The organism is Aeromicrobium phragmitis, from assembly GCF_003674095.1.
Lineage (GTDB): Bacteria > Actinomycetota > Actinomycetes > Propionibacteriales > Nocardioidaceae > Aeromicrobium > Aeromicrobium phragmitis.
Genome location: NZ_RDBF01000014.1, coordinates 1 through 56,240 on the forward strand (window position 1 = coordinate 1; position 56,240 = coordinate 56,240).

General features: G+C 68.5%; 57 protein-coding genes. 28 read left to right on the forward strand and 29 right to left on the reverse strand.

Annotated features, from left to right (window positions below; genetic code table 11):
- Window positions 1-289 precede the first annotated feature (289 nt).
- Window positions 290-1,891, forward strand: a complete 1,602-nt coding sequence (locus D9V41_RS14740; protein ID WP_121795348.1) for an ABC-F family ATP-binding cassette domain-containing protein — start codon at window positions 290-292, stop codon at window positions 1,889-1,891.
- On the opposite strand, the gene D9V41_RS14745 is transcribed toward D9V41_RS14740, so the two are convergent.
- Window positions 1,878-2,621: an SURF1 family cytochrome oxidase biogenesis protein gene (locus D9V41_RS14745; RefSeq protein ID WP_121795349.1), complete on the reverse strand. Its 744-nt coding sequence runs from the start codon at window positions 2,619-2,621 to the stop codon at window positions 1,878-1,880. The two genes, D9V41_RS14740 and D9V41_RS14745, sit on opposite strands and share 14 nt — an antisense overlap.
- Before the next feature lie 2 nt (window positions 2,622-2,623).
- On the reverse strand, window positions 2,624-2,938 hold the full coding sequence (locus tag D9V41_RS14750) for a DUF3099 domain-containing protein (RefSeq protein ID WP_121795350.1): 315 nt from the start codon (window positions 2,936-2,938) through the stop codon (window positions 2,624-2,626).
- 24 nt (window positions 2,939-2,962) lie between these two features.
- On the opposite strand from D9V41_RS14750, the gene D9V41_RS14755 reads away from it, so the two are divergent.
- Complete coding sequence (locus D9V41_RS14755; protein WP_121795351.1) at window positions 2,963-3,178, forward strand: dodecin; 216 nt, start codon at window positions 2,963-2,965, stop codon at window positions 3,176-3,178.
- Between the two features lie 9 nt (window positions 3,179-3,187).
- On the opposite strand, the gene serB is transcribed toward D9V41_RS14755, so the two are convergent.
- Complete coding sequence (gene serB, locus D9V41_RS14760) at window positions 3,188-4,405, reverse strand: phosphoserine phosphatase SerB (RefSeq protein WP_121795352.1); 1,218 nt, start codon at window positions 4,403-4,405, stop codon at window positions 3,188-3,190.
- A 75-nt stretch (window positions 4,406-4,480) separates the two neighbouring features.
- Between serB and D9V41_RS14765 the strand changes: the two genes are divergently transcribed.
- The 3 genes from D9V41_RS14765 to D9V41_RS14775 are packed head-to-tail and all read left to right on the forward strand — an operon-like array spanning window position 4,481 to window position 6,848.
- Window positions 4,481-5,287 (forward strand): ABC transporter ATP-binding protein, encoded by an 807-nt coding sequence (locus D9V41_RS14765; protein WP_121795353.1) that lies wholly within the window; start codon window positions 4,481-4,483, stop codon window positions 5,285-5,287.
- 11 nt (window positions 5,288-5,298) lie between these two features.
- On the forward strand, window positions 5,299-5,751 hold the full coding sequence (locus tag D9V41_RS14770) for an NfeD family protein (protein WP_121795354.1): 453 nt from the start codon (window positions 5,299-5,301) through the stop codon (window positions 5,749-5,751).
- Window positions 5,752-5,762: 11 nt separating this feature from the next.
- A complete protein-coding gene (locus D9V41_RS14775; protein WP_121795355.1) occupies window positions 5,763-6,848 on the forward strand; it encodes an SPFH domain-containing protein in 1,086 nt (361 codons plus the stop codon).
- Between the two features lie 3 nt (window positions 6,849-6,851).
- Here D9V41_RS14775 and D9V41_RS14780 read toward each other — a convergent pair whose 3' ends face one another.
- On the reverse strand, window positions 6,852-7,385 hold the full coding sequence (locus D9V41_RS14780) for a YbhB/YbcL family Raf kinase inhibitor-like protein (RefSeq protein WP_121795356.1): 534 nt from the start codon (window positions 7,383-7,385) through the stop codon (window positions 6,852-6,854).
- A gap of 18 nt (window positions 7,386-7,403) precedes the next feature.
- On the opposite strand from D9V41_RS14780, the gene D9V41_RS14785 reads away from it, so the two are divergent.
- Window positions 7,404-8,207 carry a TrmH family RNA methyltransferase gene (locus D9V41_RS14785; protein WP_121795357.1) on the forward strand — a complete coding sequence of 268 codons (804 nt, stop codon included), beginning with the start codon at window positions 7,404-7,406 and terminating at the stop codon, window positions 8,205-8,207.
- Window positions 8,208-8,209: 2 nt separating this feature from the next.
- Here D9V41_RS14785 and D9V41_RS14790 read toward each other — a convergent pair whose 3' ends face one another.
- Window positions 8,210-8,764, reverse strand: a complete 555-nt coding sequence (locus D9V41_RS14790) for a GNAT family N-acetyltransferase (protein WP_121795358.1) — start codon at window positions 8,762-8,764, stop codon at window positions 8,210-8,212.
- On the reverse strand, window positions 8,761-9,348 hold the full coding sequence (gene def / locus D9V41_RS14795; protein ID WP_279432355.1) for a peptide deformylase: 588 nt from the start codon (window positions 9,346-9,348) through the stop codon (window positions 8,761-8,763). The genes D9V41_RS14790 and def overlap by 4 nt, the downstream gene beginning before the upstream one ends.
- A gap of 153 nt (window positions 9,349-9,501) precedes the next feature.
- On the opposite strand from def, the gene D9V41_RS14800 reads away from it, so the two are divergent.
- Window positions 9,502-10,806 carry an acyl-CoA dehydrogenase family protein gene (locus D9V41_RS14800; protein ID WP_243697290.1) on the forward strand — a complete coding sequence of 435 codons (1,305 nt, stop codon included), beginning with the start codon at window positions 9,502-9,504 and terminating at the stop codon, window positions 10,804-10,806.
- A gap of 14 nt (window positions 10,807-10,820) precedes the next feature.
- The gene (locus D9V41_RS14805) at window positions 10,821-12,032 is read left to right on the forward strand and encodes an acyl-CoA dehydrogenase family protein (protein ID WP_121795360.1); all 1,212 of its coding nucleotides are present in this window, start codon (window positions 10,821-10,823) and stop codon (window positions 12,030-12,032) included.
- Between the two features lie 18 nt (window positions 12,033-12,050).
- Here D9V41_RS14805 and D9V41_RS14810 read toward each other — a convergent pair whose 3' ends face one another.
- On the reverse strand, window positions 12,051-13,070 hold the full coding sequence (locus D9V41_RS14810; RefSeq protein ID WP_121795361.1) for a zinc-dependent alcohol dehydrogenase family protein: 1,020 nt from the start codon (window positions 13,068-13,070) through the stop codon (window positions 12,051-12,053).
- 19 nt (window positions 13,071-13,089) lie between these two features.
- Here D9V41_RS14810 and D9V41_RS14815 point away from each other — a divergent pair, with 19 nt between their 5' ends.
- Window positions 13,090-13,452, forward strand: coding sequence for an FKBP-type peptidyl-prolyl cis-trans isomerase (locus D9V41_RS14815; protein ID WP_121795362.1), 363 nt, complete (start codon window positions 13,090-13,092; stop codon window positions 13,450-13,452).
- The gene (locus D9V41_RS14820; protein WP_121795363.1) at window positions 13,445-14,149 is read left to right on the forward strand and encodes a GAP family protein; all 705 of its coding nucleotides are present in this window, start codon (window positions 13,445-13,447) and stop codon (window positions 14,147-14,149) included. The genes D9V41_RS14815 and D9V41_RS14820 overlap by 8 nt, the downstream gene beginning before the upstream one ends.
- Here D9V41_RS14820 and hrpA read toward each other — a convergent pair.
- Window positions 14,115-17,768: an ATP-dependent RNA helicase HrpA gene (gene hrpA / locus D9V41_RS14825; protein WP_121795364.1), complete on the reverse strand. Its 3,654-nt coding sequence runs from the start codon at window positions 17,766-17,768 to the stop codon at window positions 14,115-14,117. The two genes, D9V41_RS14820 and hrpA, sit on opposite strands and share 35 nt — an antisense overlap.
- 4 nt (window positions 17,769-17,772) lie before the next feature.
- Entirely contained in the window at window positions 17,773-18,519 is a 747-nt protein-coding gene (locus tag D9V41_RS14830; RefSeq protein ID WP_121795365.1) for a CPBP family intramembrane glutamic endopeptidase, read from the reverse strand.
- 100 nt (window positions 18,520-18,619) lie between these two features.
- Between D9V41_RS14830 and D9V41_RS14835 the strand changes: the two genes are divergently transcribed.
- Entirely contained in the window at window positions 18,620-19,879 is a 1,260-nt protein-coding gene (locus tag D9V41_RS14835) for a DUF445 domain-containing protein (protein WP_121795366.1), read from the forward strand.
- Here the strand turns inward: D9V41_RS14835 and D9V41_RS14840 are convergent, their stop codons facing one another.
- Entirely contained in the window at window positions 19,880-21,508 is a 1,629-nt protein-coding gene (locus D9V41_RS14840; RefSeq protein ID WP_121795367.1) for a phospho-sugar mutase, read from the reverse strand.
- Complete coding sequence (locus D9V41_RS14845; RefSeq protein ID WP_121795368.1) at window positions 21,505-22,311, reverse strand: purine-nucleoside phosphorylase; 807 nt, start codon at window positions 22,309-22,311, stop codon at window positions 21,505-21,507. The genes D9V41_RS14840 and D9V41_RS14845 overlap by 4 nt, the downstream gene beginning before the upstream one ends.
- 134 nt (window positions 22,312-22,445) lie before the next feature.
- Here D9V41_RS14845 and D9V41_RS14850 point away from each other — a divergent pair, with 134 nt between their 5' ends.
- From D9V41_RS14850 to D9V41_RS14875, 6 genes are all read left to right on the forward strand, one after another.
- A complete protein-coding gene (locus D9V41_RS14850) occupies window positions 22,446-23,588 on the forward strand; it encodes a heme/hemin ABC transporter substrate-binding protein (RefSeq protein WP_121795369.1) in 1,143 nt (380 codons plus the stop codon).
- The gene (locus D9V41_RS14855) at window positions 23,585-24,613 is read left to right on the forward strand and encodes a FecCD family ABC transporter permease (protein ID WP_121795370.1); all 1,029 of its coding nucleotides are present in this window, start codon (window positions 23,585-23,587) and stop codon (window positions 24,611-24,613) included. The genes D9V41_RS14850 and D9V41_RS14855 overlap by 4 nt, the downstream gene beginning before the upstream one ends.
- Complete coding sequence (locus D9V41_RS14860; protein ID WP_121795411.1) at window positions 24,610-25,398, forward strand: heme ABC transporter ATP-binding protein; 789 nt, start codon at window positions 24,610-24,612, stop codon at window positions 25,396-25,398. Before D9V41_RS14855 ends, D9V41_RS14860 begins: the two co-directional genes overlap by 4 nt.
- On the forward strand, window positions 25,398-26,075 hold the full coding sequence (locus tag D9V41_RS14865) for a biliverdin-producing heme oxygenase (protein ID WP_121795371.1): 678 nt from the start codon (window positions 25,398-25,400) through the stop codon (window positions 26,073-26,075). Before D9V41_RS14860 ends, D9V41_RS14865 begins: the two co-directional genes overlap by 1 nt.
- A 42-nt stretch (window positions 26,076-26,117) precedes the next feature.
- A complete protein-coding gene (locus D9V41_RS14870; protein ID WP_121795372.1) occupies window positions 26,118-27,488 on the forward strand; it encodes an NAD(P)H-quinone dehydrogenase in 1,371 nt (456 codons plus the stop codon).
- A 148-nt stretch (window positions 27,489-27,636) separates the two neighbouring features.
- Complete coding sequence (locus D9V41_RS14875; RefSeq protein WP_121795373.1) at window positions 27,637-31,827, forward strand: SpoIID/LytB domain-containing protein; 4,191 nt, start codon at window positions 27,637-27,639, stop codon at window positions 31,825-31,827.
- A gap of 69 nt (window positions 31,828-31,896) precedes the next feature.
- Here D9V41_RS14875 and D9V41_RS14880 read toward each other — a convergent pair whose 3' ends face one another.
- Both D9V41_RS14880 and D9V41_RS14885 read right to left on the reverse strand, forming a co-directional pair.
- Window positions 31,897-33,666 (reverse strand): acetyl/propionyl/methylcrotonyl-CoA carboxylase subunit alpha, encoded by a 1,770-nt coding sequence (locus D9V41_RS14880; RefSeq protein WP_243697291.1) that lies wholly within the window; start codon window positions 33,664-33,666, stop codon window positions 31,897-31,899.
- Between the two features lie 134 nt (window positions 33,667-33,800).
- Window positions 33,801-34,451, reverse strand: a complete 651-nt coding sequence (locus D9V41_RS14885) for a DUF4352 domain-containing protein (RefSeq protein ID WP_133434209.1) — start codon at window positions 34,449-34,451, stop codon at window positions 33,801-33,803.
- Between the two features lie 122 nt (window positions 34,452-34,573).
- On the opposite strand from D9V41_RS14885, the gene D9V41_RS14890 reads away from it, so the two are divergent.
- Window positions 34,574-35,740: an acyl-CoA dehydrogenase family protein gene (locus D9V41_RS14890; RefSeq protein ID WP_121795375.1), complete on the forward strand. Its 1,167-nt coding sequence runs from the start codon at window positions 34,574-34,576 to the stop codon at window positions 35,738-35,740.
- 3 nt (window positions 35,741-35,743) lie between these two features.
- Here the strand turns inward: D9V41_RS14890 and D9V41_RS14895 are convergent, their stop codons facing one another.
- Genes D9V41_RS14895 through D9V41_RS14910 form a run of 4 tightly spaced genes read right to left on the reverse strand, consistent with a single transcriptional unit; the run spans window position 35,744 to window position 40,118 of the window.
- Window positions 35,744-37,657 (reverse strand): VWA domain-containing protein, encoded by a 1,914-nt coding sequence (locus D9V41_RS14895; RefSeq protein WP_121795376.1) that lies wholly within the window; start codon window positions 37,655-37,657, stop codon window positions 35,744-35,746.
- A 24-nt stretch (window positions 37,658-37,681) separates the two neighbouring features.
- Window positions 37,682-38,290, reverse strand: a complete 609-nt coding sequence (locus tag D9V41_RS14900) for a Maf family protein (protein ID WP_243697292.1) — start codon at window positions 38,288-38,290, stop codon at window positions 37,682-37,684.
- Window positions 38,287-38,517 (reverse strand): acyl-CoA carboxylase epsilon subunit, encoded by a 231-nt coding sequence (locus tag D9V41_RS14905; RefSeq protein WP_121795378.1) that lies wholly within the window; start codon window positions 38,515-38,517, stop codon window positions 38,287-38,289. The genes D9V41_RS14900 and D9V41_RS14905 overlap by 4 nt, the downstream gene beginning before the upstream one ends.
- Window positions 38,514-40,118, reverse strand: coding sequence for an acyl-CoA carboxylase subunit beta (locus D9V41_RS14910; RefSeq protein WP_121795379.1), 1,605 nt, complete (start codon window positions 40,116-40,118; stop codon window positions 38,514-38,516). Before D9V41_RS14910 ends, D9V41_RS14905 begins: the two co-directional genes overlap by 4 nt.
- A gap of 17 nt (window positions 40,119-40,135) precedes the next feature.
- Between D9V41_RS14910 and D9V41_RS14915 the strand changes: the two genes are divergently transcribed.
- Genes D9V41_RS14915 through purE form a run of 5 tightly spaced genes read left to right on the forward strand, consistent with a single transcriptional unit; the run spans window position 40,136 to window position 44,200 of the window.
- Window positions 40,136-40,966, forward strand: a complete 831-nt coding sequence (locus tag D9V41_RS14915; protein WP_121795380.1) for a biotin--[acetyl-CoA-carboxylase] ligase — start codon at window positions 40,136-40,138, stop codon at window positions 40,964-40,966.
- Between the two features lie 26 nt (window positions 40,967-40,992).
- Window positions 40,993-41,514, forward strand: coding sequence for a PH domain-containing protein (locus D9V41_RS14920; protein WP_121795381.1), 522 nt, complete (start codon window positions 40,993-40,995; stop codon window positions 41,512-41,514).
- Window positions 41,498-42,490: an adenylate/guanylate cyclase domain-containing protein gene (locus tag D9V41_RS18520; RefSeq protein ID WP_121795382.1), complete on the forward strand. Its 993-nt coding sequence runs from the start codon at window positions 41,498-41,500 to the stop codon at window positions 42,488-42,490. The genes D9V41_RS14920 and D9V41_RS18520 overlap by 17 nt, the downstream gene beginning before the upstream one ends.
- A gap of 25 nt (window positions 42,491-42,515) precedes the next feature.
- The gene (locus D9V41_RS14930) at window positions 42,516-43,694 is read left to right on the forward strand and encodes a 5-(carboxyamino)imidazole ribonucleotide synthase (RefSeq protein ID WP_243697296.1); all 1,179 of its coding nucleotides are present in this window, start codon (window positions 42,516-42,518) and stop codon (window positions 43,692-43,694) included.
- Window positions 43,691-44,200 carry a 5-(carboxyamino)imidazole ribonucleotide mutase gene (gene purE / locus D9V41_RS14935; RefSeq protein ID WP_121795384.1) on the forward strand — a complete coding sequence of 170 codons (510 nt, stop codon included), beginning with the start codon at window positions 43,691-43,693 and terminating at the stop codon, window positions 44,198-44,200. Before D9V41_RS14930 ends, purE begins: the two co-directional genes overlap by 4 nt.
- Here the strand turns inward: purE and D9V41_RS14940 are convergent.
- The 6 genes from D9V41_RS14940 to D9V41_RS14965 are packed head-to-tail and all read right to left on the reverse strand — an operon-like array spanning window position 44,188 to window position 48,103.
- Complete coding sequence (locus D9V41_RS14940; RefSeq protein ID WP_121795385.1) at window positions 44,188-44,817, reverse strand: pyridoxamine 5'-phosphate oxidase family protein; 630 nt, start codon at window positions 44,815-44,817, stop codon at window positions 44,188-44,190. The two genes, purE and D9V41_RS14940, sit on opposite strands and share 13 nt — an antisense overlap.
- 9 nt (window positions 44,818-44,826) lie before the next feature.
- Window positions 44,827-45,429, reverse strand: a complete 603-nt coding sequence (locus D9V41_RS14945; RefSeq protein WP_121795386.1) for a hypothetical protein — start codon at window positions 45,427-45,429, stop codon at window positions 44,827-44,829.
- 10 nt (window positions 45,430-45,439) lie between these two features.
- Entirely contained in the window at window positions 45,440-46,255 is an 816-nt protein-coding gene (locus D9V41_RS14950) for an HpcH/HpaI aldolase/citrate lyase family protein (RefSeq protein ID WP_121795387.1), read from the reverse strand.
- A 53-nt stretch (window positions 46,256-46,308) separates the two neighbouring features.
- Entirely contained in the window at window positions 46,309-47,211 is a 903-nt protein-coding gene (locus tag D9V41_RS14955; protein ID WP_121795388.1) for a DNA-3-methyladenine glycosylase family protein, read from the reverse strand.
- Window positions 47,208-47,789, reverse strand: coding sequence for a DnaJ family domain-containing protein (locus D9V41_RS14960; protein ID WP_121795389.1), 582 nt, complete (start codon window positions 47,787-47,789; stop codon window positions 47,208-47,210). Before D9V41_RS14960 ends, D9V41_RS14955 begins: the two co-directional genes overlap by 4 nt.
- A 29-nt stretch (window positions 47,790-47,818) precedes the next feature.
- Window positions 47,819-48,103 (reverse strand): DUF1905 domain-containing protein, encoded by a 285-nt coding sequence (locus D9V41_RS14965; protein WP_121795390.1) that lies wholly within the window; start codon window positions 48,101-48,103, stop codon window positions 47,819-47,821.
- A gap of 50 nt (window positions 48,104-48,153) precedes the next feature.
- Here D9V41_RS14965 and D9V41_RS14970 point away from each other — a divergent pair, with 50 nt between their 5' ends.
- From D9V41_RS14970 to D9V41_RS14980, 3 genes are read left to right on the forward strand one after another with little or no spacing between them, the layout of a single operon-like run.
- Complete coding sequence (locus D9V41_RS14970) at window positions 48,154-48,768, forward strand: trimeric intracellular cation channel family protein (protein WP_243697293.1); 615 nt, start codon at window positions 48,154-48,156, stop codon at window positions 48,766-48,768.
- Between the two features lie 60 nt (window positions 48,769-48,828).
- Window positions 48,829-49,326 (forward strand): DUF2975 domain-containing protein, encoded by a 498-nt coding sequence (locus tag D9V41_RS14975; protein ID WP_121795391.1) that lies wholly within the window; start codon window positions 48,829-48,831, stop codon window positions 49,324-49,326.
- A complete protein-coding gene (locus D9V41_RS14980) occupies window positions 49,326-49,574 on the forward strand; it encodes a helix-turn-helix domain-containing protein (RefSeq protein ID WP_121795392.1) in 249 nt (82 codons plus the stop codon). Before D9V41_RS14975 ends, D9V41_RS14980 begins: the two co-directional genes overlap by 1 nt.
- Before the next feature lie 36 nt (window positions 49,575-49,610).
- Here D9V41_RS14980 and D9V41_RS14985 read toward each other — a convergent pair whose 3' ends face one another.
- The 5 genes from D9V41_RS14985 to D9V41_RS15005 all read right to left on the reverse strand — a co-directional run bounded on the left by D9V41_RS14985 (window position 49,611) and on the right by D9V41_RS15005 (window position 55,002).
- A complete protein-coding gene (locus D9V41_RS14985; RefSeq protein WP_121795393.1) occupies window positions 49,611-50,303 on the reverse strand; it encodes an MOSC domain-containing protein in 693 nt (230 codons plus the stop codon).
- A 303-nt stretch (window positions 50,304-50,606) separates the two neighbouring features.
- Complete coding sequence (locus tag D9V41_RS14990) at window positions 50,607-51,611, reverse strand: TerC/Alx family metal homeostasis membrane protein (RefSeq protein ID WP_121795394.1); 1,005 nt, start codon at window positions 51,609-51,611, stop codon at window positions 50,607-50,609.
- A gap of 93 nt (window positions 51,612-51,704) precedes the next feature.
- Window positions 51,705-54,071: an ATP-binding cassette domain-containing protein gene (locus tag D9V41_RS14995; RefSeq protein WP_208006885.1), complete on the reverse strand. Its 2,367-nt coding sequence runs from the start codon at window positions 54,069-54,071 to the stop codon at window positions 51,705-51,707.
- A gap of 35 nt (window positions 54,072-54,106) precedes the next feature.
- Complete coding sequence (locus D9V41_RS15000; RefSeq protein ID WP_121795414.1) at window positions 54,107-54,517, reverse strand: VOC family protein; 411 nt, start codon at window positions 54,515-54,517, stop codon at window positions 54,107-54,109.
- 5 nt (window positions 54,518-54,522) lie between these two features.
- Window positions 54,523-55,002, reverse strand: a complete 480-nt coding sequence (locus tag D9V41_RS15005; RefSeq protein ID WP_121795396.1) for a helix-turn-helix transcriptional regulator — start codon at window positions 55,000-55,002, stop codon at window positions 54,523-54,525.
- A gap of 105 nt (window positions 55,003-55,107) precedes the next feature.
- On the opposite strand from D9V41_RS15005, the gene D9V41_RS15010 reads away from it, so the two are divergent.
- Window positions 55,108-55,530 carry a DUF6098 family protein gene (locus tag D9V41_RS15010; protein WP_121795415.1) on the forward strand — a complete coding sequence of 141 codons (423 nt, stop codon included), beginning with the start codon at window positions 55,108-55,110 and terminating at the stop codon, window positions 55,528-55,530.
- 10 nt (window positions 55,531-55,540) lie between these two features.
- On the opposite strand, the gene D9V41_RS15015 is transcribed toward D9V41_RS15010, so the two are convergent.
- Complete coding sequence (locus D9V41_RS15015; protein WP_121795397.1) at window positions 55,541-55,978, reverse strand: GNAT family N-acetyltransferase; 438 nt, start codon at window positions 55,976-55,978, stop codon at window positions 55,541-55,543.
- A 24-nt stretch (window positions 55,979-56,002) separates the two neighbouring features.
- On the opposite strand from D9V41_RS15015, the gene D9V41_RS15020 reads away from it, so the two are divergent.
- On the forward strand, window positions 56,003-56,209 hold the full coding sequence (locus tag D9V41_RS15020; RefSeq protein ID WP_121795398.1) for a hypervirulence associated TUDOR domain-containing protein: 207 nt from the start codon (window positions 56,003-56,005) through the stop codon (window positions 56,207-56,209).
- Window positions 56,210-56,240 lie beyond the last annotated feature (31 nt).

Genomic DNA, 56,240 nt, shown 5'->3' on the forward strand with positions numbered 1-56,240 from the left:
ACAGCAGCGCTCTTGCTCGTTGCGGTTCCTGTGTAGCCGTGAGCAACCAGCGGCGTATCGAAGGGCGCCGCGACTCGACCGCCTGAGCCGGTCGTTGGTGGTCGAGTAGGAGGTCGCTCAGCGACCGACGTATCGAGACCACGTTGGACGGTTCCTCGCCGGTACTTGGGCGCTGGGGGCGCGGCGGTAGACTCGTGCGGTGCCTATTCAGCGAGAGTGAGCGGTCGGCGTCCGAGCGACGCGACCCGACGCCCCCCTTTCTTCATCTCACACTCTCTGGAGCACCCCCGTGATCACCGTCTCCGGCGTGGAGTTGCGCTTCGGCGCCCGCGTCCTGATGTCCGACGTCTCGTTCCGTGTCGCCAAGGGCGACAAGATCGGCCTGGTCGGCCGTAACGGCGCGGGCAAAACCACGCTCACCAAGATGCTGGCCGGCGCCGGCGGCGAGCCCGCGGCAGGCTCGATCACGCGTACCGGGACGGTCGGCTACCTGCCGCAGGACCCTCGCGTCGACGACATGTCGGTCTCGGCGCGCGACCGCATCCTCTCCGTGCGCGGGCTCGACGACGCCATGCGGCGTCTGCGGACGGCCGAGACCGAGATGGCGTCGAGCGACCCGGAGGTCGCCGAGCGCGGGATGAAGCGCTACGCGGCCGCGGACGCCGACTTCCAGGCCGCGGGCGGTTACGCTGCCGAGTCCGAGGCCGACGCGATGGCGATGTCGCTCGCGCTTCCCGAGCGCATCCTGGAGCAGCCCCTCAGCACCCTGTCGGGCGGGCAGCGGCGTCGCGTCGAGCTGGCGCGCATCCTCTTCTCGGATGCGGAGATCCTGCTACTCGACGAGCCCACGAACCACCTCGACCACGACTCGATCGTGTGGCTGCGCCAGTTCCTCGCGGACTTCTCCGGAGGTTTCATTGTCATCAGCCACGACGTCGATCTGATCGAGACGACCGTGAACAAGGTCTTCTATCTCGACGGCAACCGTCAGGTCATCGACGTCTACAACATGGGCTGGAAGGCGTACCTCAAGCAGCGCGAGGCCGATGAGGAGCGCCGCAAGCGCGAGCGCGCCAACACCATGAAGACCGCTGAACGCCTGTTGCAGCAGGCCGAGAAGATGCGCGCGAAGGCGACCAAGGCGGTCGCGGCGCAGAACATGATCAAACGCGCCGAGAAGATGATGGCGGGTCTGGAGGACGAGCGACAGAACGACAAGGTCGCGAAGATCGGCTTCCCGAAGCCCGCGCCGTGCGGCAAGACGCCGCTGATGGCGACCGGGCTGTCGAAGTCGTACGGTTCGCTGGAGATCTTCACCGACGTCGACCTCGCCATCGACCGCGGCAGCCGGGTCGTGGTCCTCGGGCTCAACGGTGCCGGCAAGACCACGCTGCTGAGGATCCTGGGCGGGATGGACCGTCCCGACACCGGTGACATCCAGCCCGGGCACGGGCTCAAACTGGGCTACTACGCCCAGGAACACGAGACGTTGGACACCAGCCGGTCGATCCTGGAGAACATGCAACGCTCGTCGCCGGAGCTCACCGAGACCGAGGCGCGCAGCGTACTCGGTCAGTTCCTGTTCACCGGTGACGATGTCGAGAAGCCGGCCGGGGTGCTCTCCGGCGGTGAGAAGACGCGGTTGGCGTTGGCGAGTCTCATCGTGTCCAAGGCGAACGTGTTGCTCCTCGACGAGCCGACCAACAACCTCGATCCGGCATCACGCGAGGAAGTGCTCGGGGCGATTCGTGGTTACGAGGGCGCGATCGTGCTCGTCACTCACGACGAAGGGGCGGTCGCCGCGCTGGATCCCGATCGGGTGCTGCTGCTGCCCGACGGTGACGAGGACATCTGGTCCGACAGCTACTTCGACCTGATCAGCTTGGCGTGAGCGCCTTCTCGCGGCGCTCTTTCAGCTCTGCGCGGAGGAACCAGACGAACCCGAAGATCGCAAGGCCGGCGAAGAAGTACCACTGCCAGGAGTAGAACAGGTTGACGCCCATGCCGAGATCGGGCGGCTCGGCCGGGATCAGGCCCTCGCTTGCCGGAACCTGCTCACGAAGCGCCACGTAGCCCTCGAGGAGGTCGTAGGGCAGGGTCGCGGCGACGGCCTCGCTGTGGATGGCCCGCACCTGACCGTTCTCGGGAGTCACGGCCTGCCCTTCGGCAGTGCTGTCGGCCCGTAGCCAGCCGGTCACCTCGACCGTGCCGGTCGGCGCCGGCGGGATGTCCTCGGGCTTCTCCGCCGTGTTACGTGCGCTCAGCCAGCCGCGATCGACCAGCACGGCGTCGCCGGATTCCAGAATGAGCGGGGTCACGATGTCGACGCCGGGAGAGCTGCCGCGCTGCTGGAACTTGAGCACGATCTCGTGCTCGGGGTCGTAATGTCCGGTCGCCGTGACCCGGGTCCACTCGGCGCCGGGCTCCCATCCCTCGTCGGGAGGAGCGACGTCTTCGACCGGCACGGGATTTGCGGCCGCGTGGGCCTCGATCCGCGCATTGCGGTCCTGGCGCTGTTCGTGGCGGTCGTGCTGCCACATCCCCAGGAACACGCACGTGACCGACAAGGCCACGACGAAAGCCCCGAATCCCAGCCAGCGTCGGGAGAGGAGAAAACCCACCGTCAGTCCTCGTCGAGCTCGCGCCGCTCGCGGGACTCCAGCTCCGGACGTTCGAGGCCGAACGGCGAGGGGCCGTCACTGGCTTTGCGGGCCGGCTGGTTGGCGAAGACCACGGCGACATAGGGCAGGAAGATCGCTCCGGCGAGCAAGCCCCAGCGCAGCGGCCCTGTGGCGACGACGGCACCGATGAAGCACACGGTGCGAATCGCCATCGAGATGGCGTATCGCTTCTCGCGAGACCAGACGGCCGAGCTGTGCGACTCACGCGCCGAGGTGATCGAATAGACCTCGTCGTCGTCGCCCTTGCGCTTGCTCACACTTCCCACTGTACGGTTCTGGCCATGAGCAATCGCACCTACCGTGTCAGCGAAATCGTCGGTACGTCGCCCGAGGGCGTCACGGAGGCCGTCGAGAGTGGAATCCGCCGGGCATCGCAGACGTTGCGGCACCTCGACTGGTTCGAGGTCACCGGCATCCGCGGCCAGATCGTGGACGACGGCGTCGAGCACTACCAGGTGACGATGAAGATCGGTTTCCGTCTCGAAGACGACGAGTGACGACGTCGCTCAACCCCGATCGGCCGCATCGGCGGCCTCGACTTCCTCGCGGGTGATGCCCATGAGGAAGATCACCGTGTCGAGGTAGGGCACGTTCACGGACGTCCGAGCCTGGTCCCGTACGACGGGTTTGGCGTTGAAGGCGATGCCGAGTCCGGCCGCGGCGAGCATGTCCAGATCGTTGGCGCCGTCGCCGATCGCGACGGTGTTGCGCTCGGCGATCCCCGCCTCGGCCGCGAAGCGCCTCAGCGCGGCCGCCTTGCCGGCTCGGTCGACCACGTCGCCGATGACCTTCCCGGTCAGCACGCCGTCGTTGATCTCCAGCTCGTTGGCGGCGTAGTAGTCGATGCCGAGGTCGTCGGCGATGCGTTCGATGATCTGCGTGAAGCCGCCGCTGACGAGCGCGAACCGGTAGCCGAGCCGCTTGAGGGTTCGCACGAGCGTGCGGGCACCAGGGGTGTAGGAGATCCGGTCGTACACCGCCTCCAGCGCCCCGGCCGGCACGCCTTCGAGCCGGGCCACGCGTTCGTGTAGTGACGAGGCGAAGTCGAGCTCGCCGCGCATCGCCCGTTCGGTGACCTCGGCGACCTCGTCCGCGCAGCCCGCATGCTCGGCGAGCATCTCGATGACCTCGCCCTGAATCAGCGTGGAGTCGACGTCCATCACGACGAGACGTTGCGCGTGCCGTCCGATCCCGTTCTCCTGAACCGCCACGTCGACCCCCTGCTCGTGCCCGATCCGGGCGAGGTCCACCTGCAGCGCATCGGGATCGGCACCGGACACCTCGAAGCGGATGGCCGTGACCGGATAGCGTGCCATGCGCGTGATCCGGTCGATGTTGCCGCCGAGCGCTTTGATGCCTGCCGCGAGCGCCGACATCGCCGACGGCCGCAGCGGGCTGCCGAGCACGATGACCTGAGCACGGCCGATCCGGCGCGGCCGGTTGTCGCCGACGCCGCGCTCGACCGTCACTTCGAAACCGAGCGTCTCGGCGAACCGCCGCAGGTCGTCCTCCAGGGCGCCGCTGTCCGCCGGCTCGGAGAACAACGTGCTCAGCATGAGCCGGCCGCGGACCACGAGCTGCTCGACGTCGATGACTTCGACGTCGTAGGCCGCGGCAGTGGAGAACAATCGCGTCGAAACGCCGGGCTGATCGGGTCCGACCAGCGTCACCAGAACCGTCGGAGCGGTCAGGTGCGGCGTGGCGGGAACATGCTCGCTGGTCATCGCTTTGAGGGTAGCGGCAGCGCTCACCGCCGACACGATAGGTTGGCATCACCGATCCCGCGATCAGGAGGGTGCATGTCCGCCGTCTTCGACTTGACCGACGTCACGGTCATCCGATCCGGCAAGACGCTGCTCGACTCGATCACCTGGTCCGTGCGGACCGGTGAGCACTGGGTGGTGATTGGTCCCAACGGGGCTGGCAAGACGACACTTCTGCAGATTCTCGGCGCATCGCTGCACCCGACCTCGGGGCGCGTGGAGATTCTCGAGGAGACGCTCGGCTCGGTCGACGTCTTCGAACTCCGGACGCGTATCGGCCACACCTCGACGAGCGTCGCCGAGCGGATACCGCCGCGCGAGTCCGTGCGCAACGTGGTGCTCTCGGCGGCCTACGCCGTGATCGGCCGGTGGCACGAGGAGTACGACGACGCCGATTTCACGCGCGTCGAGCAGTTGCTGGGTGAGCTGGGTATCGCGCAGCTGGCGGATCGCACGTTCGGCACCCTGTCGGAGGGGGAGAAGAAGCGCGTGCTCATCGCCCGGGCGCTGATGACCGACCCGGAGGCCGTCTTGCTCGACGAGCCGGGCGCAGGTCTCGACCTCGGCGCCCGGGAGGATCTGCTGGCGAGCCTCGACGTCCTCTCCGGGGACCCGGATGGTGCCGCGCTCGTGCTCGTCACCCACCATGTCGAGGAGATTCCGGCCGGGTTCACGCACGCTCTGGTTCTCGGTGAGGGCAAAGTCGTGTCCCAGGGCCCGCTGAATGAGGTGCTGACCTCACAGACGCTCAGCAGAGCCTTCGGTCAACGGCTGGAGGTCACCCAGGACCGCGGACGATTCACGGCACGACGCGCGCCCGCAGCGCGGCGGGCTTCACGGTGAGAGGCTGAATCATGGACTGGCTCGGCGATGACATCTGGCTCACCTGGATGGCGATCGGCGTCGTGCTCTCCGTGGTCGAGTTGGCGAGCACCGAGCTCGTCTTCCTGATGTTCGGCATCGGTGCCTTCGCCGCGGCTCTCGCCGCCGGCGTGGGGGCGCCGCTGGTCGTGTGTCTGGCGGTGTTCGGTGCGGTGTCGGCAGGGATGCTGTCGCTCGCCCGGCCTCCGATCGTGCGTCGGCTGCATTCCGGTCCGTCGTTGCCCTCGGGGCAGCACGGTCTCGTCGGGCAGATCGGCGTCGTCGACGAACCGGTCTCCCGCGACGCCGGGCAGATCACCGTCCGGGGGCAGCGCTGGCTGGCCCGTCCGCTGGATCCCGACGCCCGGTTCGGGGCCGGTGATGAAGTCCTGGTGGTGGCGATCGAGGGTGCGATCGCCCGCGTCACCGCCTCCCACGTCTCCTGAAAGGAACCACCATGACATCCGCCTTCGTGGTCTTCGTGGCCCTGATCGTGGTCCTGCTGGTGATCGCGGCGTTCATGGCGCTCAAGATCATCCCGCAGAACCACGCGGGCATCGTCGAACGTCTCGGCAAGTACCGCACCACGCTCAGCTCCGGTCCTCACCTCATCGTGCCGTTCCTCGATCGAGTCCGGTACCGCGTCGATCAGCGTGAACAGGTCGTCTCCTTCCCACCGCAGGGCGTCATCACCGAGGACAACCTGACCGTCGAGATCGACACGGTCATCTACTTCACGGTCAACGACCCGGTGTCCGCGACGTACGAGATCGTCAGTTACATCGACGCCATCCATCAGCTGACGATGACGACGGTCCGCAACATCATCGGCGGCATGACGCTCGAGCAGACGCTCACCAGCCGCGATCAGATCAACCGCACGCTCGGTGCCGAGCTGGACGCCGCCACCACGCGATGGGGCATCAAGGTCAACCAGGTCGAACTGAAGAGCATCGATCCGCCGCCGACCATCATCGACGCGATGGAGAAGCAGATGCGCGCCGATCGTGACAAGCGCGCCGCGATCCTCACGGCCGAGGGTGAGCGCCAGGCGGCGATCCTCACGGCGGAAGGACAGAAGCAGTCCGCCATCTTGAAGGCCGAAGGCGAGAAGCAATCGTCGATCCTCTCGGCCGAGGGTGAGCGCCAGGCGGCCATCTTGCGGGCCCAAGGCGAGGGGCGGGCGATCGAGACCGTGTTCCAGGCGATCCACAACGGCAATCCCGATCAGAAGCTGCTGTCGTACCAGTACCTGCAGACCCTCCCGAAGATCGCCACCGGCGAGAACGCGTCGACGTGGATCATTCCCGCCGAGCTCACCAAGGCTCTCGGGACACTCGGCGGCGCGATCGGCGACATCCCGGTCGACGGCGGCGGTAGTCGACGTCCGGTCGACCTCGACGAGCAGATCGTCGAGGAGGACACGGGCGCGGAGGACACCTCGAGTGTCGTCGAGGAGGCCATCAAGGCTGCGAGGCAGGCCGAGTCGCCGGTGGCGCGCCCCGACGAGGGCGAGGACCAGGCCCCGCCCCCGTCGGCCTGAGCCTCAGCCTCCGTGCTGGTACGTGCCGTGAATGATGGCGCGGCCCAGCGTCGCGAACGCGAGTTGGAAGCCGACCACGGCAGGGGACGCAGAGGCGTCGACGCCCAAGTGCTCCCGGTCGACCGCGTGCACCACGAAGAAGTAGCGGTGCACCTGATCGCCCGGGGGCGGGGCGGCGCCCATGAAGTTCAGCCCACCACCGTCGTTGCGCACATGGAAGGCGTCGCCGGGCAAGGAGTCGTCCGAGGCGCCGGCCCCGGCCGCCAGTTCGGTGACGTCGGCGGGGATGTCGACGGCCACCCAGTGCCAGAAGCCGGACACGGTCGGCGCATCGGGGTCGAAACAGGTGACGACGAAGGACTTGGTCCCCTCGGGCGCGTTGCTCCAGGACAGGTGCGGCGAGGTGTCGCCGAGCGCGTTGATCTGATCGTCCTTGAGCGGTTGGCCGTCGGCGACGTCGTCGCTGCGGAGGTCGAAGCTCGGCACGGCCGGAAGGAGCGGGTACGGGTCCGGGGTCACGGGTCGTTCCAGATTCATGGTCCGTAGCCTAGGGCGGTGGCCGAGATGATTCGCGTCGACGATCCGCGCGATCCGCGTTTGCGTGATTACGTCGATCTGCGCGACGTAAGTCTGCGCAAACTGCTCGAGTCCGAGCGCGGCCTGTATATCGCCGAAGGCGAGAAGGTCGTCCGCCGGGCAGTGACAGCGGGGCATCGTCCGCGGTCGTTCTTGCTCGCGCCGCGGTGGGCGGAGACGCTGCAGGACGTGCTCGTCGACAGCGACGCGCCCTGCTTCGTCCTCGACGAGAAGGCGATCGAACAGGTCACGGGTTTCCACGTGCATCGCGGCGCGCTCGCCGCGATGGAGCGTCCGGAGCCGCGGTCGCCGGGCTCCGTGCTCGAGCAGGCGCGGCGGGTCGTCGTCGCCGAGGACCTCGTGGACCACACCAACATCGGGGCGCTGATGCGCAACGTCGCGGCCCTCGGTTTCGACGCCGTGCTGTTGTCCCCGCGCTGCGCGGATCCGCTGTATCGCCGCTCGGTGAAGGTGGCGATGGGTGCGGTGTTCTCCTTGCCGTACGCGCGCATCGAGGACTGGTATGCGGCGCCGGAACTGTTGCGCTCCCACGGGTTCACGAGTTACGCCATGACGCTGACCGACGACGCGGTACCGCTCGACGACGTGCATCCGGAGCCCGGCGAGAAGATCGCCCTCATCGTCGGGTCGGAGGGGCCCGGCCTGACCGAGCATTGGCAGCGCGCGGCCGACCACCGCGTAACCATCCCGATGGCGGCTGGAATCGACTCGCTCAACGTCGCAGCGTCGACCGCAGTCGCGTGCTGGCACCTGCGGCCCTGACGTCAGGGGGTCAAGGCGCCCAGTGCTTCGGGGGAGAGTGGGCGGTCGGCGAACACGAGGCGCACTGCATCCGGATCAGGGTTGCCGGCATCGGGACCACGCCACTGCAGCGTGAGACCGACGCGTTCGGCAGTACGCCGGCTCGCGTGATTGTGCTCGAGCAGATAGGCCACGACCGGACGCTCCGCTGCCGCCGCGTTGGCGGCCGCCACGGCCTCGTGACCGAGGCGCCGTGCGAGGCCGTGACCCTGCGCCTTCGGTGACAGTCGGTAGTACAGATTCCAGAACAGGCCGTCGTGGGCCGGCCGGCACCCGGCCACGCCCAGGAGCTCGCCGGCCGGTACGAGCGCGTCGTCGGCCGCCCGGACGATCCAGAAGCCGAGACCGGCGCCGTCCCAGTCGGCGATGTCGCGCGCAAGACTCTCACGGCTCTGCTCGACCGACGTGTGGCGTCCGGAGGGGAAGTGGGCCCACACCGCGGGGTCGCCGTGCAAGCGGGCGTAGTCGGGCAGGTCGTCGAGCGTCGGGCGGCTGAGCGTGTAGGCGACCTCGGTCATCGCGCAGGGGTCACCGGCCAGTCGTCGGGGTAGTCCTCGGCCAGCGCCTGATGCTGCTTGTACAGCTTCTTGCGCGACCGGTCGGGGACGCGGTCGCCGAAGACCGTGCCGAAGAGGTGGTCCGTCTCGTGCTGCAGGCAGCGGGCGAGCAGACCGGTACCGACGAATTCGACGGGCTCGCCATGGTGATCGACCCCCCGCACCACGGCATGGTCCGGCCGCGCGCACTCGGTGAAGGCGCCGGGGAGCGACAGACACCCCTCGTCAGCCGCGTCGAGCTTGCGGTCCTTGCCCTCGGGGAGGGTGAGCACCGGGTTGCAGACGACGCCGGTCACCCGCTGGTGGTCGTCGTCGGGACAGTCGAAGACGAAGACCTTGAGGTTGACGCCGACCTGATTGGCGGCGAGGCCGACACCTTCTGCGGCGTGCATCGTGGCCACCATGTCCGCCACGAGCGTGCCCAGATCGTCGTCGAACTCGGTGACATCGTCGAGCTCGTGATGCATGACGGGCGTGCCCCACCGGGTGATGGGGCGGACCTTCCCGCCCTCGGGCAGAGGTCGCGACTGCGCTGCTAGGGACACGGTGTACTCCTGTCGACGAGCCGAACAGGTCCACACTACCGAGCGGTCTCGGGGCATCTGCTTGGCAGGGGAGTGTGATTCAGATACTCTCGGTATGTGAAACTGCAACCTGCGGTTACGCATCCCCGTCTCTCTCTCGACAGGAGCACCCCAGTGGCTCGCACCGATCCCATGGGCGTCGGCCTCAAGGTCCTCAACCGGCTCGCCCAGTCGAACGTGATCGACCGACTCGGCCTGCGTGATGCCGCCGAGAAGGCCGTCTATCACGGCGCCAAGAACGGCTTCCGTGCAGCCGGCGCCGCGCAGCGCCGCTTCGCCAAGGTCGGCGGGTCCGGTCAGGGAGCTCGGCCCACCACCAAGCCGACGGGAGTATTCGACCTCAATCCCACCGATGACCAGCAGATGATGGTGGAGGTCATCGAGGAGTTCGCGCGGGAGGTGCTTCGTCCCGGCGCGGAATCCGCCGAGGTCGAGAACGACACGCCCAAGGAGGTGCTGTCGCAGACGGCGGACTTCGGATTGTCGTTCATCAACATTCCTGAGGAGCTCGGTGGCCTGTCGGCGGACCGCTCTGCCGTCACGGGTGTTCTGGTCGCAGAGGCGCTGGCCGGCGGCGACATGGGACAGGCGGTCGCATGTCTCGCGCCCTCGGCCGTCGCGACCGCCATCTCGCTGTGGGGCACCGAAGGCCAGCAGCAGACGTATCTGCCCTCCTTCGGAGGCGACGACGTGCCGACCGCCGCGTTGGCGGTGGCCGAGCCGCGCATGCTGTTCGATCCGCTGGCCCTCCAGACGACGGCCAAGCGCGCGGATGGCGGGTATGTTCTCAACGGTCTGAAGTCCGCCGTCGTGCGCGGCGGGGAGGCCGAACTCTTCGTGGTCTCTGCCGACGTCGAGGGGCGCGGCCCAGCGATGGTCATCGTCGAGCCGGCGGCCGAGGGGGTCTCGATCGCCGCCGACCCCGGCATGGGGCTGCGTGCCGCGGGCTTGTCGCGCTTGAAGCTGGAGAACGTCAAGGTCGGCGAGGAGGCGATCCTCGGCTCGCCGGACGACTACCGGCAGATGATCCGACTCTCACGGCTCGCGTGGGCCGGTCTCGCCCTCGGGACGGCGAGAAGCACGCTGGAGTACGTCAAGGAGTACGTCACCACGCGTGAGGCGTTCGGCGAGCCGATCGCCCACCGCCAGGCGGTCGCGTTCACCGTGGCGGACATGGCGATCGAGCTCGAGGGCATGCGCCTCACCACGCTGCGGGCGGCCTCACGGGTCGACCAGGGTCTCAACGCAAGCCGGGAGATCGCGCTCGCGCGCAAGCTCACGGCCGACTACGGCATGAAGATCGGCACCGACGGAGTCCAGATGCTCGGTGGCCACGGCTTCGTCAAGGAGCACCCGGTCGAGCGGTGGTACCGCGACCTGCGGGCCATCGGCGTAATGGAAGGAGCGGTCCTCGTCTGAGGGCGGACACCGACATGATCAATCTCGAAACCCCCAAGAAGTACCGCGGCTTCGTCAAGCAGGTGCACGAGGTCGCCGAGAACTTCCTGCGCTCCAACTCGCGCAAGTACGATCTCGCCGAGCATGCTTACCCCAAGGAACTCGACCTCCTGGCCTCGCTCGTCGACGGGATGAACGAGTCCGGGCAGAGCCAGGGCGCCGGTGCCGCGGGCGTCCGCGTCAAGGACGACGCGAAGGACACGGGCGTCAAGAACGGCACCAACATGTCGTCGGTGCTCTCGGTCATCGAGATGTGCTGGGGTGACGTCGGTCTGTTGCTGTCGATGCCACGGCAGGGCCTCGGCAACTCCGCGATCGCGTCGGTCGCCAACGACGAGCAGTTGGAGCGGTTCAAGGACACCTGGGCGGCGATGGCGATCACCGAGCCGAGCTTCGGCTCGGACTCCGCGGCGATCAACACGACCGCGGTGAAAGACGGCGACGCCTACATTCTCAACGGCGAGAAGATCTTCGTCACCTCCGGCGAGCGGGCCGACTCGGTCGTGGTCTGGGCCACCCTCGACAAGTCCATGGGCCGCGCGGCGATCAAGTCGTTCGTGGTGCCCAAGTCGCTGCCCGGCATCCGCGTGGAGCGTCTGGAGCACAAGCTCGGTATCCGGGCGTCTGACACCGCGGTCATCGTGCTCGACAACTGCCGGGTGCCAGCCGAGAACCTGCTGGGCGACCCGGAGATCGACACGTCCAAGGGATTCGCCGGCGCCATGGCGACCTTCGACAACACCCGGCCGCTCGTGGCGGGCATGGCCGTGGGCTGCGCCCGGGCGGCGCTGGAGCTCACCCGCGATCTGCTGGCGGAAGCCGGAGTCGAGGTCGACTACGACCGCCCGGCGCAATCGCAGTCGGCGGCCGCCGCGACGTTCCTGCAGATGGAGGCCGATTGGGAAGCGGCGCATCTGCTGACCCTGAGCGCTGCCTGGATGGCCGACAACCGCCAGCCAAACTCCCTCGAGGCGTCCATGGCCAAGGCGAAGGCCGGACGGGTCGGCAACCAGATCACCCTGCGGTGCGTCGAGCTGGCCAGCACGCTCGGCTACAGCGAGACCGAGCTGTTGGAGAAGTGGTCGCGCGACTCCAAGATCCTCGACATCTTCGAAGGCACGCAGCAGATCCAGCAGTTGATCGTGGCGCGCCGGATCCTCGGGCTGACCAGTTCGCAGCTGAAGTGACGGTGTCGGACGCGGCGCTCACGGCGTGAGCAGGACCTTGGTGGCCCGGCGCTCGTCCATCGCCCGGTATCCCTCGGCGACCTGGTCGAGCGGCAGGGTGAGGTCGAAGACCTTTCCCGGTTGGATCGAGCCGTCGAGCACCGCCGGCAGCAACGCGTCGAGGTAGTTGCGGACGGGAGCTACGCCGCCGGCGAGGCCGATGTTCCTGGCGAAGATCGGCCGCGGATCGATCGACACGCCGTGGGGGACGCCCACGTACCCCACCGTTCCGCCCGGCCGAGTCGCCATGAAGGCCTGCTTCATGCTGGCGTCCGTGCCCACACACTCCAGGACGCAGTCCGCGCCGATGCCGTCGAGGATCTCGCGCACCTCGGCTGCGCCCTCCTTGCCCCGGGTTTCCACGATCGCGTCCGCTCCGAACTCGCGAGCGAGTGCCTGGCGGTCGGCGTGCCGCGACATGGCGACGACGGCCGCGGCGCCGAGACGCTTCGCGGCGAGCACGGCGCTGAGTCCGACCGCACCGTCACCGACGACGGCGACGGTGCTTCCCTCCCTGACGCCGGCGGAGACCGCGGCGTGGTGTCCGGTGGGGAACACGTCCGAGAGGGTCAGGAGGTGCGGCACGAGGGATTCGGGGACCTCGCCCGGCACGGTGACGAGCGTGCCGTCGGCCTGCGGCACGCGCACGAGCTCGGACTGACATCCTTCGTAGCCGCCACCGTTCACGCAGGAGGTGTGAACGCCGCGGCGGCAGAACGCACAGGTGTTGTCGGAGTACATGAACGGGCCGATGACGAAGTCGCCTGGAGCGACATTCCTGACACCCGCTCCGACCTCCTCGACGATGCCGACGAATTCGTGACCGATCTGCTGCGCCGTCGGCTGCTCGCCGTTGAGCCCGCGATACGGCCACAGGTCGCTGCCGCAGATGCAGGACGCGACGACCCGGACCACGGCGTCGGTGTCCTCGTGGAGACGAGGATCGGCGACCGTCTGCAGCTCGATGCGGCCGGGGGACATCAGGATGGTTGCGCGCATACGTGCAAGGATGGCAGGCATGACCTCCAAGCCAGAAGTCGATTTCATCGAAGGCCCGCCGCCGACCGAGCTTCAGGTCACCGACCTCGTCGAGGGCGACGGTCCCGAGGCGGTGCCCGGCGGCGTCGTCGACGTTCACTATGTGGGTGTCGACTTCGAGACCGGCGAACAGTTCGACGCGTCGTGGGACCGTGGACAGTCGGCGCGCTTCCCGCTCCCGCAACTCATCGCCGCATGGCAGCAGGGCATCCCCGGCATGAAGGTCGGCGGGCGGCGGCAGATCGTCGCGCCCCCGGAGCTCGCCTACGGGCCGGCAGGAGGCGGGCACCGGCTCGCCGGCCGGACGCTGGTCTTCGTGATCGACCTGTTGGGCGTTGGCTGAGCTCGATCTCACCCTCGCGGGGGTGCTCGCCGTCCTCGCGCTCATCGACAGCACGAGCTTCGGCACGCTGCTGATCCCGATCTGGTTCATGCTGGCGCCCGGTCGCCTGCGGGCGGGTCGGATTCTGCTGTTCCTCCTCGCCGTCGCGTCCTGCTACCTCGTCGTCGGCGTCGCGCTGTACTCCGGTCTCGGTGCCGTTGCCGAACCCTTGGGACGGTTGGTGACCACGACGCCGGTCCTGTGGGCGCAGCTGGTGATCGGCGTCGTCCTCGTCATCTGGAGCTTCCCGCTCGAGAAGCGCCCATCACGGCAGCCCGGCCGGCTGCTGCGGTGGCGCGACGCTGTGGTCGGTGACGGCGGATCGGTCCGCAGTCTTCTGGGCGTGGCCGTCCTCGCCGTCGGGCTCGAGGTGGCCACGATGGTGCCGTACCTCGCGGCGATCGGGATCATCGCCTCGCTCGAGGTCAGCTGGCTCGTCGGCAGCGGGGTACTGCTGGGCTACTGCCTTGTGATGGTCGCGCCCGCCGGGATCCTTCTGGCGGCCCGGCTCGCCGCGGCCGGCCCGGTCGAACCGCTGCTACGACGGATCGAGTCGTGGATGCAGAAGAACGCGCAGAGCACTCTCGCGTGGACCGTCGGCATCGTCGGCTTCCTGCTCGCGATCAACGCGGCGGACTCGCTGGGCTTGCTGGGGTAGGCCGCCGGAGCGAGGAGAGGTGCTCCTCGAGGCTGTCGAGTCGCTTGGTCACCCGTTTGACCGAGACCGGCATCGCGGCGCGCAGATCCTGGGCCAACAGACTCACCCGCAGTTCCTCCAGCGACCAGCGGGCGTCCTGGACCGGCTGACTCAGGCGTGCAAAGGCTCCGAGGTCGGCGGTGAGGTCGTGAAAGCGCGCCTCCAGTTCCTGCGTCGCGACCAGATCGGCGGTGAGTGGGGCAGTGAGACGGCGACGCGCGGCTTCCAGATACACCCGAAGGCGCGGAAGCCGGTCGGTGCCCATGTCCCGGGCGAACCCGGGGTAGACGAGCCACGACAGCTGTACGCGGACGTCTTGTCCCGGCTCGTCATCGCGCGGAGCGATCTCGCCGAGGACCCTTAAGCCGTCGAGGATCGCGCGCACTGCTCGCTCGCAGTGCTCGTACGCGTCGGCGCGGACCCGGTCGCGCAACTGTACGAAGCCCTGCTCGTCCCAGGCCGGGCCCCCGTGGTGGGTCACGAGACCGTCGAGCGCGGCGAGCCATGCGTCCTCCACCACGGCAGTCGCGTCCTGGTACGGCGCCGTGGAGAGCATGAGCTTGTCGTGCATCGACAGCGACCGCGACAGATGCCCGACCGGTGAGGACGTGGTGAGCGCGAGGAGTCGGCCCTGTCCGCGCACCATCGCGGCACGCTGCTCGTCGGGGGAGTCGAGGACGCGCAGCGCCACTGAGGTGCCCTCGTCGACCAACGCCGGATAGCCCACGAGGTGTCCGGCGGGGACCGAGCGGTCGATCGTCCCAACGTCCCAGCTCGTCATACCGCTGCGCTCCTCGTGCGCCGTCGCGCGGCGGAGCTGGCGTCGAAGTCGCGGCTCCAGGTCGCGACGGATCGCCTCGAGATCCTTGCCGGTGGCCAGGACCTTCGATCCGTCCACCACCCGGTACGTCACGCGCAGATGATCGGGCAACTGGTGAGGCGAGAAGTCTCCGGGACTGACCGGTGTCCCCGAGAGCAGCTGCAGCTGATGTGCGAGCTGCTCGGTCAGCTCGCCCTCGTTCGGGTCGAGCGCCGGTGCGACGTGTGCGGCGTACTGACCGGCCGGCGCGAAGGACCGACGGATCGACTTGGGAAGCGTCCGGATCAGTTCGGTCACCAGCTCCAGGCGGCGACCGGGCACGTGCCAGGCGAACTCGCGTTCATCGGCCGCCAGCAGGTCGTCGAGCGGGAGCGTGACCACCAGCCCGTCCACGATCGACGTCGGGTCGAAGACGTACTCCACGTCGTACTCGGCGCTCTGGGAGGTCCAGGAGGTGGGGAACTGCTCCTCCACGTCGTCGCCGAGTCCCTCTCGCGTGACGAGGGAGGGGACGAACGTGAGGAGTTCGGGGTCGTCGCGCCGTGCCTTCTTCCACCACGTGTCGAAGTGACGGGCCGAGACCACGTCGGCGGGGATCCGCTCGTCATAGAAGTCGTAGAGCGTCTGATCGTCGACCCGCAGATCACGGCGACGCATCCGGTCTTCGAGTTCGGCGACCTCGTCGAGGAGCTCGCGGTTGCGTCGGAAGAAGGCGTGCCGCGTGTGCCAGTCGCCCTCGACGAGCGCGTGTCGGATGAACAGCTCTCTCGCCAGCGCAGGGTCGACGCGTGACAGCTGAACGGGGCGATCCACCACCACCGGAATGCCGTAGAGCGTCGCGCGCTCCTTGGCCATGGCCGCTCCGCGGCGCGACGACCAGTAGGGCTCGGCATACTGGCGCTTGAGCAGGTGGGCGCCGGCCTTCTCGATCCACTCGGGCTGCACACGTGCGGCGGTGCGTGCCCACAGCCGGGTCGTCTCCACCAACTCGCCAGCCACGACCCACCGTGGCGGCTTCTTCGCCAGGCCAGAACCGGGGAAGACCATGAATCTCGCCCCGCGCGCGCCGAGGTACTCGCGGCCATCCGGCTCACGCAGGCCGACGTGCCCGAGCAGCCCGGTCAACAGCGCCTGGTGGATCGCGTCGGCATCGCCGCTGAGCTCACGGCTGGCTCGGAGGCCGAGATCGCGCGCGGTGCGACGCAGCTGCGCGTGGACGTCCTGCCACTCGCGGACGCGCAGGTAGTGGATGAACTCCTCGTGGCACAGCTTGCGGAAGCGGCTGTGCGACAGCTCGTCGCGCTTCTCCGCCAGATAGGTCCAGAGGCTGAGATAGGACAGGAAGTCCGAGTCCGGCTGGCTGAAACGGCGGTGTTTCTCGTCAGCCGCTTGCTGTCGGTCCAGAGGACGTTCGCGGGGATCCTGGATCGACATGGCGGCCACGATGACGAGAACGTCAGCCAGACAGCCGAGCCGGTCCGCGGCGATGAGCATTCGCCCGAGGCGCGGGTCGACCGGCAGATTCGACATCGTGCGACCGAGCCGTGTGAGGCGGTCGCCGTCGAGGGCGCCGAGCTCGCGAAGCAGATTCATGCCGTCGGCCACCGCGCGGCGGTCCGGTGGATCGAGAAAGGGAAACTCCTCGATATCGCCCAGCCCGAGCGCGGACATCTGCAGCAACACCGAGGCCAGATTGGTACGCAGGATCTCCGGATCGGTGAACTCGGGCCGGCCCGCGAAGTCCTCCTCGGAGTAGAGGCGGATGCAGATGCCCTCCGCCACGCGGCCGCAACGGCCGGCGCGCTGGGCGGCACTGGCCTGCGAGACCGGTTCGATGGGCAGGCGCTGCACCTTGAGCCTGTTGCTGTAGCGGCTGATGCGCGCGACTCCGGAGTCGACGACGTAGCGGATGCCGGGCACGGTCAGCGAGGTCTCGGCGACGTTCGTGGCGAGGACGATCCGCCGGCCCGGATGGGAGCTGAAGATCTTCTGCTGGTCCTGGGCGGCCAGCCTTCCGAACAGCGGGAGGATCTCCGTCCGGGGGTACTTCTTACCCTCGAGATAATCCGCGGTATCGCGGATTTCGCGTTCGCCGGACAGGAAGACGAGCACGTCGCCATCGCGGGGGAGTTCACGAATCGCCTGGTCGATCGCCTCGGTGAGGTCCGAGGCGTCGCTCTCGGCGAGCGGCCGGTAGCGGATCTCGACCGGGTAGGTGCGGCCGGAGACCTCGATGATCGGTGCCCCGTCGAACATCTCGGCGAAACGCTCGACGTCGATGGTGGCCGAGGTGATGACGAGCGAGAGATCCGGACGCTTCGGAAGCAGCCGCTTGAGGTAACCGAGCAGGAAGTCGATCGCGAGAGACCGCTCGTGCGCCTCGTCGATGATGATGGTGTCGTAACGGCGCAGTTGCGGATCGCGCTGAAGCTCTGCCAGCAGGAGGCCGTCGGTCATCAACCGGATCGCGGTGGCGTCGCTCGTCTGGTCGTCGAACCGCACTGCGTATCCGACCTCGGCGCCGAGGTCGACGCCGCACTCGTCGGCGATGCGGCGCGCCACGGATCGCGCTGCGATGCGGCGGGGCTGCGTGTGCGCGATAGCTCGACGTCCGAGCTCGTACGCGATCTTGGGCAGCTGCGTGGTCTTGCCCGAGCCGGTCTCGCCGGCGACGACCACGACCTGGTGGTCGTGCAGGGCGGCGGCGATCTCGTCGTGCCGGGCGGCGATCGGCAGGGCGGTGTCGTAAGTGATCTTCATGGTGTCAGCGCAATCCGAGGGCCTCGGCGAGCAGCGCGTAACCGACGAAGGCGACGATGTCGAGGATCGCGTGCGCGATCACGAGCGGCATGACGCGTCCGGTCCGGTGGTACCAGTAACCGAAGACCACTCCCATGATGGCATTGCCGAGGCCCTGACCGAAGCCTTGGTAGAGGTGATACGCGCCGCGCAGTAAGGAGCTCAGGGCGATCATCGCCGGGACGGACCACCCGAGTTGGCGCAGGCGGGTCATCAGATATCCCACGACCACGACTTCCTCGAGCACCGCGTTCTGCATGGCGGCGAGAATGAGCAGGGGGTACGTCCACCAGGGCGCGCCCGCCGGGCTGAGCACGATGTCCGCGGTGACGCCGAGCTCGCGCCCGACGGCATAGACGCCCAGACCGGGGAGCCCGATGACGGCGGCGAGCACGGCGCCCCACGCGATGTCGCGGATCGGACGTGACCCGTCGAGGCCGAGCCTGCGCCAGGGGGACGGGCGTCCGGGATCGCTGGCGAGGAGGAAGAGGGCGAGTGCGACGGGAACCAGCGCGAAGCCGATGCTCAGCAGCTGGAGGGTGATGTCGTGCCACGGCATCTCGCTGCGTCGGGGGTTGAGCGTCGCGGTGGACTCTCCGAGCGGTCCACGCGCCAACTTCGCCAGCAGACTGACCACGGCGTAGACGGCCGACTGGCCCAAGGAAAGGCCGAGGACGATCCAGATCTCGGCGCGCAGCCGGCGAGGACTCACCGTTCGTCGGTACCGAGATCGCAGGAGGCAGCCCCGTTCACGTTCATGCGGGCAGTGTAGTGCGCGCGCCGGACCGGGCCCGCCGCACTAGGGTGCCTGCATGACGAGCCTCGCCCTTCCTCCCGAGCTGTCCGCAGCCGACGGCGAGCGACGTCGCCGACTCCGCGTGATGCGGACCGTCGCCACATCATTGCTCCTGTTCGCCGCCGTCGTCTTCGTCCTGACACGTGATGGCGAGGGCTGGATCGGCTACGTGCATGCGGCCTCGGAGGCGGCGATGGTCGGTGCGATCGCGGATTGGTTCGCGGTCACCGCGCTGTTCAAGCGCCCTCTCGGGCTCCCCATCCCGCACACCGCGCTGGTGCCGCGAAAGAAGGAGCAACTCGGGGCGAGTCTTCAGGAGTTCGTGAGCGAGAACTTCCTGCGACCGGAGGTGGTCCGCGACCGCGTGACTCAGGCGGATGTCTCGGTGCGACTCGGCCGGTGGCTCGCCGACGAGGCGCACGCTCGGCGGCTCGTCGACGAGGGCTCCGACGTCGCGGCAGACGTCCTCGCCGCGATCGACCCCGCCGACGTCGAGGCGGTGCTGACCGACATGATCATCCCGCGGGTTCTCGAGGAACCGCTCAGCCCGGCCATCGGCGAACTGCTCGCCGAGGTCGTCCGTGAGAAGGCGCATCACGGTCTCGTCGATCTGGTGCTGTACGAGCTGGGCGGGTGGATGGACCGGCATCCGGATCGCCTCACCGCGCTCGTGACCGAACGGGCGCCCAGCTGGTCGCCCGAATGGGCGAACCGTCTGGTCGCCGACCGGCTGGTGCGGGAGGCGCGCTCGTGGGTCGACGACATCCGCATCGATCCCCAGAGCAGTGCGCGTCAGGCGCTGGATCAGTGGCTCGCCGAGGTGGCCGAGGACCTCCAGCACGATCCGGAGACCGCTGCCGCGGCCGAACGCCTCAAGCAGCGGCTGCTCACGCAGCCCAAGACTCTCGCGACGGCCGTCCGCCTATGGGACACCTTGCGGCTCGCCGTCCTCAGCGCCCTCCGCGATCGCGACGGCCTCCTGCGCCGGCGGTTCCAGCAGGAGGTCCGGCATTTCGCGCATCGACTGCAGCACGATGCCGCCCTGCGCGAGCGGGTCGACCGGGTGGCGCGCGACGCGTCCGGGGCGATCGTCGAGCGCTACGGCGCCGAGATCGCGACGGTGATCTCCGCGACCGTCGACCGCTGGGACGGCCGCGACACCGCGCGCCGGATCGAGTTGCTCGTAGGGCGCGATCTGCAGTTCATCCGGATCAACGGGACGGTGGTCGGCGGACTGGTGGGCGTTCTCATCCACGCCGCCACGACGTTGCTCTGATCAGGACGCGACGAGCTCGCGTACGTCCTCGAAGAGTCGGGCCAGTTCGGTCTCGGCGTGCGCGCGCGTCGTGTCCGCCGAGCCGTCCCAGGCCACGACGATCTGCAGGTAGCACTTGAGCTTCGGCTCGGTGCCCGACGGCCGGATGATGACCCGAGCGCCGCCCGCGAGGCCGAGCCGGATGCCGTCGGTGGGCGGGAGGCCCGCGTAGCCGTCGGCGAGATCGTCCATGGTCTCCACGGTTCGGCCACCGAGTTCACGCGGCGGCGTGGCGCGGATACGCTCCATGAGCGCAGCGAGCTCCGAGATGTCGCGGACGCGCACCGCCACCTGGCCGGTGGCATGCCACCCGTGCTCGGCGTAGATCTGCTCCAGTCGGCCGAGCAGGTCCGAGCCCTCCGCGCGCAGCCGGGACGCGAGGTCCAGCACGACCAGGGCGGCGCTGATGCCGTCCTTATCGCGTGCGATCTGCGGAGCCACGCAGTACCCCAGCGCTTCCTCGTAGCCGAACGCGAGCCCCGGCACCTTGCCGATCCACTTGAACCCCGTGAGCGTCTGTTCCCATCGTTGTTGCCGGGCGGTGGCGAGGCGTCCCACCAGATCGGAGGAGACGATCGACGCGGCATAGGTGCCGGTGACTCCCGCGCGCAGTCGTGCATCGGCGAGCAGAGCCCCGAGTTCGTCGCCGGTGAGCATCCGGTACCCGCCGGAAGCCTCTCGCACGCCGACGGCGCACCGGTCCGCGTCCGGGTCGTTCGCGATGACGAGTTCGGCTCCGACGGCCTCGGCTTCGGCGAGCGCGAGGTCCATGGCTCCGGGTTCTTCCGGATTCGGGAAGGCGACGGTGGGGAAGTCGGGGTCGGGTTGGGCCTGAGCCGCCACCACCCGCAGACCGTCGAAGCCTGCCTGCGCGACCGCCTGGCTCAGCACCTCGTGGCCCACGCCGTGCAACGGCGTGTAGACGACGTCGAGATCGCGACGTTCACCCGTGTCGACGAGTTCGACAACGCGCTCGACGTAGGCGTCGACGAGGTCGTCACCGGCGACGACGAACGCCTCCGAGCGCGGCAGGGTGTCCACGGGCCCCACCGCCGCGATGCGAGCGGCGATGTGCTCATCGACGGGCGCGGTGATCTGGCTCGTGTCGCCCAGGTAGACCTTGTAGCCGTTGTCGCGCGGCGGATTGTGCGATGCCGTCACCATGATGCCCGCGCTGCAACCCAGGTGACTGATGGCGAATGCGAGCACCGGGGTGGGCAGCGCCCGGGGGAGCAGCGTCACCTCCAGTCCGGCTCCCGCCAGCACCTCGGCGGTGTCGCGAGCGAAGCGGTGCGACTGGTGGCGTGCGTCGAAGCCGACGACGACCGACGGAGCGTCCTCCTGCGCCAGGAGGTAGTCGGCGACGCCGCGAGCCGCCTGCATGACGACGACGCGGTTCATCCGCAACGGCCCGGGCCCGAGCTCGCCCCGGAGCCCTGCCGTGCCGAACGCCAGACGCCCCGCGAACAGCCGCTCGAGCGCGGCACGGTCACGGCGTTCGACCAGCTGACGCAGGTGCGATGCCGTGTCGGGGTCCGGATCCTGGGTGATCCAGGCGCGAGCCTGGTCGAAGACGTCTGGCGAGGTCACGCGGCGCGTCCTCCGATCCGCGGCAAGACCTCGGCGAGCAGCGCACCCATCCGGGCCGCTGAGGAGCGGCCGGCCTCGAGCACCTCGGCGTGGTCGAGGGGTTGCCCGCCGATGCCGGCCGCGAGGTTGGTCACGAGGCTGATGCCGAGGACGTCCATGCCGGCCTCGCGGGCGGCGATGGCCTCCAAGACGGTGGACATCCCGACGAGGGACCCGCCGATCGCCCGGACCATGCCGATCTCGGCCGGTGTCTCGTAGTGGGGCCCCGGTACCTGGACGTAGACGCCTTCGTCCAGCGAAGGATCGACTTCGCGGACGAGTTCGCGCAGGCGCGGGGTGTAGAGGTCGGTCAGGTCGATGAAGTTGGCGCCGACGATCGGCGAGGTGGCGGTGAGGTTGATGTGGTCGCGGATGAGCACTGGCGTGCCAGGGGTCCACGACGGGTCGAGTCCTCCGCAGCCGTTCGTCAGAACCATCGTTTGGGCACCTGCCGCGGCGGCCGTACGGACCCCATGCACGACCGCCTCGACGCCCCTGCCCTCATAGAAGTGCGTGCGGCCGAGGAACACGAGCGCATGCGTGCCTCCGACCGGCACCGACCGGATGGTGCCGCCATGACCCTCGACGGCCGGTGCGATGAAGTGGGGCAGTTCGGCGGCCGGGAACTCGGTGGCGGGCTCCCCGAGGGCGTCCGCGGCGGGCAACCATCCGGAGCCCATGACGAGGGCGATCGTGTGATCGACGTTCCCGGTCTTCTCACGCAGGACGTCGGCGGCTTCACGGGCGCGGTCGTAGGCGTTCACCGGCCCACCCTACGACAGGACCCTCCGGTGTGTGCGGTCCACGATGTGAGCGAGCCGACGCACGGTTCGGTACTTAGGTCTGCTTTACTTAGGCTCACCTAGCCAAGGGTGACCTTACTGAAGGAGTGCGTTCCGTGGCTTCACGTCCCTCGAGCCCCTGCCGCGGTGCCGTCGCGCGGCGGAGACGCGCGGCGACCGTCATCGTCACCGCGGCGTTGGCACTGGTGGGGTGCGCGGCGCCAGGCGGCGGGACGGATCCCGGCGATGGCGCGGGGGAACGGACCCCGCTCGAGGACGTCGTCCCGGCGGCCGATCCCCGCGCGCTCGAGGGTCCTGCCACCGCCGTGCTGGGCGACCGGTCGGTGGTTCCGGTGGCCGACGCGGCCCGACCGTCGCTCCCGGTCACGGTGACGTCGTTCGAGCGCGGCGGCGCCACCCGCGAGGTCACCGTCGACGACGTCTCTCGGATCGTGGCATTCGACATGTCCGGGTCGATCGCGGCGACGGTCTGGGGACTCGGGCTGGGCGATCGACTCGTGGGGCGCGATCAAGCGGCAGGGTTCGCGGGCATCGAGGACGTCGCGGTCGTGACGAGCGGGGGACATGCCATCAACGCCGAAGCGGTGATGGCGCTGCGGCCGAGCGTCATCGTCACCGACGGCTCGGTGGGTCCGCGCGACGTCGTCGAACAGCTGCGCTCCGCCGGAGTACCGGTGGTGTTCGTGGAGCGGGACGCATCCGTCGCGGGCGCCGCCATGCTGGCGCGCTCCGTGGGCGAGGCTCTGGGGGCGCCGCAGCAGGGCGAGGCGCTGGCGCAGCGCATCCAGCAGGAGGTCGAGCGCGTCACCACGACCGTCGCCGAGCGTTTCGCCCCGGAACGACCCCTCACGATGGCCTTCCTGTACATCCGCGGGGATGCGGGGATCTACTACCTGTTCGGTCCCGGTTCGGGTGCCGACGACCTCATCACGCGCCTCGGAGGCCGCGACATCGGGACCGAGAACGGGTGGGGGGAGTACACGCCGTTGACCGACGAGGCGCTCGTGGCGGCCGACCCGGACGTGATTCTCGTGATGACCCACGGCCTCGAGTCGGCCGGCGGCGTCGACGGCCTCATCGACTCCAAACCAGCCATCGCAGCGACCACAGCGGGACGTCAGCGGCGCATCATCGACATGGCCGACGCGGACGTGCTGTCCTTCGGCCCACGTTCTGCCCAGGTCATCGACGCCTTGGCCCGCGCCCTGTACGCCGAGCCGGACGCAGGCGACGCATGAAACGGCTCGCCGTCGTCGCGACGCTGATCGGGGTGCTGCTTCTCGGCCTCGTCGTGTCCGCGCGCGTCGGCCAGCTTCCGGTCAGTACGACCGATGTGCTCGGAGCAACTCTGGCGCGGCTCGGTATCGCCAGCGACTGGATGCCGAGCGACGAGGTCATCGCGATGACGCTGGAGCAGATCCGGTTTCCGCGGGTAGCGCTCAGTGCGCTCGTGGGGGCGGCGCTCGCCGTGGGCGGAGCGGTGATGCAGGCGATCTTCGGCAACCCGCTCGCCGAGCCCGGCGTGGTCGGCGTGTCCTCGGGAGCGGCGCTCGGCGCGGCCGCAGCCATCGTCTCGGGGATCAGCGTTGCGGGCGGTGCGAGCGTCGCGGTCGCAGCCTTCGTCAGCGGCTTCGTCGCCACGGTCCTGGTGTACGTCACGGCGCGAGCGAACGGGCGCACCGAGGTCGTGACGCTGCTTCTCACCGGTATCGCCGTCAACGCGTTCGCCGGGGCGGGTATCGCGCTGGTCATGTTCATGGGCGACACCGCGTCCCGCGAACAGATCGTCTTCTGGCAGTTGGGGAGTCTCAACGGTGCGCGCTGGCAGGAAGTCGCCGTGGTGGCCGTCATCGTGGTGCCCACGACGTTGATCGCCCTCGCGCTCGCCCGTCGCTACGACCTGCTCAGTCTCGGCGAGCGCTCTGCGTCGCACCTGGGTGTGCGCGTCGAGGCGCTGCGGATCGGTTCGATCGCGCTCGTCGCGCTCCTGACGGCGGCCGCCGTCGCCTTCGCCGGCATCATCTCCTTCGTCGGCCTCGTGGTTCCGCACAGCATGCGGATGCTGCTCGGCCCCAGCCATCGGGGGCTGTTGGTCGCCAGCGTCATCGCCGGCGCGGCGCTGCTGGTGTGGTGCGACCTGCTCGCGCGTACGGCCGTCGCGGGAGCCGATCTGCCCATCGGCATGATCACTGCGCTCATCGGGGGACCGTTCTTCTTCGTCCTGATCCGCCAGGCCCGCTCGCGCGCGGGGGGGTGGGGATGAGCGACGTCGTGTACCGGGTCCGAGACCTCGTCGTGCGCCGTGGCGAGCGACGTCTGCTCGATGGTGTGGATCTGGACGTTCCTGCAGGTGAGATGCTCGCGATCGTCGGGCCGAACGGCGCAGGGAAATCAACACTCGTCGGCGTGCTCGCCGGCGACGTCCACCCCGACCACGGCCGCGTCGAACTCGAGGGACGCGAGGTAGCGCAGTGGCGACCGCGTGAGCTCGCGCAGCGCCGCTCCGTCCTGCTGCAGTCCCATGCGGTGAGCTTCGGCTACACCGTGGACGAGATCATCGCGATGGGTCGCAGTCCCTGGCCGGCCGACTCGCAGCGGGACGCAGCCGTGATCGATCACGCCGTGCGCCGCGCCGACGTCGCTCACCTGCGTGACCGTTCGTATCTCGTCCTGTCCGGAGGCGAGCGGGCGCGGGTCTCCTTGGCCCGGGTGCTCGCTCAGGACACGCCGATCCTGCTGCTCGACGAGCCGACAGCGGCTCTGGACCTGCGGCATCAAGAGGACGTGCTGCGGTGCGCCGCGGAGGACGCCCGGGCGGGCCGGACCGTCATCGTGGTGCTCCACGACTTGTCCCTGGCTGCGGCCTACGCTTCACGCATCGTGATGCTCGACCGCGGAAGGGTCGCCGCACAGGGGCGGCCCCGCGACGTCCTCACCCCCGAGCGTGTGCGAACCGTCTACGGTATCGATATCGCGCTCCTCACCGGCCCCGACGGTTCCCTGCTCGTCGTTCCGGACCGTCGTCCCACCCCCGAAAGGAACCGCTGATGCCCGCCACCGTTCACCCCACGGCGACCCCGCCGTTGTCGGTCCTCATGCGCGACGGCTCGGCCATCGAGCACCGCGAGGCCGAGAGCTCGGACTTCATGACCACGATGCTCGACGGCCGGATCAACGCTGCGGGTTACACCGCCTACTTGGCTGCGCTGCGGCCCGTCTACGCCGCGTTGGAGGAGGTCGGTCGCGCGCTGTCCTCCCACCCGGTCGTCGGGGGCCTCATCGACGCGCGACTCGATCGGCTCGCCTCGCTCGACGCGGACCTGCGGTACTGGTCGGCTCGGTCGGGGTGCACGCCCTCGGATTCCTTGTCGCCCGCCGTCGCCGGCTATGTGGCGCACCTTCGGGAGATCGAGACCGACGCGGTGCTCTACATCGCTCACCACTACACGCGGTATCTGGGCGACCTCAGCGGGGGCCAGGCCATCGGGCGCATCCTCGGTCGTACCTACGACATCGGTCGCGGGGACAGCGGCCTGACGTTCTACGAGTTCGACCTCATCGACAAGCCCAAGCCGTACAAGGACGCCTACCGGGCCCGGCTCGACGCGCTGCCGCTCAGCAGCGACGAGCAGCAGCGCGTGGTCGAGGAGGTGCGGCTGGCGTTCGCGCTCAACGGGGCGGTGTTCACCGAACTCACCGAACACCTCGACGCGTACACCGCCTGACACGATTGGCCCTCCCCACCGGGTCTGCGGAAGAATGACCCCGTGACTCATGTGGCGATCATCGGAGGCGGACCCGGCGGATACGAGGCGGCACTGGTCGCCCGGCGACTCGGTGCGGAGGTGACGCTGGTCGAGCGCGACGGGGTCGGGGGATCGACGGTTCTCACCGACTGCGTGCCCAGCAAGACGCTGATCGCCACGTCTGATCTGCTCACCGAGGTCGGCTCCGCCGCGGAGCTCGGCGTCGAGGTTCCGTCGACGGTCCGCGCCGACCTCGCGAGCGTGAACGCGCGCGTCCTGCGGCTCGCTGCCGCCCAGTCGCACGACATCGAGGAGCGGCTGGTGTCGGCGGGCTGCCGAGTGCTCAGGGGCGAAGGACGGGTCGAGGCGCCCGGTCGCGTGGTGATCACCACGCCCGAGGGTGAGGAGACGCTCGACGCCGACGGGATCCTGCTCGCGACGGGGGCGCATCCGCGGGTGAGCGAGGATGCTCGTCCCGACGGCGAGCGCATTCTGACCTGGGAGCAGGTCTACGGCCTGCAGGAGATCCCCGAGCACATGATCGTCGTGGGGTCCGGTGTCACGGGTGCGGAGTTCGCGAGCGCGTATACGGGCCTCGGCGCGCAGGTGACCCTCGTGTCCAGCCGCGATCGCGTGCTCCCCGGCGAGGATCCGGACGCCGCCAACCTCATCGAGAACGTGTTCACGCGCCGCGGGATGACCGTCATGGGCAACTCCCGGATGGCTGCCGTGGCGCGTGAGGGTGACCGCGTGACGGTCACTCTCACCGACGGACGCACGCTCGAGGGGTCCCACTGTCTCCTCGCGCTCGGTTCGATCCCCAACACCGCCGATCTCGGGCTCGAGGCCGCCGGGGTCGGGCTCGACGACGGCGGCTTCGTCCACGTCGACAAGGTCTCGAGAACGTCCGTTCCCGGCATCTACGCGGCCGGCGACTGCACGGGCGTGCTGATGCTGGCCTCGGTCGCCGCGCAGCAGGGGCGGATCGCGATGGCGCACCTGCTCGGCGACACCGTCAATCCGCTGCGGCTCGCTCATGTCTCGAGCAACATCTTCACGTCGCCGGAGATCGCGGCGGTGGGCATCTCGCAGAAGCAGATCGAGGAGCGGGGGATGCTCGTCGACACCACGATCCTCCCACTGGCCGCGAATCCGCGCGCGAAGATGCAGGGTGTGCACGACGGTTTCGTGAAGCTGTTCGCACGGCAGGGTACCGGGACGGTCGTGGGTGGCGTGGTCGTCGGTCCGCGCGCCAGCGAGTTGATCCACCCGGTGTCGCTGGCGGTCTCCGCACAGTTGACGGCGGACCACGTGGCCGAGGCGTTCACGGTGTACCCGTCCATGTCGGGTTCGGTCGCCGAAGCTGCGCGCCGGTTGCATCGTCTGCTCTGATCAGTTTCGGCGCGTCGAACGAAACCACACGCGTGTGGTTTCGCAGGTCACCGGCGCGGGCTGGCGCGAAGGCCGTTCGTGAGGCAATAATCCTCCTTGACATCAGGATTCACATCCGTCACAGGCGTCACACGAATGGACTTCCCCCATGCATTCACGGCCTAGGATGGTGCGCTCCGGCGCACTCGTCGCGGCGACGGCATCCGCGCTGCTCTTGACCTGCGTCCAGCCCACGGCAGCGGAACCACAGGTTCCTGCCCCTACTCCCGCGCCCGGCACCGCTCAGGTCGAGCGTTCGGAGCCGCCCGCTGCCCCTCCCTCGGACCCCGCTCCCACGCAACAGGAGCAGGAGTCGGTGCCGACGACGCCGCCGCCTGCCGAGGCCACCGTCCTGGAGGCTCCCGCGCCGGTCGAGACGTCGGACGAGACGATCTCCGACCTCGTGACCGTCGAGCAGACCCGGGCTCCTGCTGAAGCAGAACAGCTGTCGGCCGCTGCGGTTGACCCGATCATCGAGCAGACCGACCTCAAGCCGTTCCGGATGGCGGGCGTCAACTGGACAGCTGACCCGGCATTGACCGATATCGAGGTCAAGGTCCGCGTGCGCGTCGGCGGGACGTGGGGCGAGTGGCACGAGCTCGAGGTCTCCGACTACGAGGAAGTGCCGTCGTCGACCGATCCGCTGTGGACCGAGACCGCGGACGGTATCGCCGTGCAGGCGTCGTCGGCTCAGGGGCCGCTGCCCGGTGTGGAGATCACCACGATCGATCCCGGCCCGGAAACCGTCGACACGCCGGCCGTCTACCTCAAGGGGATGGACGCTGAGGCCGTCGAAACAGCGACCGTCAGCCGTCCGCCGATCATCTCCCGCGCCGGCTGGGGGGCCGGATCGGGCACGTCGTGCGACGCCACCCGCGGGTCGATGCGCGGCATCGTGATCCACCACACCGCGGGTGCGAACAACTACTCCAAGGGCGAGTCCGCCGCGATCGTGCGGGCGTACCAGACCGACCACATCGTGCGTCAGGGCTGGTGCGACATCGGCTACAACTTCCTCGTCGACAAGTACGGGCAGATCTTCGAGGGCCGCGCGGGCAGCATCACCCAGCACCGGCGTGGCGCTCATGCCGGCGTGGGTGTCGTCAACGACAACACGACTGGCATCTCGATGATGGGCAACTTCGAGACCGCCGACATCCGTTCGGGGGAGTGGGCGACGCTGCGGAGCACGACGGTGCGGCTCGTGGCGTGGCGTCTTCAGCAGTTCGGGCTCACGGCGCTCTCCCGCGTGACGTTCAATGGGCAGACGAACTTCACCGTCAGCGGCCACCGCAACTGGAAGGCGACCGCCTGCCCGGGACGCTTCGGCATCGCCTGGCTCGACGCCCCCAACGGCCTGCGGTACGAGGTCGACCAGCTGATGTTCTACTCGAACCCGCCCGCAGCCGAACCGAAGCCAGTAGTGCGGGGTCTACGCGCAGAGGACGCCCAGTCGGGCGCGCTCACGCTGCGCTGGAACGCGCATGCTGGCGCCGCGCGCTACCGCCTCTTCTTCTCCACGTCTGCAGCCCGGCCGGAGACGTGCGCCAGGGGAGGTTGCTACGACGTTGCCGGTGATCACCTCAGCCGGACATTCGAAGGTCTCCAGCCCGGAACCACGTACTACGCTCGCGTCGTCGCCATGGACGCGAATGGCCAAGCTCTTACCGACTGGCACGAGACACCGCTGAGTGCGAAGACGATGCCTGTCGTGAGTGGGCTGGCGTTCGCGGACCTGCAATCCGACCGGGTGAATATCCGGTGGAATTCTGTTTCGGGTGCCGCGCGTTACCGGATGTACGTTTCGACGTCCCCTGATCGTCCTGTCACGTGCGCGACTGGCCATTGCTACGACGTCTCGGGGAGCCAGCTCAATCGAAACTTCGATGGTCTCGATGCCGGCACTACGTACTACGCCCGTGTCGTCGCGATCAACGCCGCTGGAGTTGCGCTCACGGATTGGCACGAAACTGCTTTGGCCGTGAAGACGTTACCGCTCGTCTCCGGCCCTCGCATTGAGTCACTTCAGTCGGATCGCGTAACGCTCGGATGGAGCCCTCTCACGGGAGCTGCGCGATACCGCTTGTACGTCTCGACATCGCCGGACTTTCCGATCGTATGCGCGAGCTCATGTTATGACGCGTCGCCGGGAAGCAATCGACATAGCGTTGCGAACTTGCGTAGCGGCACCACCTACTACGCGCGAGTTGTCGCTCTCGACGCTTCGGGAAATGCACTGAGCGGATGGCAACCTGGGGCGGTCTCCTTCAAGACGCCCACTGAGTCTTCAACGGTCGTGCAAGGACTCCGCTCAGAAGCCGTGACGGCCGATGGGGCTACCTTTCGCTGGAATTCGACCGCGGGAGCAGCGCGCTACCGAGTACACCTATCGAAATCAGCGAGTCTGCCGACCTCGTGCGGTAGCTCGTGTTTCGATACAGCATCAACCGAACTTGAGCGCCGGGTGACAGGGCTCGAACCCGGTACGACCTACTATGCAAGGGTCGTCGCGATGGACAAGGCCGGCAATGGAATCACCGAATGGCATCCTGAAGCCTTGAAGATCGTGACGCCCCGGCATGCATCGGTTGTTGGAGGGCTCCGCGCTGAAAGCGCCCTTGCCGACAGGATTTCTCTTCGATGGAACCCTGTGGACGGGGCCGCTCGGTATCGCCTGTACGTGTCGACCACGGCTGAGAAGCCGACGACGTGTGGAACGTCGTGCTACGACACTCGCGGCACTGAGCTCACGCGATCGGTCACCGGTCTAAAGTTCGGGACGACGTACTACGTACGCGTCGTGGCCATGGACTCCCAAGGGCGGGGTATCACCGCTTGGTCGGACGCTGCGGTGTCAGTGGCAACCCCCACATTGATTCGAGGCCTTACGTTCAGCGCTGTCCGGGCCGATCAGACCACGTTGAGTTGGAGTCCCTACGCCGGGGCTGCTCGCTATCGCGTGTATCTGTCGACGTCCCCTGACCGTCCCAGCACATGCGGCGGAAACTGTTACGACGTCGGCGGGCACCAAACATCCCGGGTAATGACTGGACTACGCCCCGGAACCACGTACTACGCCCGAGTCGTAGCTATGGACCCAGCAGGGACTGGTATCACGGACTGGCATCCCACACCGCTGAGGTTCGTGACCGCCACCGACACGAGCAGCTCGACGAACGTGGGATACGTCCGCAACGGCAGTCTCACCGTGAAGGGGCATGGCTACGGCCACGGCATCGGCATGAGCCAGTTCGGTGCGCTCGGCGGTGCCCGCGCCGGCAAGAGCTACCGGGAGATCCTCGGGCACTACTACTCCGGCACGTCGATCGGTACGTACTGGACGAACATCCGCGTGCAGATCACGGCGGCGACCTCGCCTGATCTGACGATCCTCGCCCGAGGCGACATCACCTTCCGTAACGCGGCCGGCCGCAGCGAGCGGCTTCCCACCTCGGTGAGCGGTCGCACGGTGGAACGGTGGCGCATCACCTACGTCGGGGGCGACGCGACAAGCTCCAAGCTGCAGTATCTGCACCGAGGCACCTGGTACAACCACGGTGTCGGTTGGCGCGGCAATGGCGAGTTCGACGTTCCCGGTGGTGCCACGAATACGTTGATCCTGCCGAACGGGTCGCAGGTGCGGTACCGGGGCATCCTGCGGTCGGCCGTGCCGAGCGCGGGCTCGACGCAGCGCGTCACGGTCAACGTCGTCGCGTTGGAGGACTACGTGCGCGGCGTGGTGCCGCGCGAGATGCCGCCGACGTGGCCGCAGGAGGCCGTCAAGGCTCAAGCGCTCGCGGCGCGCAGCTACGCCGTCTCCACCATGCGCCCGACGCACTACTTCGACGTCTGCGACACCACGGCGTGCCAGGTCTACGGCGGTGCGAATGCCGAGCACAGCGGGTCCAATCAGGCGATCGACGCCACCGCAGGCCAGATCGTCACCCACAACGGCAGGGCGGCGTTCACGCAGTTCTCGAGCTCCTCGGGTGGCTTCACGAACCAGACCGCCAACCTCGGTGCTCACCCGTACCTGCGCGCGGTCAACGATCCGTGGGACGACACGCCAGGCAACAACAACCACGCCTGGACACAAGAGGTCGCCGCGTCGCGTATCCAGTCGTCGTACCCGCAGATCGGCACTCTGGAGAAGGTCCGGATCACGCGCCGGAGCGGCAACGGGTCGATGGGCGGTCGCGCCTGGGACATCCACCTCGACGGCTCGCGGGGATCGGTGCAGATCAGCGGTAACGCAGCCCGCTCGGTCTTCGGGCTGAAGTCGGACTGGTTCGGGTTCTGAGCCGAAGCGATTGACGGCGAAGGGCCGCTCCCCACGGGGGAGCGGCCCTTCGTCATCACTGAGCTGCGCTCAGGCGTCCTTGATCTCGCAGATCACGGCGCCGGCACCCAACGTGGCACCGACCTCGGCCGCAAGGCTGCCGACCGTGCCGGACTTGTGGGCGTTGATGGGCTGTTCCATCTTCATCGCCTCGATCACGAGGATGAGGTCGCCCTCAGCCACCTCCTGGCCGTCCTCGACCACGAGCTTGACGACCGTGCCCTGCATGGGCGACGTGAGCGAGTCACCGCTCACGGCGGCAGCCGCGGAACCACCGGCCTTGCGCTTGGCCTTCTTCTGACCGCCACCGGCGGCCGCGGCCGATGCCCCCAGGCCGCCGGGCAGCACGACCTCGACGCGCTTACCGCCCACCTCGACCACGACGCGCTCACGATCGGCCGCCTCGTCGGCGGCCGCCGCAGGCCCGGCGTAGGGCTCGAGCTGGTTGTCGTAGTCGGTCTCGATCCACGTCGTGTAGACGTCGAACGAACCGTTCTCCGCCGTGTAAGCGGGGTCGTGCAGCACGCTCTGATGGAACGGGATGACCGTGGGCATACCGTCGACCACGAACTCGTCCAGCGCTCGGCGCGAGCGTTCGATGGCCTGCTCGCGGGTAGCGCCGGTGACGATGAGTTTGGCCACCAGGGAGTCGAACGAACCCGGGATCGTCTCGCCGACGACGTAGCCCGAATCGACGCGCACACCGGGGCCAGACGGGGGCTCCCACGCAGTGAGCGTTCCGGGGGCCGGCAGGAAGTTGCGGCCACCGTCCTCGGCGTTGATACGGAACTCGATGGAGTGACCGCGGATCTCCGGGTCGTCGTAACCGAGCTCTTCGCCCGCGGCGATGCGGAACATCTCTCGCACCAGGTCGAGACCGGTGACCTCCTCGGAGACCGGATGCTCCACCTGCAGACGCGTGTTGACCTCGAGGAAGCTGATCGTGCCGTCGGCCGCGACGAGGAACTCGCACGTCCCGGCGCCGACGTAGCCGGCTTCCTTCAAGATGGCCTTGGACGAGGAGTAGAGGCGCTCGAGCTGCTCCTCGCTCAGGAACGGGGCCGGAGCCTCCTCGACGAGCTTCTGATGGCGGCGCTGCAGCGAGCAGTCACGCGTCGAGACGACGACCACGTTGCCATGGGCGTCGGCGAGACACTGAGTCTCGACGTGGCGCGGCTTGTCCAGGAACTTCTCGACGAGGCACTCGCCGCGTCCGAACGCCGCGACCGCCTCACGGACGGCCGATTCGTAGGCGTCGGGGATCTCCTCACGTGTGCGCGCGACCTTGAGGCCGCGGCCACCACCGCCGAAGACCGCCTTGATGGCGATCGGGAGTCCGACCTCGTCGGCGAAGGCGACGACCTCCTCGGCGTCCTTGACCGGGTCCTTCGTGCCGGGGGCCAGGGGTGCGTCGGCCTTCTGCGCGATCTGCTTGGCCTTGGCCTTGTCGCCGAGGGCGTCGATCGCGGCCGGCGGGGGACCGATCCAGATCAACCCCGCGTCGATGACGGCTTGCGCGAAGTCGGCGTTCTCGGCGAGGAACCCGTAACCCGGATGCACGCTGTCCGCCCCGCTGCGCTTGGCGACCGCGATGATCTTCTCGATGGAGAGGTACGAATCCGCGGGCGTGGCGCCTTCGAGGGAATACGCCTCGTCCGCGAGGCGGACGAAGAGCGCGTCGCGGTCGGGCTCGGCGTAGACCGCTACGCTGCCGATTCCGGCGTCCTTCGCAGCGCGGATCACCCGGACGGCGATCTCACCGCGGTTGGCGATCAGTACCTTCTTCAACGGCGTCGTCACGTGAACTCCTTGTCGTCGACACAGCAGCGCGGGCTGCAGAGCGAGTCTAGGGCGTCGGACGGGCGCGCCGTGTCCCAGGTCTCACATAACGAGGGGCGGCGGGCGCGCGAACGCCCGTCGCCCCTCGCGCGTCGTCACTGCAAGGACAGGTAGACCGGCTCGTCCATCGAGATGAACGCCTGCGCCTTGATCACGCCTTGACCGGCGAGCTCCGGCTTGACGTCGAAGACGATGGTTCCCTGTTTCGTGAGGCCGGGACTGATGTCCTCGTAGCTGATCGCGGTGTCGAGCATCCACGCCTCCGAAGATGTCGCGATCTCTGTGCCATCGACCTCGAGGACGAAGTCCTCCATGCTCATCTGAATTGTCTCGTCCTTGACGTTCTCGATCGACAACGTGACCACGACGTACTTCCCGGCGGGGGGATTGCCGAAATCGCCCAGTGAGTCGCGCACCTCGACGGAGTCCACGGTGTACTGCGCGCTCTTGTTCCGCACGGGAGTTCCCACCGGTGCAGGCGCGTCCTTGGAGCCCACCTCCGCCGTCGAGTCGTCGTTGCCCTTCGCCGCCTCGTTGGACTCGCTGGTCGTGTCCGTGTCGTCCGCTGCCGCCGTGGTCTCCTCGCCGCCGCTGAGCGCTGCGACGAGTACGAGGAGCGCGATGAGTGCGACGGGAACGATGAAACGCTTCTTCTTGTACCAGGGGCGGGTCGCCTTCGCGTAGGCCTTGGCGGCCTTTGCGGCGGCCTTGGGGTTGTCGTGCATCGGAGGTGTCGGTGTGGACACGCTGTCTCCCTCAGTGGTGAACCAATAGATCAGCAAGCAAGGTAGGAGACGAATGCGATGTTGTCTGTCGATCCGAGTCGATTCGGATGAACATCCAAGTTAACGAGTGTTAACCTCGGCACATGGATTTCGAGCTGTCCCGCGAACACGAGGACTTTCGGCAGGTGGTCCGCGACTTCGCCGGCGAGCACATCGCCCCGTACGTCGCCGAATGGGACAAAGCGCACCACTTCCCGGTCGATGCCGTGCGCGCGATGGGCGATCTGGGACTGTTCGGCTTGACCGCCTCCCCGGAGTACGGGGGAGCGGGAGCCGATTTCACGAGCCTGTGCGTGGCGATCGAGGAACTCGGCCGCGTCGACCAGTCCCTGGGCATCACCCTGGAAGCCGCGGTCGGCCTCGGAATCAATCCCATCGCCACCTTCGGAAGTGAGGAACAACGGCAGCGCTGGCTGCCCGACCTCGTCGCGGGGCGAGCGCTGGCCGGCTTCGGTCTGACCGAACCGGGAGCGGGATCGGACGCCGGCGCGACCCGCACGCGTGCTGAACTCGACGGCGACAGCTGGGTGATCAACGGAGCCAAGCAGTTCATCACCAACTCCGGCAGCGAGCTCACGTCTCTGGTCACCGTCACTGCGCGCACGGGGACGAAGCAGGACGGCAGCCCCGAGATCTCCGCCATCATCGTGCCGTCGGGGACGCCGGGTTTCGTCGCCGAACCGGCCTACGACAAGCTCGGATGGCACATCAGCGACACGCATCCACTGACCTTCACCGATGCCCGCGTTCCGGCCGATCATCTCCTCGGCGAGCGTGGACGTGGATACGCGCAGTTCCTCGCGACGCTCGACGACGGCCGCGTCGCGATCGCCGCACTGGCCGTCGGACTCATCGAGGGCTGCCTCGAGCTCTGCACCGAGTACGCAGGGGAGCGAGAGACCTTCGGGCGACCGATCGGAAGCCGGCAGGGTGTCGCCTTCCAGATCGCCGATCTCGCCGTGATGGCGCGCGCCGGAAGGGCGCTGACCTACCAGGCCGCCGCGATGAAGGACGCCGGGCGCACCGGCGCGGAGTTCAAGCAGGCGGCGGCCATCGCCAAGCTCTACACCTCGGAGGCCGCCGTCACCGCCACGCGCATCGCCACGCAGGTGTTCGGCGGCTACGGATTCATGGAGGAGTATCCCGTCGCCCGGTTCTACCGGGACGCCAAGATCCTCGAGATCGGCGAGGGCACGAGTGAGGTGCAGCGGATGCTCATCGCCCGCGGACTCGGGCTGCCGGTCGAGTGAGGATCAGCCGACGCGCTGACGTCGGCGCACCACGATCGCCCCGACGACGACCGCCGCCGCGATGACGAGGACCCCGGCGATCGTCACGGCCAGCCAGGGAGAGCCGTCGGAAGGCTCCTCAGCCGTCGCCGCCGCGTTGTCACCCTCACCGCCGCCGTCGCGCTGCGTCGCGTTCGCGTCGGCCGCTGCCGCGAGACGGAAGTCGGCGGACGGCGCGACGAGCTCTGAGACGTCCTCGTAGCCGGGGGCCGCACCGTCGGCCGTGGTCGTCCGCTTCAACGTCAGCGTGTAGGGGAGGTTGGCGTCGTCGCCGCGGACGTTGTAGACGACCTGCACGTAATGCACGCCGGCGAGCTGCGCCCCCTTCTCGCCCACGGACGTCACGGTGCGCTGGGACGGGTGGACGGGGTAGGACTGGGCCCCCGTACGGAACGGCCCGTTCTCACGAGTGTTGGCCAAGGCACCCGTGCTCCAGTCGTCCGGTTCGTTCGCCCAGAACGAGATGGAGTTCTCAGCACGGATCGGGTTGACGATGGAGACCTCGATGCCGCTCCCCGCGCCCGCCGCGCGGCGCACCTCGTCGGTCAGCTGCGCGTCCAACTGGGCTTGCAGACTCTCGCCCCAGTCCAGCGGGACTCCGATGACCTGTGTCTCGCCCGGGTTGATGTCGAGCGCGTAGGTGCCGTCATCGACGATCGGGGCATTCACGTTGCTGGTGCCGGGCACGACACCGGTGGTGGCATTCCCGGGTTCGAGTGCCGTCCACGCCGGCGGCTCCGGTGGCCCGGAGTCCAGGCCCCCGATGAACGGCGGCTCCTCGTACACGGCGATCTCGACCGGCGCACCGCCGATGTCTTGCCCGACGGAGCGGTTGAGACGGATGGTGAGCTCGTTGGCGGTGTTGCAGACGTCGTCGGGCGTGTTCTTCCAGCTCGAGGTCGCGCCGTAGTTGATGGGGCTGCGGGCCCCGAGGCCGATGCCGTACGCCGACGCACCGTTGCATTGCTTCTCGCCGTACTCGGCCTCGGCGAGCACGGCGACAGACACCGCATCGCCGAGGGAGCCGCCGGTACCGCGGAAAACGGCACCGACGTGGATGGTGCTGCCCGGGACGGTGCGTTCGACCTTCCAATGGATGGCCTCGTCTTCGGGGATCGTGTCGAGGTATCGGCCCTGGGTGAGGGTGGGCGCGGCGGCCGGGTCCGTCGTCCCCTCGACCGGGGTGCCGCCGAGGTCGAACGGCCGCGAGGCCCGGGTCGACGTCACGGTGAGGCTGCGGGTGAGGGACTCGGCGTCGTTCGCGTCGTAGTAGGTCCCGCCGGCGCGCTCGGCGATGCACCGCAAAGTGTCGCGGGCGTCCCCGGAGACGTCGAGGCCGACCACATCCACGCGTACGTCGACGCCGGAACTCGCGATCTCACCGGCCACCTCGCACGGATCGGGATCGCACGTGGGCTCGCCGTCCGACACCAGGATGATCGACCGTCGGCCCGAGTCGCCGAGGTCCGCGGCCGCTTCGCGGAGCGCATGGCTCGTGGGCGTCCAACCGACCGGAGCGTACTCCTCGACCGCCGCGCGGAGGTCGTCACGGTTGTCGGTGCCCAGGTCGACGACGCGCTGGGAATCGGTGCACGCTGCGGGATCTGTCCCCGCGACGTCGCTGGCGCCGAAGACGCGGAAGCCGACCCGTTGGTTCTCGGGGAGTTCGTCGATGACGGACGTCAATGCCTGCTTGGCCGCATCGATGCGGGTTCCGCCACCGCCTCCTGCGGCGTCCGCCATCGAACCCGATGCGTCGAGCACCAGCATCATGTCGCTCGGTGCAGCGTCCTGCGGCTCCTCCGCCGCTGCCGGCGCGGCCATCGCCGACCACGCGAGGAGCATCACGCCGACGGCGAGATAGCTGCTGCGCTTCATGAAGCCCCCTCGATGACCGGTCCGTTACCCGTGCGCTTCGTGCCCGTGCCGGTTCCACAGATCGGGCCACACGATATCCAGCTCCTGCACCATCTCGCGCAACAACGGCAAACTGAGTCCGATGACGTTGTGATGGTCGCCCTCGACGCGGGTGATGAAGGCGCCGCCGAGACCGTCGATGGTGAAGGCGCCGGCGACCTGGAGCGGTTCACCCGTCGCGACGTACGCCTCGATCTCCTCGTCGGTCACGTAGGCGAAATGCACCCGCGTGGCCGCTGCTCGAAGGACGACGTCGTCGCCGAGGCGCAGGCAATGGCCGGTGTGCAGCACCCCGGCATTGCCGCGCATGGCGCGCCAGCGCTGGCGCGCCGTCTCGGCATCGTGAGGTTTGCCGAGAATCTGTCCGTCGAACTCGAGCACGGAGTCACAGCCGAGGACGAGGCGGTCGCGATGATCGACCGCCACCGCCTCGCACTTAAGGCGCGCCAACTCGCTCGCGAGTCCGCTGGGCGTCGCCGCGACGACCTGGTCCTCGTCGACGCCCGACACCACGACGTCGGGCTCGATCCCGGCGCGCCGCAGCGTCGACAGGCGCGCCGGAGACGCGGAGGCGAGAACGAGCCGCATCGTCACCAGGCGCTACGGCGCCACTGTCCGAGGCCGACCCGCAACGGGGTGCGGTGCTGCCGGGCGGGATGTCCCCATTCGGACCGAACTCGCGCCGGCCTTCTGTCCGCCGCATGCGCCGCAGCGGCGTTGCGCGCAGCGACGACGGCCACGAGGGCAGCGAGCTCCTCCTCGGTGAGGTCCCCCCGAACGACGCGCAGGACCGGCTTGGCCGGGGTCGTCTCCTCGCTCACAGCGGGATGTTCCCGTGCTTCTTGGGCGGAAGCGTCTCCCGCTTGGTGCGCAGCAGCCGCAGCGCCTTGGCGACCTCGGCCCGGGTGTGGCTGGGACGGATGACCGCGTCGACGTAACCGCGTTCCGCGGCCACGTAGGGGTTGCACAACGTGTCCTCGTACTCGGTCATGAGCTCGGAGCGACGCGCATCCGGATCGTCGGCGGCGGCGATGTCGCGGCGGTAGAGGATGTTGACGGCACCCTGAGCACCCACGACGGCGATCTGCGCGGTCGGCCACGCCAGGTTGACGTCCGCGCCGAGGTGCTTGGAGCCCATGACGTCGTAGGCGCCGCCGTACGCCTTGCGCGTGATGACGGTGACCAGTGGGACGGTGGCCTCGGCGTAGGCGTAGATGAGCTTCGCGCCGCGGCGGATGATGCCGTTCCACTCCTGGTCCGTACCGGGGAGGAATCCCGGCACGTCGACGAACGTCAACACCGGGATGTTGAAGGCGTCGCACGTGCGGACGAAGCGGGCGGCCTTCTCCGAGGCGTCGATGTCGAGCGTTCCGGCGAACTGCATCGGCTGGTTGGCCACCACGCCGACGCTGCGGCCCTCGACGCGCCCGAAGCCGATGACGATGTTCGGCGCGAACATCGGCTGGACCTCGAGGAAGTCCTGGTCGTCCAGGACGGTCTCGACGACCGTGCGGATGTCGTACGGCTGGTTGGCCGAATCGGGGATGAGCGTGTCGAGTGCCAGGTCCGCGTCGTGCGGTTCGAGGTCGATGTCCTCGTCGTAGGCCTCGGGTTCCTCCATGTTGTTCTGCGGGAGGTAGCTGAGTAGCGCCTTGACGTACTCGATCGCGTCGGTCTCGTCCGCGCCCATGTAGTGGGCGTTGCCGCTCCTGGTGTTGTGGGTGCGAGCGCCGCCGAGTTCCTCCATCGTGACGTCCTCGCCGGTGACCGTCTTGATGATGTCCGGGCCGGTGATGAACATATTGGAGGTCTGGTCGACCATGACGACGAAGTCGGTGACGGCGGGGGAGTAGACATGCCCTCCGGCGTTCGACCCCATGATCAGGCTGATCTGCGGGATGACGCCCGATGCGTGGACGTTGCGGCGGAAGATCTCGCCGTAGAGGCCGAGCGAGACGACGCCCTCCTGGATGCGGGCGCCGGCGCCTTCGTTGATGCCGATGATGGGGCAGCCGGATTTGATCGCGAGGTCCATGACCTTGGTGATCTTCTCGCCGTACACCTCGCCGAGGCTGCCGCCGAAGATGCTGAAGTCCTGGCTGAAGACGCACACCTGGCGCCCGTCGATCGTGCCGTAGCCGGTGATGACGCCGTCACCCAGCGGCCGGTTCTCGGCGAGGCCGAAGGCGGTGGCGCGGTGGCGTGCGAAGGCGTCGAGCTCGACGAACGAGCCCTCGTCGAGCAGCTGCTCGATCCGTTCACGGGCGCTCTGCCGCCCCTTGGCGTGCTGCTTCTCGGCGGCGCGCTGGGCGACCTCGACGGTGGCCTCGTGCGTGCGGCGTTCGTGATCGGCGAGCTTGCCCGCGGTGGTGTGGAGCTCGGGATGCGCCTCGAGCTGGACGTCCGGTGCTGCGTCGGTCATGTGGCTTACCTTAGACCGTGTCTTCCTCACCGCATCGGCGTCCCTGTGATCTGGCCCGCACTCCACTCGACGTCCCCGCACTCGAGGCCGCACTGCGGCCCACCCGCTGGCAGCACGTGGTCGTCACCGCCGAGTCGCCGAGTACCAACGCCGAGTTGGCGGAGGCGGCGCGTGCCGGCGCCCCGTCGGGTTCGGTCGTCACCACCGATCACCAGGCGGCCGGCCGAGGGCGTCTCGACCGCACGTTCGTCATGCCACCGATGTCGGGCATCGCGGTGTCAGCGCTGATCCGGCCTGACGTGCCACTCACGCGATGGAGCTGGCTGCCCCTGGTCGCCGGGCTCGCCGTCGCGGACGCGATCGCCGAAGCGGGCGTGGCGGCGGGCGGGATCAAATGGCCGAACGACGTCCTCGTCGACGGACGAAAGATCAGCGGCATCCTGCTCGAACGAGTCGAGCCGCCGGCGGGCTCGAAGCTGCGTCCCGCCGCGGTCATCGGGATGGGGGTCAACGTCAGCGTGACGGAGGCGGACCGTCCCGTCGAGACGGCCACCTCGCTGCTGCTCGAAGGGGCTGAGCACCTGGACCGAACCGTGCTCGTGACGCGATTGCTGACCCACCTCGACCGCTGGCTCGCGGTCTGGGAGGACGATGCCGCCGCGAGCTTCGAGGAGCTGCGTGACGCCTTCGTGCGGCGCTGCGTCACCGTCGGCCAGCACGTCCGGCTGACGCTCCCGGACGGAAGCCGCGAGGGCACGGCGGAGACGGTCGACGAGTTCGGCCGCCTGGTCGTGGACGGGCAACCGTTCAGCGCTGGTGACATCACCCACGTTCGCCCTGCCGGCTGACGTTCCGCACGTGACAGAATCGTCCTATGTCCCTCTCGGCCAAGCTGCTTCTCGATGGCGAGCACGTCGTCGAGGAGACTCGCACGCACGTGAAGGTGCTCGTGGTGCCGTTCCTCTTCGGCTTGGCCGTCATGGCGGTCGCCGGTTTCACCTACGGCGTGGTCGGCGACACGGGTGGGTCGTGGGCACGGATCGCGGTCGTCGCGATCGCGGTGGTGCTGTTCACGATCACCACACTCGTCCCTTTCCTGCGGTGGTACCTGTGGACGTACAGCCTGACGAACCTGCGGATCATCGAGCAGCGCGGCATCCTCACCCGGACCGGCCGCGTCATTCCGCTCATGCGCATCAACGACGTCAACTATGAGAAGCACCTCATCGACCGCGTGCTGCGCTGCGGCACCCTGGTGATCCACGACGCGAGCCAGCAAGCAGGTCTACGGCTGCACGACATCCCGCGGATCGAGGAGTTCCACCGCAGCGTCAGCAGGCTGGTGTTCGACAACCACCCATCTCAACAGGAGGTCCCTCGTGGTGAATCGAGCTGACGAGCGCGACGAACTCGTCTCGCTGATCCTCGGTTCGCGCCTGGACCTCACCAGCGACGAGGTCGCCGAGAAGGGCGGTCTGTCGCCGGAGAACACGCGACGTCTATGGCGCGCGCTCGGCTTCCCCGACCCGGGGGACTCGTCGGCGTTCGGGGCGTCCGATGCGGAAGCCGTCGCCATCGTCGCCTCGGCGATCGAGAGCGACATGCTGGCCGAGGACACCACCTTCCGGCTGACCCGCGCGGTGGGTCAAACCATGGCGCGACTCGCCGACTGGCAGGTCTCGACGCTCGTCGACCAGCTGGAGCGCGACGTCGAGGCGGGCAAGGCGCAGAGCCGGCTCCAGGCAGCGATGGCGTTGGCCGCGACCGCCGGTCCGGCACTCGAGAAGCTCCTGGTGCATGCGTGGCGACGTCACCTTGCCGCGGCCGCTTCGCGCCTCGAGGCGCAGGGCGCCGTCGACGAGGAGCTACTGTCCACCACGATGTCGGTCGGCTTCGCGGATCTTTCGCGGTTCACCGCCTTGTCGAACCAGCTCGACGACGCGGCGCTCGCGCGGGTCGTGGAGACCTTCGAGAACCGGGCGACCGATTTGGTCACCTCCTACGGCGGCCGGGTCATCAAGACGCTCGGCGACGCCGTCCTCTACGTCTGCCCCGATCCGGTTCAGGCCACCCGCATCGCATTGGAGATCGTCAGGCGGCTCTCGACCAGTGAGGGTCTCCCGAGCCTGCGGGTCGGCCTGGCGACGGGTTCGGTGATCAGCCGCCTCGGCGATGTCTTCGGCCCGCCCGTCAACCTCGCCGCCCGGCTGTCCCATGTCGCGCGCAGCAACCGGGTGCTCGTGGACACCACCACGGCCAACGCCCTCGGCGACGACTTCGAGACGCGGGTGCTTCCCCCGCGCCTGCTGCGCGGTTTCGGCAACGTCTCGCCGATCACCGTCACCGAACGCCGCGGCTTCCGCAGTCGCTGATCGTCCGGCGGCCGGTCTCGATAGGCTGGCTGCCGTGCCTGAACTCGCGGTGATCGGCGGGGGACAACTCGCCCGGATGATGCAGCAGCCTGCCATTGCGCTCGGTATCCGGCTTCGGCTGTTGGCCGAGGGCCCGGACGTCTCGGCGGCGCAAGTCGTGGTCGATCACGAGGTCGGCGACTACACCGATCTCGACGCCTTGCGGCGGATCACTGCGGACGTCGACGTCGTGACGTTCGACCACGAGCACGTCCCGCCGGCGCACCTGCGGGCCCTGCAGGACTCGGGCGTCGCCTGCCGCCCCGGGCCGCAAGCGCTCATCTACGCCCAGGACAAGGGCGACATGCGTGCGAAGCTCGCGGAGCTCTCGTTGCCGGCGCCGGCCTTCGCCGTGGTCGATCCGGGAACGGACGGCGCGGAGGTCGCCCGCGCCGAGCTCGCCGCCTTCGGCGAACGCGTCGGCTGGCCGTTCATCGTCAAGACCACGCGCGGCGGCTATGACGGCAAGGGCGTCTGGAAGGTCGCGTCCCTCGACGAGCTCGACGAGCCGTTCTCCGCCGTCGCGGCCTCGGGGGCCCGGATGCTCGCCGAGGAACTCGTGGACTTCCGTCGGGAGCTGTCGGCTCAGGTGGCGCGCCGGCCCTCCGGGGAGATGGTGGTCTACCCCGTGGTCGAGTCACGACAGCGCGACGGGATCTGCGTGGAGGTCACTGCTCCGGCGCCTGACCTCGACGTGGCCACCGCTGCGGAAGCGACCGCCGTCGCGACGTCGGTCGCCGAAGGTCTGGACGTCGTCGGGATGCTCGCCGTCGAGTTGTTCGAGACGCAGGACGGGCGGGTACTCGTCAACGAGTTCGCGATGCGGCCGCACAACACCGGCCATTGGAGCATCGACGGCGCGGAGACCAGCCAGTTCGAGAACCACGTGAGGGCCGTGCTCGACCTGCCGCTCGGTTCCCCCTCGCCGCGTCAGGAATGGGCCGTGATGGTCAACATCCTCGGCGGGAGGGTCACCGACCTCGTGGCGCAGCGGGCGGTCGCTCTCGCGGCCGAGCCGGACGTCCACATTCACCTCTACGGCAAGGACGTCAAACCCGGGCGCAAGGTGGGACATGTGACGGCCACCGGGGACGACCTCGACGACGTGCTCCGCCGCGCCCGGCGCAGCGCCGCGATTCTCACGGACGGAGACGAAACAGCATGAGCGACGCGCAGCCCCGCGTGGGGATCGTGATGGGATCGGACTCGGACTGGCCGACGATGCAGGCGGCCGCCGAGGCGCTGACGGAGTTCGACATCGCCTACGAGGCCGATGTCGTCTCGGCCCACCGCATGCCGACCGAGATGCTGGATTATGGCCGGCGCGCGCACGAGCGCGGGCTGGAGGTCATCATCGCGGGTGCGGGCGGGGCCGCCCACCTGCCCGGAATGCTCGCCGCCGTCACGCCGCTGCCGGTGATCGGGGTACCGGTGCCACTGCGTCACCTCGACGGAATGGACTCGCTACTGTCCATCGTCCAGATGCCCGCGGGCGTCCCCGTGGCGACGGTGTCGATCGGGAACGCTCGCAACGCCGGGCTGCTGGCGGCGCGCATCCTCGCAGCGGGCGACCCGGAGCTCACGAGTGCGATGCTGCGATTCCAGGAGACGCTCGCTGACACCGCTCGCGCGAAGGGCGCCGCGGTTCGCGACGCAACTCAGTCGCGGTAGAGCTTCGCGGCGTAGCCGGCACCGTAGTAGCGCTCCAGCTCCTCGAGGGGGATCTGCGCGCCCTCGAGGCTCTTCGCGATGCGGGCGCGCGAGGCGACGGCGGCCGGATTCCACGAGTCGGGTTGCCACAGCTGGGCGCGCAGGAACGCTTTGGCACAGTGGAAGAACACCTGCTCGACGGCGACTTCGAGCAACAGCCGCGGCTCGTGACCGTCGACCACGAACTCCTCGCGATACGGCGCGTCCGCCAGAATCCGGGCCCGGCCGTTGATGCGGAGCGTGTCGCCGCGGCCGGGCACCAGGAACAGCAGCCCCACATGAGGGTTGCGCAGGATATTGAGGAATCCGTCGCCCCGGCGGTTTCCGGGACGTTCGGCCAGGGCGATGGTCCGGTCGTCGATGACGTGCGTGAGCCGGCCGGCGGGATCGCCCTTGGGCGAGACGTCACAGCTGCCGTCCGCACCGCTGGTGGCGACGAGGCAGAACGGAGAGGCGGCCAGCCAGTCGAGATGCGCGGGGTGGAGCCGATCGCGGTCCTTGGCGGCGGCGCGGGGGAGCGGTACTCCGAGAATCTCTCGCAGCTCGTGCTCATCGGTGATCTCGACCGTCGCGCCCATGGCGGCAGCCTAGTCCCGGACCTGCACGAAGGACCGCAGGGTAGTCAAGCTGGGCGCGCGCGGGGCCGAACCGAAGCCGACGTGGACGGGCGGGACGACGGGGGCGAGGACGCCGAGCGGCTGACCGCGGAACGTGCCGCGGGCGGCGATGATGGCGTGAAGATCGCGGGCGGCGTACCACTCGATGCGCCCAGCACCGGCCGAACCGTGTGTTCGCACCCCCGGCTGGACGATGCGGGCGACGGGGTCGAGCGCTCGCGCCCACAGCCGTCGATCGCGTACCGCGCCCGGGACGAGCCGCAGCAGATGACCGAGAGGTGTGCGGCGTCCGACCGTCAGATCGAGGTCGAACTCTGGTGCCGCGACGCGCCACCGTCCTGCGTCGGCGTCGACCGTCACTGCGCCGACCACGACGTCATCGAATCGGTACGTCGTCGACACGAAGTCCGCGACGTCGTCACCGGGCGCAAGAAGCGTGCGTCGCCCCGCCGAGGTTTCGAGCATCACGTCGCTGAACGCGCCGAAGGGGGAGGAGAGCCAGCGCCCGACGACGATACGCACGCCCGAGGTCGTCCCGAGTCCGGCGATCTGCCCGGTGAACGACCACAGCATCCGGCCAGTATCACTCGATGCCGTAGGCCTCCGCGCGGCGAATGGTGTCCTTGGCCTGCGCCAGACGCGGGGCGATCGCGCCCGCGTAGCCCTCGGGAGGCGACGCCACGAAGGCCCGGGCCGCGGCGACGTCGGCGGGCGTCGGCGCGCAGGTCGTGTTGACGACGCTCGCCGCCTGGTCCGAGGTGCACAGCCGGCCGGTCAAACCGAGCGACAGCGCATGCTGGGTGTCGTCGGCGACCACCGTCGGGTCGTCGATCACCGTCGGGCCGTCGATGGGGCCGGGAAGCCGCGCCGCCCGGCTGGCGACGACGAGCCGCGAACGGGCGTAGAGCAGCGAGGTGCGGTCGCCGGCGATGCCCAGGTCGCGCCGGAAATCACCAGTGCCGAAGGCGATCCGAACGACTCCAGCCCGGGCGATCTCGCCGGCGTTCTCCACGCCGAGCGCGCTCTCGATGAGTGCCACCACGGGCATGCCGCCGAACGCCTCGATGGTCTGCTCGACCTGCTCGGCCGTCTCAGCCATCGCCAGCATGACGCCCTGGACCCCGCGACGATCTCGTAGCGCGGCCACGTCGTTGTCCCACTCTGGACTCGCGGCGGTGTTGATGCGCACCCAGGCCTCGCGGCCGCCATCGAGCCACTCGGTCAGGGTCGTGCGCGCGTCGGCCTTGCGTTCGGCCGGCACTCCGTCTTCCAGATCGGCCACCAGGACGTCGGCCACCTGGGGGGTTGCGGGCGTCAGGGTGTCAGCGGCGATGAGCCGCCAGGAACGGGCCAGTGCCGTCGGGACGTCGAGCTGAGAGAAGGAGGAAAGTGCAGTCATTCGGGCCAATCAGGGCGGAAACATGAGGGAACCCTCTCATTATCCCTGGCGGGTCATAGCCGACGGACATCGACCCTGCTTCGGCGCGGGCCCCGCCGCTCGATGCGGGTGTGCAGCGTGAGGAGTCGCAACGCGCGGTAACGGTGCGGCGCGAACGGGGCGAGGAGTTCGGCGACCTTCGCCTCATCCTCCAGCGCGCGGCCGCAGAACGCGGTCCCGACGATGCGCCCCAGGTGGTAGTCACCCCAGGGGACGGCGTCGGCGTCACCGAACGCCCGCATCACGGTCTCCGCGACGGTCCAGCGTCCGATTCCGGGAACCGCTCGGAGCGCGGCCGGAAGCCGATCGGGGGAGAGGCTCTCGAAACGTTCTCCGACCCGCGCGACGGCCTGCGCGGTGCGGTAGCGCTCGGGCGTCACGCCAGCGCGGTGCCATTCCCACGCGGGCAATCGCGCCCACCCTTCCGCTGACAAGGGGACGCGCAGCGCCTCGGGGGCGGGTCCGGGCGCCGGTTCACCGTGGCGCTGGAGCAAGCGCCGCCATGCCGCGAAGGCGTCGACCCCCAGCACCTTCTGTTCGAGGATCGCGGGAATGAGCGCTTCCATGACGCGGTCGGTACGCGGCAGTCGGAGGCCGGGCGTTCGGCGGTGCAGCTCGGCAAGCCAGGCGACGTCCGGACCGAACTCCTCGGGTCGATCGTCGATGCCGAGCAGCCGGGGCGCTTGTGCGGATGCCCATGCCGCCCCGTCTCCCCAGGCCTCGACGCGGATGCGATCGGACGCCAGGGGAGTGAGGCGCAGCGACGCTGGACCCGCCGGAGTCAAGGTGGCTCGCCAGACGACCGACGACTCGAAGCGCAGGGCTGGATCCCCCGGCCCGCGCCGCAGCGGCGCCAGCGATCGCTGCAGGTGATAGACGGACGGCAACTCGACGACGGCGACGACATCGCCGCTCATCGGCGGCGCAACCAACGACGTCGCCGGGTGGAGCGCTGTCGTTCCTGGGCGCGCGTGCGCTCGGCCGCCAGGCGCCGTCGTTCGGCCGCGCGTTCACGCCAGGCCGCGACCTCCGCTTCGACGTCGCGCAGGGAGGTGACCACCGGGGGACCGCCGAGCAACTGCCGGCGTGCCTCGATCACGCGACGGTTGAACGAGTCGAGCTCCTCGCGCACCTGGAGTTCGGAGCCGAGGCGGTCGAGTGTTTCGTCGAGCGCGGCATCGTCCTTGCGGAGCTGCAACGCCGGCGGCAATACGCCGGAGACCTGCTCGCGCTCGACGAGCTGCTTGAGCCACCAGTCGGGATCGCGCTGCAGGACGTGCTCGGGCAGCGGCTTGCCGGAGTAGGGCAGGTCGTCGAACTCGCCACGGTCCATTGCGGCACGGATCTGCTGATCGACCCACAGCGACTGAGCTTCGAGCCGACGGTCGCGGCCGGCTTCCGCCTCGCTCGCTTCGTCGGGCTCGTGCTCAGCGCGAGCCGTCTCGTCGGCGCCGACACGGTAGTGCGCCGCGCGGCGTTTGCTGTCGCCGTCCATCGAACCACCTCGACGCCCATCGTACGGGGCTAGCGGACCTCCAACTCGAGACGGACGGTATCGCCGTGCGAGACCGATTCGGCCGCGAGGATCGCCTTCTTCATCGGTAGCAGGAAACTGCCGCGCTTGGTGTCGGGGAAGATGGACGTCTCCCACACCGACTTCCCGCATCGCATCCGCACCTTGACCGAACCGAAACCGCCTCGCAGTGGCGACGCGTCCTCGATCTCGTCGGTGACGTCCTCGGGGAGCATCACGAAATGCCAGGCGGCCGCTCCCTCGAACCTCTCGATACGCGCCTCGAACGTGTACACGTGACCGATCGTCGCACGGGCCGCCGACAGTCGGGCTCTACGATGTCCCGGTGACGGTTGCAGTACTGGCGGTGCTGGAGTTCGCGGGCATCTTCGTGTTCGCGATGACGGGGGCCTTGGTGGCGGCTCGGCGGGACTTCGACATCGTCGGACTGCTGGTCCTCGCCATGATGACCGGTCTCGGCGGGGGCGTCATCCGTGATGTTCTGCTCGGCGTCGCCCCTCCGGTGAACGTGGCCAGCTGGGAGCGACTGCTCACCGCGACGCTCGCGGCGGCGCTCGTCTTCTGGCAACACGACCGGGTGAGCCGGCGCGAACCCTTCATCATGGTGCTCGACGCGGTCGGCCTCGCGACGTTCTGCGTGACGGGGGCGATCGCCGCGCTCGACCACGAGATCGCGCCGGCGACCGGCGTACTGCTCGGCGTGATCACCGCCATCGGCGGTGGTGTCGTGCGCGATGTGCTGTCGGGACGCACTCCCGTGGTGTTCAGCGGGGAGTTGTACGCCATTCCTGCCGTGGTCGGCGCGACCCTCACGGTCGTGCTCGAGTCGTTCGATCCGCTCGGCGTTCTCTACGTGATTCCGGCCGTGCTGTGCTTCGGGCTGCGACTGGTGTCGATGCGGCGCGGGTGGTCCGCACCGGGAGCGCGCAGCCGACAATAGCCCCTATCCATCTATCGTCTTTCGATATATGATTATCGCAAGTCGATCGAAGGAGCCGTCATGGGTACGTTCGTCGTGTATGCGCTGCGCGTGGTGATCGGCCTGCTTCTGGCCGGGTCGGTGTTCGTCCAGGCGGTCATGGTGCCCCTGCTGCGCGTGGACCTGGACGAGGCCGGGGGAGACCTGTCGGCAGTGCAGATTCCGGTGGTCGTCATCGTGATTCTGGGGTTCGTGGCGGCCCAGGTGGTGCTCGTCTGCGTGTGGCGCCTGCTGACGATGGTGCGCCGGGGCACCGTGTTCTCGCACGGAACGTTCCGGTACGTCGACATCATCATCGGCGCCGTGGTCGCCGCCGCGGCGCTGATCTTCGCGCTGGCCGTCACCTTGGCGCAAGGGGAGGCGGTGGCGCCCGGCGTGGTGCTGTTGATCTGCGGCCTCTCGGTCACCGCCGCCGGCGTCGCACTGCTCGTCTTCGTGATGCGTTCGCTCCTGGTGCAGGCCGTCGCCCGCGAGGTCGAGGCGCACGATCTGCGCGCCGAGCTGGACGAGGTGATCTGATGCCGATCGTCGTCGACATCGACGTCATGCTGGCCAAGCGCAAGATGGCCGTCGGAGAACTCGCGGAGCGCATCGGCATCACGCCGGCCAATCTGGCCGTACTGAAGAACGGGCGCGCCAAAGCCGTGCGCTTCACGACACTGGAGGCGCTGTGCGAGGTGCTCGACTGTCAGCCGGGGGACCTGCTGCGCTTCGAGCCGGCCGAGGAGTTCGACGAGGGCGTCTCCGCGCCGCCGTCCACCACTTGACATAATGCACATTATCGGCGCATTACGGAGACCCGCTCAGCAGGGGCTGACGAGGTCGCCGGTACGGATGGTGCCGGTCCCGACGACTTCGGCGTACACGCCGATGCGGGTGTCACGTTCCGCACCCAGTCGGGTGAGCCAGCGGCCTTCAGCGACGGCGCCGTCCTGATCCACGTCGATCATCCGGCACCGCGGAATCCGTCGCGTGATCCGCAGACGCACGCCGTCGCCGATCGCCAGCTCACGGCCCTCCCAGGCCTCTTCGGCGAACGGTTCAGCGGCGGTGATGACCAGATTGGTGCGCAGCCGGCGCGGGTCGGCGCCGATTCCCCAGCGCGCCGCGCACCACTCGAGAGTCGCGGTGCTAACCAACGACACAGCTGCTTCGTCCTGATGCGCGGCCGCGCGATCGGCCTCGACCGTGACGCGTGCGTTCATGGCACTGGAGAGGTCGTCGACGAGTCCCTCATCACCGACTCGCCACTCCTGGCGGCCGTTCGTCACGAGGACGTCCGCGGTGTCGGTTGTGCGCGCTGCGTAGCGGAAAACGGCATCGCGGCGACGGAACCGGCGCGTGTGCTTGCCCGAGGCGAGAAACCCGTCCTCGTCGACGACCGCATACCGGCGGTCTCCGACGAGGCCGCTCGGATCGAGTTCGGCGGAGGCGAGCGCTTCGCCGCCCATGGACTTGACCGGGTACCGCCGCAGGCACGCCACTGTCATCCGCATGAGCCAAGGTTCCCATGCGGGTCGGTCCGGCGGCGGAGACTGCCTACCGACCGCGCCCGCGCGGTCTGGGCCCGCCCGTCATGGCGGCGCACGAGATCACGAGAGCGGACACGATGAGCAGGGCGATGCCGACGTCGACGATGGCGGCGAGCATGGCGCCTCCTCGAGCTGCGAGGACAAGGTCTCCTTCACCCCTCGCGGGGCGACCGCCCGGGGACATCATGGGATGTCCGTGCTGACCGGGACGACCTGCTGAAGTACTCCCCTTGCCGTGATTCTAGCCGAATCTCGCCGCGCCGACGTTCAGTCGGCCGAGTCGCTTTCCGAGGAGGTCGCCCGCAAGGAGCCGGCGTGAGCCCGCGCAGTGGGATCGCGCCGGGTCTTGATGAGGCTTGCCACGGTGACGACCACGAGGACCACGGCGATGACGACCAGACTCACGGGCGTGGGAATCTCCGGCACCTGCGCGGAGATGTCCACGTGGGCCCAGTGCAGGATCAGCTTCACGGCGATGAACGCCAGGATGAACGCCAATCCGGCCGACAGGTACACGAGCCGGTCGAGCAGGCCCTTGACGAGGAAGAACAGTGCACGCAGCCCCAGGAGTGCGAACGCATTCGCCACGAAGACGATGAACGGCTCCTGCGTGACCCCGAACACGGCCGGAATCGAGTCGAGCGCGAAGAGGAGGTCGACTCCCCCGATCGCCACGAGGACGACGAGCATCGGCGTGGCGACGAGGCGTCCGTCGAGGCGGGTGAAGATCTTGCCGCCGACGTACTCGTCCGTGACCGGAAGGACGCGGCGGGCGGTCCGCACGACGACGTTGTTCTCGACGTCGGGATCTTCGTCGCGATGACGGAACAACTGGACCGCGGTATACATCAGCAGCAGCCCGAAGAGCAGGAACATGAACGAGAACATCGCGATCAGCGTCGCGCCCAGCGCGATGAAGATCGCTCGCATGATCAGGGCCAGCACGATACCGAACGTGAGGACCTTGTGCTGGTGGTTCTCCGGGACCGAGAACGTCGCCATGATGATGACGAAGACGAAGAGGTTGTCGATCGAGAGGCTCTTCTCCACGACGTAGCCGGTGAAGTACTGCGTTCCCAGGTCGCCTCCGTAGGCGTACGTGAACCAGACGCCGAAGACGACGGCGATCGCGATGTAGAACACCGACCACGCGGTCGCCTCACGGAAGCCGACGTGGTGCGGCTTGAGCCATCCCAGCAGCAGATCGAGCGCGAGCAGGGCGACGATGAGCGCCAGCGTGACGATCCATGTCGTCGTCGTGATCTCCCCCACAGTGACCTCCGCATCGCCGATCCGGCACCTCGGTGGTCTTCGATCCTAGCGGCGCGCGGCGCTCCTCACCCGCCGCGAAGCGACGCGGTCAGCTCAAGCTCCCACATAGGCGGCGAGGTGCTGACCGGTCAACGTCGACCGACCCGCGACCAGTTCGGCCGGCGTGCCCTCGAACACCACGCGGCCGCCGTCGTGCCCTGCACCCGGGCCGAGGTCGATGATCCAGTCCGCATGCGCCATGACCGCCTGGTGATGCTCGATGACGATGACCGACTTGCAGGCCTCGACGAGGCGGTCCAGCAGCGCGAGCAGATTCTCGACGTCAGCGAGGTGCAGACCGGTCGTCGGTTCGTCGAGCACGTAGACGTCGCCGGGCTCGCTCATCTGGCTGGCGAGTTTCAGCCGTTGCCGCTCCCCTCCCGACAGGGTGGTCAGCTGCTGGCCCAGCTTGACATAACCGATGCCGACATCGGACAGTCGCGCCAGAATCTTGTGAGCGGCGGGCGTCTTGGCCTCCCCGTCGGCGAAGAAGGCGAGCGCCTCGTCGACCGACATGTCGAGCACGTCAGCGATGTTCCTCCCACCGAACGTGTACTCCAGCACCTCCGCCTGGAATCGGCGGCCCCCGCACTCCTCGCACGGCGTTTCGACGGTGTCCATGATGCCGAGTTCGGTGTAGATGACGCCGGCTCCCTTGCAGGTCGGGCAGGCGCCTTCGGAGTTGGAGCTGAACAGCGCCGGCTTCACGCCGTTGGCCTTGGCGAAGGCCTTGCGAATCGGTTCGAGCAAGCCGGTGTAGGTGGCCGGATTGCTGCGCCGTGACCCCTTGATCGCGCCCTGGTCGATCACGACGACGCCCTCGCGCGGCGCGATCGAGCCGTGGATGAGCGAGCTCTTGCCGGATCCGGCGACGCCCGTGACGACGCAGAGGACGCCGAGGGGCACGTCGACGTCGACCTCGCGGAGGTTGTGGGTGTCCGCTTCCCTGACCTCGAGCACGCCGGTCGGCTGGTGGACCTGGTCTTTGAGGTGGGCCCGGTCGTCCAGATGCTTGCCGGTGACGGTGCCACTGGATCGCAGGCCCTCGACGGTTCCCTCGAAGCAGATCGTGCCGCCGTCGGCGCCCGCTCCCGGACCGAGATCGACCACGTGGTCGGCGATCGCGATGGTCTCGGGCTTGTGCTCGACGACCAGGACCGTGTTGCCCTTGTCGCGCAGCTGCACCAGGAGGTCGTTCATGCGATCGATGTCGTGCGGGTGCAGCCCGATCGTCGGTTCGTCGAACACGTAGGTGACGTCGGTCAGCGAGGAGCCGAGGTGCCGGATCATCTTCGTGCGCTGTGCCTCTCCCCCGCTCAGCGTTCCGGCGGGACGTTCGAGACTCAGATAGCCCAGGCCGATGGCCACGAAAGAGTCCAGGAGGTGCTGCAGCCCCACGAGCAGCGGGGCGACCGACGGCTCGTCGAGGCCCCGCACCCACGCGGCGAGATCGCTGATCTGCATCGCACACAGATCGGCGATGTTCTTGCCGTTGATGGTCGAGGACCGTGCTTCGCGGGTGAGGCGTGTGCCCGCGCACTCCGGGCAGGTGTCGAAGGTGATCGCCCGTTCGACGAACCGCCGCACGTGCGGTTGCATGGCCTCGACGTCCTTCGACAGCATCGATTTCTGGATCTTGGGGATGAGGCCCTCGTACGTGAGGTTGACGCCGTCGACCTTGATCTTCTGCGGCTCCGCGTAGAGCAGCTTCTCGCGCTCCTTGTCCGTGAACGCGGAGATCGGCTTGTCGAGCGGCAGCCCGGCGCCGGCGAAGAGCCGCCCGTACCAGCCGTCCATGCTGTAGCCGGGCACCGTGAGCGCCCCCTCGGACAGCGACTTGGAGTCGTCGTACAAGGCCGAGAGATCGAAGTCCGAGACGTGGCCCATTCCTTCGCATCTCGGGCACATGCCGCCGAGGTAGACCGCTTCGCGCACGACCTTCTTCTCGACCCGACCGCCCTTCTCCGTCTTCATGACGCCTCCGGCCCGGCGGGTCGGAACGTTGAACGAGAACGCCGTCGGTGGGCCGATGTGTGGATCGCCGAGGCGGCTGAACAGGATGCGCAGCATCGCGTTGGCGTCGGTGGCGGTGCCCACGGTCGAGCGCGGATTCGCCCCCATCCGCTCCTGATCGACGATGATCGCCGTGGTGAGACCTTCCAGCAGGTCGACCTCCGGACGCGCCAGGGTGGGCATGAATCCTTGCACGAAGGCGCTGTAGGTCTCGTTGATCATCCGCTGCGATTCGGCGGCGATGGTGCCGAACACCAGCGAACTCTTGCCGGAACCGGACACCCCCGTGAACACCGTCAATCGCCGCTTGGGCAGTTCGACGTCGACGTTCTTGAGGTTGTTCTCGCGAGCGCCGTGCACCCGGATCCGGTCATGGCTGTCGGCCACGTGCGCGCTGGGCGCTGCCATGTCGCTGCTGGTCATCCTTGAAGGCCCTTCCCGGCTCACGCCAGCTGGTTGATGCGAATGAGGTTGCCCGACGGATCGCGGAAGGCGCAGTCGCGTACCCCATAGTCCTGGTCCGTCGGTTCTTGGAGGACGTCGGCGCCCGCGGCTTCGAGCTTGGCGAAGGTGGCGTCGAGGTCGTCGCTGGCGAGGGTGACCGCACCGTAATTGCCCTTGGCGATCAGCTCGAGGATGGTGCGGCGCTCCTCATCGCTGATCGTCGGATCGGCCGCCGGCGGATGGAGCACGATGGCCGTCTGCGGCTGCTCCGGCGGCCCCACGGTGATCCAGCGCATGTCGTCGTAACCGACGTCCATGCGCACCTCGAATCCGAGTGCGTCGCGGTAGAAGGTCAGCGTCGCCTCCGGGTCGGTGTGCGGCAGGAACGCGTAGTGAATGATCAGGCTCATGACGCTCACGCTAGTTGCGGCTGGCCGGACCGTGCTTCTTGATTCCTGACCGGTCTCGTCACCTGTTTGGCCAGGCACGGCGGAATGCCCGCGGCGTCCTCAGCGGCCCGCGCCCGATAGACGCTGGGGGCGATACCGACGAGTTCGGTGAACCGGGTGCTGAACGTGCCGAGGGAGCCGTAACCGACCGTGAAACAGATGTCGGTCACGCTGAGGTCGCCGCGGCGCAACAGCACCATCGCGCGCTCGATCCGGCGGGTCATCAGGTAGGAATACGGCGACTCGCCGTACGCCGCCTTGAATCGGCGGCTCACGTGACCGGCGGACCAGTGCACGCCGCGGGCGAGAGACTCCACGTCGAGAGGCTGCGCGTACTCGCGGTCGATGCGGTCGCGAACGCGCCGCAACAGTGAGAGTTCGCGCAGGTGTTCGTCCTCGATCGCACTGCTCGCCACACGGCAGATCGTCGCATGTCCCGCTGACATTGCCTAGCATCGTCACACCGGATGGTGTGCTGCTGCCCGGGAGTTCGATTCATCCGGTCGAAGCCCGGGCAGGAAGAGATCGCTGTGATCGCGAGGCGGTACGAGGTGGAGACGGTGGACGTGGTGAGCTCGTTGGCGGAGCTGCAGGAGCTGCTCGAGCGGGACGAGACGGTCTATGTGCGCTACTCCAAGGGCTACGATGCCGACGCCTCGTCGGGCAGTTTCGACACCGAGAGCGGGCTCGAGCTTCCAGGCCTCTCAGTCAACCCGCTGACCCCCGAGGACTGGTGGACGCGGCCGGTGCGGGACTGGCTGGCCCGGCAGCTCTGTCAGTACAAGCATTTGCACGAGAAGAATCCGGAGCGCCACGCGTGGGCGCTCACCGGCACCCTGGCCGGTCGCGGTCCTGACTGCGAGCCGTTGCTCGTCGACGTCGTGCCTCTGGCGCGGCTCTCGGACGACCTCCTGGTCGAGGCCGAGGACGTCTACAAGAGCAACTTCGACGCCGGAACCGGCCCTGAGGACTGACCGAGCAGACTCATGATCGCGGGGCGGTCTCCGCGGGTCGCACCCAGCGTCGCCACTCAGCCTGGGGCGAGTAGCCGCGAGCCGACCAGAAGGCCGTGCCGAGGGTGTTGTCATCGAGGACCATCGCGTCGAAACGTTGCGCTCCGAGCACGTGGAGTCGCCGTTCGGCCGCATCCACCAGGGTCCGTGCGATGCCGTCGCCACGCCGCGCCGGGTGCACGGCCAACCGGTAGAGGTGCGCGCGCCAACCATCCCAGCCCGCGATGACGGTGCCGACGATGACACCGTCGAGCTCGGCCAGCAACAACGCATCGGGGTCGCGCTCCAGGAGGCGCAGCACGCCGGCACGCGAGTCGACCGGACGGGCGGCGTTCTCCGCGGCGACCTCCCACAGCGCGATGATCTCGTCGATGTCGTCGGTGCGCGCGGTCCTGACCTGCGCTTTCACACGCGGCACTTTAACGTGACCGGCATGGGCATCTCGCAGGGTGACGAGGTCACCTGGAATACGTCACAGGGCCGAACGCGCGGTCGGGCCGTCGAGAAACGCGTCGAGCGCTTCGAGTTCGAAGGGCAGACGTTCAACGCGAGCGCCGACGAGCCGTACTGGATCGTCGAGTCGGGCACGACGGGAGCTCGCGCCGCACACAAGGAAGGGTCGCTGGACAAGCGCAGATGAGCCGATTGCTCCGCGACGGGATCCGCGTGGT

Excerpts from the sequence above, each read along its gene's own strand:
- D9V41_RS14815 (WP_121795362.1), top strand. The coding sequence starts at position 13,090 with ATGACCTCCAAGCCAGAAGTCGATTTCATCGAAGGCCCGCCGCCGACC.
- D9V41_RS14755 (WP_121795351.1), top strand. The coding sequence starts at position 2,963 with ATGAGCAATCGCACCTACCGTGTCAGCGAAATCGTCGGTACGTCGCCC.
- D9V41_RS14960 (WP_121795389.1), bottom strand. The coding sequence starts at position 47,789 with ATGGACGGCGACAGCAAACGCCGCGCGGCGCACTACCGTGTCGGCGCC.
- D9V41_RS14875 (WP_121795373.1), top strand. The coding sequence starts at position 27,637 with ATGCATTCACGGCCTAGGATGGTGCGCTCCGGCGCACTCGTCGCGGCG.
- D9V41_RS14950 (WP_121795387.1), bottom strand. The coding sequence starts at position 46,255 with ATGACTGCACTTTCCTCCTTCTCTCAGCTCGACGTCCCGACGGCACTG.
- D9V41_RS14860 (WP_121795411.1), top strand. The coding sequence starts at position 24,610 with ATGAGCGACGTCGTGTACCGGGTCCGAGACCTCGTCGTGCGCCGTGGC.
- D9V41_RS14790 (WP_121795358.1), bottom strand. The coding sequence starts at position 8,764 with ATGACCGAGGTCGCCTACACGCTCAGCCGCCCGACGCTCGACGACCTG.
- D9V41_RS14940 (WP_121795385.1), bottom strand. The coding sequence starts at position 44,817 with ATGGGCGCGACGGTCGAGATCACCGATGAGCACGAGCTGCGAGAGATT.
- D9V41_RS14985 (WP_121795393.1), bottom strand. The coding sequence starts at position 50,303 with ATGCGGATGACAGTGGCGTGCCTGCGGCGGTACCCGGTCAAGTCCATG.
- D9V41_RS14810 (WP_121795361.1), bottom strand. The coding sequence starts at position 13,070 with ATGCGCGCAACCATCCTGATGTCCCCCGGCCGCATCGAGCTGCAGACG.
- D9V41_RS14975 (WP_121795391.1), top strand. The coding sequence starts at position 48,829 with ATGGGTACGTTCGTCGTGTATGCGCTGCGCGTGGTGATCGGCCTGCTT.
- purE (WP_121795384.1), top strand. The coding sequence starts at position 43,691 with ATGAGCGACGCGCAGCCCCGCGTGGGGATCGTGATGGGATCGGACTCG.
- serB (WP_121795352.1), bottom strand. The coding sequence starts at position 4,405 with ATGACCAGCGAGCATGTTCCCGCCACGCCGCACCTGACCGCTCCGACG.
- D9V41_RS15020 (WP_121795398.1), top strand. The coding sequence starts at position 56,003 with ATGGGCATCTCGCAGGGTGACGAGGTCACCTGGAATACGTCACAGGGC.
- D9V41_RS15000 (WP_121795414.1), bottom strand. The coding sequence starts at position 54,517 with ATGAGCCTGATCATTCACTACGCGTTCCTGCCGCACACCGACCCGGAG.
- D9V41_RS14775 (WP_121795355.1), top strand. The coding sequence starts at position 5,763 with ATGACATCCGCCTTCGTGGTCTTCGTGGCCCTGATCGTGGTCCTGCTG.
- D9V41_RS14995 (WP_208006885.1), bottom strand. The coding sequence starts at position 54,071 with ATGGCAGCGCCCAGCGCGCACGTGGCCGACAGCCATGACCGGATCCGG.
- hrpA (WP_121795364.1), bottom strand. The coding sequence starts at position 17,768 with ATGAAGATCACTTACGACACCGCCCTGCCGATCGCCGCCCGGCACGAC.
- D9V41_RS14920 (WP_121795381.1), top strand. The coding sequence starts at position 40,993 with ATGTCCCTCTCGGCCAAGCTGCTTCTCGATGGCGAGCACGTCGTCGAG.
- D9V41_RS15005 (WP_121795396.1), bottom strand. The coding sequence starts at position 55,002 with ATGTCAGCGGGACATGCGACGATCTGCCGTGTGGCGAGCAGTGCGATC.
- D9V41_RS14945 (WP_121795386.1), bottom strand. The coding sequence starts at position 45,429 with ATGCTGTGGTCGTTCACCGGGCAGATCGCCGGACTCGGGACGACCTCG.
- D9V41_RS14895 (WP_121795376.1), bottom strand. The coding sequence starts at position 37,657 with ATGAAGCGCAGCAGCTATCTCGCCGTCGGCGTGATGCTCCTCGCGTGG.
- D9V41_RS14765 (WP_121795353.1), top strand. The coding sequence starts at position 4,481 with ATGTCCGCCGTCTTCGACTTGACCGACGTCACGGTCATCCGATCCGGC.
- D9V41_RS14805 (WP_121795360.1), top strand. The coding sequence starts at position 10,821 with ATGATCAATCTCGAAACCCCCAAGAAGTACCGCGGCTTCGTCAAGCAG.
- D9V41_RS14890 (WP_121795375.1), top strand. The coding sequence starts at position 34,574 with ATGGATTTCGAGCTGTCCCGCGAACACGAGGACTTTCGGCAGGTGGTC.
- D9V41_RS14955 (WP_121795388.1), bottom strand. The coding sequence starts at position 47,211 with ATGAGCGGCGATGTCGTCGCCGTCGTCGAGTTGCCGTCCGTCTATCAC.
- D9V41_RS14910 (WP_121795379.1), bottom strand. The coding sequence starts at position 40,118 with ATGACCGACGCAGCACCGGACGTCCAGCTCGAGGCGCATCCCGAGCTC.
- D9V41_RS14780 (WP_121795356.1), bottom strand. The coding sequence starts at position 7,385 with ATGAATCTGGAACGACCCGTGACCCCGGACCCGTACCCGCTCCTTCCG.
- D9V41_RS14770 (WP_121795354.1), top strand. The coding sequence starts at position 5,299 with ATGGACTGGCTCGGCGATGACATCTGGCTCACCTGGATGGCGATCGGC.
- D9V41_RS14855 (WP_121795370.1), top strand. The coding sequence starts at position 23,585 with ATGAAACGGCTCGCCGTCGTCGCGACGCTGATCGGGGTGCTGCTTCTC.
- D9V41_RS14865 (WP_121795371.1), top strand. The coding sequence starts at position 25,398 with ATGCCCGCCACCGTTCACCCCACGGCGACCCCGCCGTTGTCGGTCCTC.
- D9V41_RS14980 (WP_121795392.1), top strand. The coding sequence starts at position 49,326 with ATGCCGATCGTCGTCGACATCGACGTCATGCTGGCCAAGCGCAAGATG.
- D9V41_RS14835 (WP_121795366.1), top strand. The coding sequence starts at position 18,620 with ATGACGAGCCTCGCCCTTCCTCCCGAGCTGTCCGCAGCCGACGGCGAG.